Genomic DNA, 57,671 nt, shown 5'->3' with positions numbered 1-57,671 from the left:
AACCTTGAAGTTCTCAATCAAGACATCGGCGGAGGCGATGAGATCCTTTAGTTGTTCAAGATCTTGGACATCGGAGAAATCACAGGTGATCGACCGCTTGCCACGGTTGGCGGAGTAGAAATATGCCGCGACCTTTTCAGTGCCACCGTCGGGCAGGAGGCGTTCGATGAAGGGCGGCCCCCAACGGCGGGTGTCGTCGCCTTCGGGCGCTTCGACCTTGATGACCTCTGCACCGAGATCGGCAAGCGTTTGGCCGATCCATGGGCCGGCGAGGATGCGGGCGAGTTCAACGACCTTGAGGCCTTTGAGCGGGGCGTCGTTGTTCATTTGTAGCCCCTAGAGAAAAATCCAACCATATCACGTCCTATTTATGAACCGTTCCTAGAGAGAATATGAATGGAAACACGCCATATGAACCGATAAAACCGCATGAAACCATGTATGGAATGAATGAATGCGTCAGCGGCGGTTTCTGCCATCGATCAAGCTCCTCACCGCGGTCGACGCTGTGGTGCGCCACCGTTCCGTCACCGCGGCGGCGCTTGAGCTTGATCTTTCCCAAAGCACGGTAAGCCGTTTGATCCTGACGCTAGAAGCGCAATTGGGAAAAGAGCTTTTCACACGCGAGCGGAGGCGGTTAATCCCCACGCCAGCGGCGCTGCGCTACCAGCAAGACATCGCCCGTGCGCTGGATACCGTGCAGCGCGCGACGATGTCGGTGATGACGAACCCGAATGGGGGAACGCTGTCTTTGGCGGTGCTGCCCACCTTCGCGACCCGCTGGCTTGGCCCGCGTCTGGGAGAGTTCCTGACCGCGCATCCCGGCGTTGCGATCAATATGTCTACGCGGATTGGCCGCGTGCAATTTACCGATGAGGCCTTTGACGCCGCAATCTATTTCGGCACCGGGGATTGGGAGGGGGTCGGCCAGATGAAGCTCCTTGAAGAAACCGTCACCGCCTGTGTGTCGCCTGCATTCGCTGCCGCCCATGCGCTCGACAGCATCGACGATCTTGCACGGCTGCCCAAACTGCGTCTCGAGAGCCGGCCAACCGCTTGGGAGGATTGGTTCGCCGGGCAGGGCGGCGCGGCTAAAGACACAAGTGGCATGGTGATGGACCAGTTTTCGATGATGATCCAAGCGGCAATTTCAGGCCTCGGCGTGGCGCTGTTACCTGACTACCTCGCGAAGATTGAGATCGAAGAGGGTAGGCTGCTGCCAGTCTTGCGCCAACCTATCCGGGTGCGCGGGGCCTACTGGCTGGCTTGGCCGCTGGTAAAGGAGGGGGATGCCGCGCTGATGGCGCTGCGGGAGTGGCTCGGCCAAATCTGCGCCGCGCAAAGCCCGCGTGAACTGTCTTAAAGATAGGGCGGGGTGCAGGCCGATACGACAACGGCGACCCGGTCTGAGACATTGCGAAAGCGATGCGGTTCGCGCGAGTTGAACAGATAGGCGTCGCCCGCCTTTAAAATCCGCGCGTTGTCACCGACGATCACTTCAAGCTCGCCCGCAATCACGATGCCCCCCTCGCTCGCAGGGTGGCAGAGCATCTCTTCGCCTGTATCCGCACCCGGTTCATAGGTTTCATGCATGATCTGCAACCCATGTTCCCGCGCATTGCCGACCTGTTTGAGCGCCATCTGCCCGACCGGCTCACCGTGGTCAGAATAGATGCGCGATGTCAGGTCTTTGAATTCGTCGGGGGTAAAGAAGGGCGCGTTGCTTGGTGCGGCTTCTGGCTCAAAAAACTCAGACATGGAAATGCCGAGGCCGCCCAGAATTTTGCGCAAAGTCGCGACAGAAGGACTGCTCTTGTTCGTCTCTACCATTGAAATTTGACCATGGGGGACATCCGCTGCTTCGGCAAGCTTACGCTGGGAAAGTCCTTGATCCATGCGAAGTTCACGAAGGCGAGCCCCCACGTCGAAACCTGTCATATGCTATTCTCACTGATGATATCTTTCGAAAACTACCCCATCCGGGCGTCAGATAAAAGCATTGGAGTGTTCAAAATAATGAGCTATTGATGATCGATATTCGCTATTAAGGAGGGCTGATCATGTCACGCAGCGAGGAACTAAAAACACGGCGCACAGCGGCTGTTGCCAGTGGTGTGGGCACCCGCGGAATCTATGCAGAGCGCGCGGAAAATGCCGAATTGTGGGATGTGGATGGCAAGCGCTACATCGATCTGGCCGCGGGCATCGCGGTGAACAACACAGGTCACCGTCATCCAAAGGTGATGGCAGCGGTGGCAAAACAGGCCGATGCCTTCACGCATACTTGTTTCCACGTCGCGCCTTACGAGAGCTATGTCAGCTTGGCCGAGCGGCTTAACAAAAGCACGCCGGGTGATTTTGACAAGAAGACCATGCTGGTGACCACTGGTGCCGAAGCAGTCGAGAACGCTGTGAAGATGGCGCGGGCCTTTACCGGGCGTTCGGGCGTCATTGCCTTTTCCGGCGCATTTCATGGCCGGACGCTGATGGGCATGGCGCTTTGTGGTAAGGTTCAGCCGTATAAAAAAGCCTTCGGCGCCATGCCGCCCGAGGTCTATCACGCGGCCTTCCCAAACAGCTATCACGGCATCACGCCAGAGATGAGCTTGGCCCAATTGGACCAGCTGTTCAAATCCACAATCGACCCGGAGCGTGTGGCAGCGATCATCCTTGAGCCGGTTCAAGGCGAGGGCGGCTTTAACATCGCGCCGGCGGAATTCCTGCGCGGTCTGCGCGAGGTTTGCGACACCTACGGCATCATTTTGATCGCGGATGAGGTGCAGGCCGGGATGGCCCGGACGGGCAAGCTTTTTGCGATGGAACACGCGGGCGTTGCTGCCGATTTGGTGACAATGGCCAAAGGTCTGGCAGGGGGCTTCCCTCTGTCCGCAGTGACCGGGCGGTCCGAGGTCGTTGACGCCGCCCCCACCGGCGGGATCGGCGGCACCTATGCCGGCAACCCGCTCGCGGTTGCTGCCGCCCATGCGGTGCTTGACGTGATCGTGGAGGAAGACCTCTGCGCACGCGCCGAAGAAGTTGGCAATGCGCTGCGTGAGCGGCTCGACGCTTTGGCCGCACGGCAAGGGCTGGAGGCGATCGGTGACGTACGTGGCCTCGGCGCAATGGTAGCCTTCGAGTTGGTTACCGACCGCGCCACCCGCACACCTGACGCCGCTTTGACCCAGGCGATTGTAGCAGAAGCTGAAGCCCGTGGTTTGATCATCTTGCCATGTGGCACCCACGGCAACGTGGTGCGCCTGCTGCCACCGCTGACGATCCCAATGGCGCAGGTTGACGAGGCGCTGGATATCCTTGAGGCGTCCATTGAGGCGGCGGTAGGGCAAACGCGCGCAGCTGCTTAATTGAACAAGATGGCAAACGGGCCGTTGGGGGTTCGTTTGCCGTCATTTCTTATCTGCGCCGTCGCCCGGCAGTGTAGTTGACGAGGGTCCGTCGCGGGCAACCTGGCCAATAACCAACACACCTCTGTTCGAGGTGTCCTGAATCTGGATTATGCTCAATAGCTGATACTATTGTACGCCATACGCGCCAGTTGAACCTTGCTTAGGAGAGACAGCATGAGGGTAAAAATACTCTATTCATCAGGTTCAACAAATCTCGCTAGAACCCGCTTGTCTCCTATGGTCATCCACTGACGAAGTTCCCAAAATCAACGTTTTGGCAGCATGGAGTTGCGCTATGACAGGGCGTACTTGAATGCCTATGGGGCAAGGTTAACGTCAGTGTCCGAGAAGGCTGGCGAGGTAACGATTAACGTCTTCCCGTGCCCCTAGAAGGCGAAATCAGATTGATCGGCAAGTCCCACGTGCAGGGCTGATACTTCGGGAAAGACCCGGTTCGATATTAATTATAATAGTCAGATCAGAGTTCGGATTAGCGATTGGGAATTCACACAGCGGCCGATCCAATTTCTGTTCGGGGAGCACCAACTTGGACAGCTCTATTAAGATCTTCTGCATTGTACTCGAAGATGCCCCAGCTCTTGTCGAAGACTATCGAAGTCTGAACCGCTGGGCCGTTACAGCCGACGGTTCGAACCTGCTGCTCGTGTCCCGCCCAAATCCTGCGCTACAGCTTTCCCAAAGCAGACATTGATCCGTAATTGGGTGAAGTCAGGGAAAAGCGGATCAAACCTTGAGCCAAGCTCCTTTCAGCATCAAAACCTTAGTGACAAACACGACATGCCCCCATCCAACTTGGCGCATTCCGAATTGTTGATCTCGACCACTTCAAAGCCCGCGTTGGTCAGCATTTCTGCCGTGCGGGGAAAGCCTGCCGGACACAGCAAAAAATTGTTGAACCGGATGCTGTTTGCGGCAGCTTCCTCGCCCTCGGCGGTGTGCAGCACGCGGTAGCCTTCGAAGCAACCCGAAGCGTCAAGCCGTTTGGTGCTAAGGATGGTATCACCGTCGAGCAGCGAGCAATCGGTCTTGAAATGCAGCACGCCGGGCGGGGTAAAGACCTCGCGCAGGCTATATCCCCAGTCCGAGACGATCCGCGATAGCTCGGCGACGCCTTCGGCATCGGTGCGGTCTGATCGGCCGACTAAAATCTCGCGTCCGGTGACCAGAATGTCGCCTCCTTCGACGTGGCCGGGGCCTTCGATCTGGCGCAGTTCGTCGTAGAGGGTGCCTAGCGTCGGTGCCATTTCAGCGACCTCCCCCATGCGGCTTGGTGCGCCAGGGCGCATCAGAACTGCCACCTTGGGCAGGCATAGCGCGGTATCCTCGACAAAGACTGAATCCGGGTACGCTTCTAATGCGGGCAGTTCGATCACCTCCGCGCCGGTCTGTTTCAGCGTAGCAACGTAATGGGCATGGGCCGCTTCCATCTGCGCAAGATCGGGCGTGCCGATGTCCTCGGCGCGTAGGCCGTTGACGATGCTGGCAGCGGGGCGGCGGGTGACGGCGCGGGTGAATTCATAGGTGGGGTCTGTCATGTCATGCTCTCTGGTTCACTGGCGCAGGTAGGGCTGGGCCTGAATTTCAATTAGGGTTGGTCCGCCTGTGTCCGTGGCCGCGCGGAGCGCTTCTGCGACGGCATCCGGCTCCGGCCCGCAGCGCCAGAAGGGCAAGTCACAAGATTGGGCGACAGCGGCGAAGTCTGGCGGGGTCGGGTCGCAACCGACCACGCTCACCCCCGCGTCCTGCATGGAGGTGGCGATTTCCTGGTAGCCGTGGTTGTTCCAGATCATGAAGCAGATCGACAGGTTTTCTTTGACGGCGCACATCAGCTCCGGCAGGCTAAACTGCGCGCCGCCATCACCTGCGATGCAGATCACCGGCGTGTCTGGTGCTGCCACTGCGGCACCAATCGCGGCGGGGATGCCATAGCCAAGCGCGCCGAAGCCGGTCGCGGCGTTGAACCAGCCGCCGGGACGGTCGTGATCGTAATAAAGGTTCCCTGCGTAGATCGGTTGTGCGGAATCGCCGACCATGATTGCCCCCCGAACTGTCGTGCGCACTTCGGCAAGGACATCGCAAAGCACACGCATTTCGGGGCCGATTTCTTCGAAAGCCTCGCGGCGGGCCTTCGCGGCGCGTTTTGCGCCGTCCGGAGCGGCGCTTCCGTCGATTACGGCGTTCAGAGCGTCCATCGCGGAAGTCGCATCGCCTTGGATCGATAGTTTGGCGGGATGGCGTGCAAGCTGTTCAGCGCATAGATCGACACGGATCATCGTTTGCATCTGTGGCATGGTGCCGGTGGCGTACATGTCATAATCGGTCGGGCCGAGTTCGGTGCCAACGGCAAGTACAACGTCCGACTGGGCAATCAGACTGCGCACGGCTTGCAGGCTGGGGCTGGCCGGAACGCCCAAGGGGTGCTCGAACATTATGCCGCGTGCATTCACCGTCTGCACGACCGGGGCGCCGAGCTTTTCGGCAAGTCTACGCAAGGCCGCTCCCGCGCGTCGGGCGCCGCCACCAGCGAGGATCAAAGGTGCCTTACTCTGCGATAATAGCGCGGCGGCTTCTGCGATCTGATTGGCAGACGGAGAAGGCGGGGCCGTTTCAGAACGGGCCTGCGGCTCTGCAGTATAGGGTGTTCCGGCAACGTCCAACGGGATTTCGAGATGTGTAGGACCCGGTCGCCCGCTGCTAAAGGGCGCAAACACCCGCGCGAGCATCGGTGCCAGCTCATCGGCGGTTTCGACACGTTCTGACACCAGCACAACGGTCCTCGCCAAGGCTCGTTGATCCGGCAGCTCATGCAAATGGCCCTGACCTTGGCCAAGGCTGGGCAGCGTGTTGACGCCGGAAACTACCAGCATCGGGACAGAATCGGCACGCGCCTGGCCCATTGCCGTCAGCGTATTGGTCAGCCCTGGCCCGGTAATGACAAAGGCAACACCGGGCTTCCCGGATACCCGCGCATAGCCATCCGCCATGAACCCCGCGCCCTGTTCGTGCCGGGGTGTGATGTGGCGAATGCCAGAAGTGGCTAAACCCCGGTAAAGCTCAATCGTATGGACGCCCGGAATGCCGAAAACACAGTCGACCCCGCGCTCTGAAAGTTGGGCGACCAGTGCCTCTCCGATGGTGGTCATGCGGATTCCAGTTGCAGTTGCGCCGCATGGTGGATGATCCGGTCACAAGCCGTGTCGAACGCCGCATCGCCGGTCGTCAGCGCCACCCGCACCCAAGCATCAAGCGTCTCGCCAAACGACGCGCCGGGCATGACCGCGACGCCGGCGTGCTCAAGCAGAAGAATGGCATAGTCGGTGCCGCTCATTTCCGTGGCAGAAACGTCGATCATCGCAAACATGCCCGCTTCTGGGCGGTGTACCTTCAACTGGCTTTCTTCGGAGAGGCGGTGATGCAAGCGCTCGGCCCGCGCAGCAAAACGCTGCGTCATTCCATGGGCCACCGGAGACCCTTCGCGCACGGCCTTTTCGGTCATATCCGCGATGAAGGGCTGGTTGCCAAAAAGCATGGTTTCCGACAGCGGCAGAAGTGCTTCGGTGAAGGCTTCCGGTCCGATGCACCAGCCGCTGCGAAAGCCCGGTGCGGCGTGGGATTTTGAGATCGAGGAGACAACGATGACACGGTCAGCCAGTTGCGGACGCCACAGGGGCGAGCAGAAATCGATGGTGTCAAAAATGAGGTCTTCGTAGACCTCATCGGAGATAATCCAGAGGTCATGGGCAATCGCCAGCTCTCCAATCGCGTCAATGTCTGCGCGGGTCAGAACCGATCCGGTCGGGTTATGCGGTGTGGTCAGCAGGATCGCCGTGGTCTGCGGGCTGATCCTTGCGGCAATGTCCTCGGCATGAATGCGAAAGCCGTTTTCCGGGCGCAGCGGGACCGGAACCATCTCAGCGCCGGTAGAGCGAATAACCCCTTCGTATGTGGCGTACATTGGGTCACCGACCAGAACCTGCTGACCAGCCTCTGCCACACCCAGCAGCACCGCATAAAGGGCGGTCTGCGTGCCGGGGAAGCACATCGCCTGATCCGGCGTGATGCGGCGGCCCGTGCTGCGCGAATAGCGTTCGGCCAGTGCGGCGCGCAAGCCCGCCTCCCCCCGGCCATCAGAATAGCCAGTACGACCGCGGCGCATTGCATCTGCGGCGACCTCCACAAGCGCGGGGGGCGTTGGCACGTCCGGCTCGCCAATGGTCAGTTCAATGATATCGCAGCCCTGAGCGGCCAACTCGCGCGCCCGGATGTGAACTTCCCATTTTGCGCCGCCAAGCCCTGCAAGGCGTTTGGTTATGTCTGTCTGTCTCATGTCTGTTGCCCTGCCTTTGTAAGGTCCATTCCGAGAATTGCGCCGACTGATCTGATCCCGATTTCCGGAAGCTCATCCGGCGCGAAAGCCCCTGAGAGAATACCGCCTTCCAGCCACAGCCCATCGATCACAGCGTTGCAGGCGATTGCCAGATACCGCAGCTGCTGCGTTGTGGCTGGCTGACCTGTTTCTCCCAACACGGCGGCGATCAGCGCCTCAAGGCGGTTGCGGAAGTTGTAATAAGTGCGTTCGTGACTGTCGCGCATCTGCTTATCGTCATGCACCTTCGTCAGGAACCCGGCCCAGAGACTGACCGACCCGGCGTCAACAACCGGTGGCGTCAAGCTGCCCACAACAAATGCCGCGAGCCGCGCTACTGGTGCGCTACCATCGGCATCGGCGGAGGCCGATGTAAGATCAGTCAACCGGTCCATGTGATGTTCATAGGCAGCGGTGATCAGCTCTTCTTTGGACGAAAAGTGATGCCGGATCATGCCTTGCGATACGTCCGCCCGGGCGGCAATCGCCCGCACCGTGGCGGCCTGAACGCCCTTTTCGGCGATCAGCGACAGGGTGGCATTGATCAGCGCCTCCCTGCGGTGCTCCGCTGGCTCGCGCTTGAATTTGGGAGTGGTGTCCGACACGGGCGATTTCCAGACCTCGTAATTATACACTTGCATGATTACGAAATACGGGCCTTACTACAAGGCACAATTTTGGAGAACACCAAAAGGAGGGCGCGGACGTTTTGAAGAGAGACCCGATCGGAACCACAGAGGCGGCCAGAGATGCTGATGCCGAAATCGCAGGGCAAGATGAGGCCATAAGGGTTAATGATCTGCACAAATCCTTCGGCATGCTGGAGGTTCTTAAGGGCGTCTCCCTCACCGCGCAAAAGGGTGATGTTGTTGCCATTATCGGCGGCAGCGGCTCGGGGAAATCGACCTTCCTGCGGTGCATCAATTTTCTGGAAACCCCAAGCGCGGGCCAGATTGTCGTCAACGGTGAAGAAATCAAGATGCGCCAAGACGGCAAACCCGTCGACCGCCGACAGATCGAACGCATCCGAACCCGCCTTGGCATGGTATTTCAGGCTTTCAACCTCTGGACCCACCGCACCCTGCTGGAAAACGTCATAGAGGTGCCAGTCTATGTGCTTAAGGTGCCACGGGATGAAGCAATCCAACGCGCGCGGGTACTGCTTGAGCGGGTCGGCCTAGGCGACAAGGCCGATACGTTTCCAGCATTTCTATCCGGCGGCCAGCAGCAACGTGCGGCCATTGCCCGCGCCCTCGCGGTGGAGCCCAGCGTAATGCTCTTTGACGAGCCAACCAGCGCGCTCGACCCCGAATTGGTCGGCGAAGTGCTCACGGTCATCCGTGATCTGGCCGCCGAAGGGCGCACCATGCTGCTTGTGACCCATGAGATGAAATTCGCCCGCGAGGTTGCGACCCATGTCGTCTACCTTTTCGAGGGCCGCATCGAAGAACAGGGACCGCCGGAGCAGCTTTTCGGCAACCCTCAATCTGCCCGGCTTCAGCAGTTTTTGCAGACTGTCGGTTAAACCACCAAAAACAAAACAGGGAGACTACTCATGACTTTTAAGAAACTTATGACGACCGCAATGGCGACAGCCATCGTGAGCGCAGGTGCCGTAGCCGCCGAAGAGGTCAAGATCGGCATCGCCGCAGAACCTTATCCTCCCTTCGCCTCGCTCAATGCCTCTGGCGAATGGGAAGGTTGGGAAGTCGAGGTGATCAATGCGGTTTGCGCTGCGGCCGAACTGGATTGCGTGATCACTCCTGTCGCATGGGACGGCATCATCCCCTCGCTGACCGGCCAGCAGATCGATGCGATCATGGCCTCCATGTCGATCACCGAAGAGCGGCAGAAGACGATTGATTTCAGCGATCCCTATTACAACACGCCCGCAGTGATCGTGGCGGATAAGTCGATGGATATTCAGCCCACCCCCGAGTCCCTCGCGGGCAAGATCGTCGGTATTCAAGCCTCAACAATTCACCAAGCCTATGCCAACGAATATTTCGGCGATGCGGCAGAGATCCGGGTCTATCAGACGCAGGACGAAGCCAATCAGGATCTCGTCTCGGGTCGGATTGATGCCACGCAGGCCGACAGCATTGCCATGGCTGATTTCGTCAACTCCGACATTGGCGCTTGTTGCGAAATCAAAGGGGCGGTCAAAAATGACGAGGCCATCTTGGGCAAAGGTGTCGGCGCCGGGGTGCGCAAGGGCGATGATGCGCTGCGCGAAAGCCTGAACAAGGGCATCGCAAAAATCCTCGAAGATGGCACCCACGAAGAGATCACCGGGCGCTATTTCGATACAAGCATCTACGCTGAGTAAGCCCGTATCGTGGAGTTCTTCTTCGAAACGCTCGGTCTGACCGAAAGTGCGAAACTATTGTCCCTCAGCCCGCCGGGCTGGGGAGGCAACCTTCTGCGCGGGCTCGCGAACTCTTTGCAGATCGCGTTCGGCGCTTTCGGCTTTGGTCTATTGATCGGGCTCTTCGGAGCATACGGCAAGCTTTATGGCGGGGTGGTCCTGCGCGACCTCCTCGCCGTCTACACGACTGTGATCCGGGCGGTGCCGGAACTGGTGCTGATCCTGATCCTCTATTACGTCGGTACCGATCTTATCAATAAAATCTCGGAAGCCATGGGCTATGGCCGTGTCGAGATCAGCGGTGTGGTCGCGGGTATCTGGGTGCTCGGCGTGGTGCAGGGCGCATATGCCACCGAGGTGTTGCGCGGCGCAATCCAAGCCGTGCCACCGGGGCAGATTGAGGCCGCGCGTGCTTATGGCATGCCGCCGTTTATGCTGATGCGCCGGGTTACCATCCCCGCGATGATGTCTTTTGCCACGCCCGGTCTTGCGAACCTGTGGCTTATTGCCACAAAAGATACCGCATTGTTGGCCATCGTCGGCTTTAGCGAGCTGACACTTGAGACACGACAGGCCGCCGCCAGCACGCGCGCCTATTTCACCTTCTTCCTCGCTGCGGGCGCACTCTACTTGATCGTAACGCTCTGTTCAGGCGCAGTCTTCGCCCGGATCGAAAAATGGGCGCGGCGCGGTCAGCCGTCGCTGAAAGGAGCGGGCCGATGATCCCTATTCGCGCTCTGATGCAGCCCCATCGCATTGTCATGTTGGCGCTTTTACTGGGCGCGGTGGTCTGGTGCGCCGTAGCGCTGCGGTGGGATTGGATACCGGAATACGCCCCACTAGCGCTTGAGGGTCTCTGGCGCACGATCTGGATATTGGTTGTCACTTGCGTGCTGGGCTTTCTTCTAGCCATCCCCCTTGGCCTCGCGCAGGCCGTAGGGCCTTGGTACCTCTCCGCCCCCGCGCGGATATTTTGTACCGTCATCCGCGGAACGCCGCTGCTTTTGCAAATCTGGCTGCTCTACTATGGGCTCGGCTCGCTCTTCCCGCAAATCCCGTGGATCCGCGGCAGTGAACTCTGGCCCTATTTACGCCAAGCCTGGCCTTACGCAGTGCTGGCGTTGACGCTGTCCTATGCAGGCTATGAGGGCGAAGTCATGCGCGGCGCGTTCTCCAGTGTGAATAAGGGTCAGCTTGAAGCTGCGAATGCATTCGGGATGCCGCGTTTCACCATGTTCCGCCGCATCTGGCTGCCGCAGGCCATTCGCAACGTGCTGCCGACACTGGGCGGCGAAACCATCCTGCAGCTCAAGGCCACACCTCTGGTCGCGACCATCACGGTTGTTGAGCTCTATGCCGTGTCCTCGCGCGTCCGGTCGGATACGTTTATTGTGTACGAGCCACTGATCCTGCTTGCGGTATTTTATATGATCATCGCCGGTATCATTGCATTGATGTTTCGACGGTTCGAAAACCGGGTGCCGGGATAAGAGACCGAGAGTTACCAATCAGTCGGTTCTCATATCCATCGGCGTCTTGCCAAACTGGGTCTTAAAGGCCCGTGTCATAGAACTGGCGTTTTCGTAACCGCACCGCGTGGCAATCTCAGCAATGGAAAGATTGGTGCTTTCGACCAAGCTTCTGACAGCGAGTAGTCGTCTATGCCGATAGACTTGGCCCGGCGTCGCGTTCAAGCTGCGTGCGAACCGTCTTTGGAGGCTTTTCAGCGAACACCCTAAGTGACGTGCAATTGTCGGAATTGGCACAGGCGTTTCGATATTCTCATCCATAAGAACGAGCGCACGAGAAACCAGTTTGGACCGCACAGGTTTAGTGTCAGATTCCTCAAATAGCTGATTGGTTTGGTGCAGAAAAAGAGCCGCAACATCGAGGCGTATCATCTCGCCGCAATGCTCCCCGATCAGAGTAAGCACCAAGTCGAAGGACGCCATAGCACCACCGCAGGTGATCCGGTTGCCATCTATCACAAACCGCTCTTGCCGTGCATCTACCTGCGTAAACGTCTCTGAAAAGCTTTCGAACAGATGACCATGGATGGTTGCGGGCCTGTCGTTTAACTGCCCTGCCGCCGCCAACAGCCAAGAACCCGTGTCGAGCCCAACCAGACATTTCGCATTTGCGCAAAGTTCACGCAGCGTGGACAGGATCTGAGTGCTACACAGCGCCAGGTGGCCATAGCTTACGGTCACCATGAGATAATCACACGATGCCTTCATCGCTGTGGCATTTTCAGTTTCAACGAGCATCCCGCTTGAAGACCGCACCAAACCACCTTCGAGAGACAGCAGGCGCCATTCATAGACCGCCCGACCCGTAATAGTGTTTGCGGCGCGAAATGGTTCCAAGGTGTTGGCCAAGCAATGGTTGGAAAATCCATCAAACAGCAGCACGTCGATTTTTACAGTCTTAATTGGTGATTTTGTCTTTTGCCGCATGATTATGTCTAACACCGCACATCCCAGCCGATCAATCCGTGTAGTGTTCTGGTTAAAACCAGAGAGGATATTAAAATGCCCCTGCACATGACCCGTGATGTTTTCATCACCTGCGCGGTGACCGGATCTGGCAGCAGCCAAGATCGCTCACCCCATGTTCCCCGCAGCCCTGAGCAGATTGCCAATTCGGCCATCGCCGCTGCCAAGGCGGGCGCAGCGATTGTGCATTGCCATGTACGCGACCCTGAAACCGGCGTTCCCTCACGTGATCCGAAACTCTACCGCGAAGTGACTGACCGCATCCGCGATGCTGATGTCGATGTGGTCTTGAACCTTACCGCAGGCATGGGCGGCGACATGGTATTTGGCCCGCCGTCCGCACCACTGCCGCTGAATGACGCCACCGACATGGTCAGCGCCGAAGAACGGTTGGTGCATATCGAAGACTGCCTCCCCGAAATTTGCACCCTCGATTGTGGCACGATGAACTTTGCCGAAGCCGACTATGTGATGACCAACACGCCCGGCATGCTAATGACGATGGGCGCGCGTATGGAAGAGCTCGGCGTGAAGCCGGAGATTGAGGCCTTTGATACGGGGCACCTTTGGTATGCGAAACAACTGGTTAAAGATGGCGTATTGTCCTCGCCCGCCTTGGTGCAGCTGTGCATGGGCATTCCGTGGGGCGCCCCCAATGACCTGAACACCTTCATGGCAATGGTCAACAATGTCCCCGCCGACTGGAACTGGTCCGCGTTTTCCATTGGCCGGGATGAGATGCCCTATGTGGCCGCATCCGTCTTGGCAGGGGGGCATGTGCGCGTTGGGCTTGAAGATAACCTGTGGCTCGGCAAAGGCGAACTCGCCACCAATGAGGCGCTTGTTTCGCGTGCCGTGTCGATCATCGAAAATTTGGGGGCCACGATTATGGGCCCTGATGCCGTGCGCAAAAAGCTTGGCCTGACAAAGCAGGCACCCCGATGACCAAAACAGCAGCAATCATCGGCGGTGGCGTCATTGGCGGCGGCTGGGCCGCGCGGTTTGCCTTGTCTGGATGGGAGGTCGCGATTTTTGACCCTGATCCCGAAGCCGAACGCAAAATTAGCGAAGTCATGGCGAACGCGCGCCGGTCCCTGCCCGCCTTGTCCGAGGTCGCATTGCCGCCCGAGGGGCAGTTTAAAATCGTCCCCACAATTGCCGAAGCCGTCGCAGGTGCAGACTGGATCCAAGAAAGCGCGCCGGAACGGCTTGAGATGAAGCACAAGATCTTTAACGAGATCCAGACCCATTGTCACAAAGACGCGCTAATCGGGTCGTCAACGTCAGGGTTTAAACCGTCTGAGCTTCAGCAAGGGGCGCTGCGGCCAGGTCAGATTTTCGTCGCGCACCCGTTCAACCCTGTCTATTTGCTGCCGCTGATCGAGCTGGTCGGTGACGATGCCACGACCACGCGCGCACATGCGGTGCTTGCTGAGATCGGCATGAAGCCCCTGAAGGTGCGCAAGGAAATCGACGCACATGTTGCCGATCGCTTTCTCGAGGCGGTCTGGCGCGAGGCGCTTTGGCTGATCAAAGACGGGATCGCCACGACCGAAGAAATTGATGATGCGATCCGGTTTGGTTTTGGTCTGCGGTGGGGGCAGATGGGCCTGTTTGAGACCTACCGCGTTGCGGGCGGGGAAGCTGGGATGGCCCATTTCATCGAACAGTTCGGGCCCTGCCTGCAATGGCCTTGGACCAAATTGATGGATGTGCCTGAGCTTACCGATGAATTGGTACAGATGATCGCCAGCCAATCGGATGAGCAATCAGGCGCATATACGATCCGCGAACTTGAACACATCCGCGATGACAATCTGGTGTCGATGATGCGATCCCTGAAAGGCCGTGATTGGGGCGCAGGAGCGTTGTTGAATGCGCATGACGCCCGCCTTGAGGCCAAAGCTGACCCAGACTTTACCAAACCCATCATCACTGTCGCCCGCGCCATCCCGATTGATTGGACGGATTACAACGGGCACATGAACGAAAGCCGCTATGGGCAGCTGTGGTCAGATGCGGCCGACGTACTTATGAGAATGATCGGGGCCGATGCGGCCTACATCAAATCCGGCTTCAGCTATTTTACCGCCGATACCCATACCAAGTTCCGCAATGAATGCCATGCGGGCGACAACGTCACCGTGGTCACAACGATTCTTGAGGGTGCGGGTAAAAAGCTGCGGCTGTTCCATGAACTGAAAAACGCGGCTGGCGATGTGGTGGCAACCTGCAATCAGTTCCTTCTGCACGTCAGTTTGGAAACCCGCAAATCCTGCGACCCTGCCCCGCATGTCAGTGACAAGCTCGCCTCAATCATCGCGGCCCAAGCCGCCCTCCCGAAGCCGGAGCTTACCTGATGCATTTTAGATTGACTGAAGAACAAGAGATGATCGTCTCCACCGTGCGGTCCTTCGTCGAAAACGAAATCTACCCCCATGAGGCCGAGGTAGAGCGCACTGGCGAAGTCCCCCAAGACGTTGCGCAAGCGATCAAACAAAAGACGATCGATCTTGGGTTTTATGCCTGCAATTTCCCCGAAAGCGTCGGTGGGGCCGGCCTGTCGCATCTTGAATTTGCGCTGGTTGAACGCGAACTGGGGCGCGGCTCTATGGCGTTGAACCACTTTTTTGGGCGGCCTCAGAATATCTTGATGGCCTGCAAAGAGGACCAGATCGAACGCTACCTCACCCCCGCAATCCGCGGCGAAAAGATGGATGCCTTGGCCATGACCGAACCCGATGCCGGGTCTGATGTGCGGGGCATGAAATGTTCGGCCAAACGTGAAGGCGGTGATTGGGTTTTGAACGGGACCAAACATTTTATCTCTGGCGCGGATCATGCGGATTTCGTGATCGTCTTTGTGGCGACAGGCGAAGACGACACGCCGCGCGGCCCGAAAAAGCGCATCACTACGTTCTTGGTCGACCGCGGCACGCCCGGGTTTACCATTCGTGACGGCTACAAATCTGTCTCGCACCGTGGCTACAAGAATATGATCCTCGAATTTGACAACTGTCGTCTGCCGGATGCACAGGTTCTTGGCGAGGTTGACGGTGGCTTTGCAGTGATGAACGAATGGCTTTACGCCACGCGGATCACGGTCGCCACGATGTCGGTGGGGCGCTCACGTCGTTGTTTTGACATGGCGTTGAACTACGCGGCTGAACGCAAACAGTTTGGTCAGCAGATTGGCAAATATCAGGGCATCAGCTTTCAGCTTGCCGACATGATCACCGAAATCGATGCGGCAGAGCACCTGACATTAGCAGCGGCATGGCGGTTGGATCAGGGCCTGCCTGCCAACCGCGAAATTGCCAGTGCTAAGCTTTACGCATCTGAAGTGCTGGCGCGAGTGACGGATGCCACGCTGCAAATCTTTGGCGGCATGGGTTTGATGGATGATTTCCCCATTGAACGCTTCTGGCGTGATGCGCGGGTCGAACGGATTTGGGATGGGACATCTGAAATCCAGCGCCACATCATCAGCCGCGAACTCTTGCGCCCCCTTGGCGCATAGGACGGCGGGAATGAGTGATCTTGAACGCCTCCTGCGCCCGCGATCCATTGCCGTGGTCGGTGGCGGGGCATGGTGTGACTCCGTGATCGAGCAGAACCAGAAGATCGGTTTTAAGGGTCAGATTTGGCCCGTTCACCCCCAAAAGAACCTTGTCGGTGGATTGCCAGCCTTCAATACGCTCGCTGATTTACCGGAAGCGCCGGATGCAACGTTTATCGGTGTGAACCGTACTGCCACCATCGGTCTGATCGGCGAATTAAACCAAATGGGTGCAGGGGGCGCAGTGTGTTTCGCCAGTGGTTTCAAAGAAACAGCCGACGGCGCGATTTTGAATGACCAACTGCTGGCCTCGGCGGGTGACATGCCCATCCTTGGGCCAAATTGCTACGGGGTTCTGAATGCCGTGGATCGGGTAGCACTATGGCCGGACCAACACGGACTTGTTCCCGTTGAAAGCGGTGTGGCGATCCTGACGCAGTCATCCAACATCGCGATTAATCTCACGATGCAGCAACGCGGGCTGCCCATCGCCTATACCATCACTGCAGGCAATCAGGCCCAACAAGGGCTTGCCAGTATCGCCCAAACTGTCATTCGCGACGACCGCGTAACGGCCCTTGGGCTTTATATCGAAAGCTTTGGTGACATCGCGGCGTTTGAAGAGCTGTCGCGACTCTCGCGCGCGTTGGGCAAACCAATTGTAGCGTTGAAGGTCGGTCGTTCGCAGGAATCGCAACTGGCAACCATTTCGCATACGGCCTCGCTCGCTGGCAGTAGCGCCGGTTCGGATGCGGTATTGGCGCGGCTGGACATTGCGCGGGTCGGCTCCCCCGCCGCACTGCTTGAAACATTGAAGCTGTTTCACTGCCATGGACGCCTGTCCGGGGCGCGAATTGCGTCCTTAAGTTGTTCGGGCGGCGAGGCGAGCGTCATGGCTGATACCGCCGCGCAATATGGCCTGACGTTTCCACCGCTGACATCTGAGCAAACAGATTCACTTTCGCAGCACCTCAGTTCACTGGTCAATCTGGCAAACCCTTTGGATTACCACACGCAAATCTGGCGTGATAAGGCGGCCATGACGGCGGTGTTCGCGGCCATGACAGGCGATGATATCGATCTGACGCTTGTGGTGCTTGATTTCCCACGCTTGGACAGCTGCACCGCCGATGACTGGATGATTGCGATTGAGGCGATCGAGGACGCGGCCCGCCAAACGGGCCGCCCGTTTGGGGTGGTCGGGTCCATCGTCGAAAATCTTCCCGAAGCGGTTGCAAAACGGCTGCTTGGCGCGGGGATTGTGCCGCTGTGCGACTTTGGCACGGCCCTTGAAGCGATCAACGCAGCACGCATGCCGGTTAGCCTAGAACATCAGCCCCTGTTACGCGCGCAGAGCTTTGCCACCACCGCCGCCGTCATCGAAGGCGATGCCAAACTGGCCCTCGCGACCTACGGCATGGATGTCCCCAAAAGCCGTGCAGGCGTCGGGCGGGTGGATGTGGTCAATTGCGCCGAAGAGATCGGTTTTCCTGTGGTCCTAAAGGGCGAAGGTCTCGCCCATAAAACGGAGGCCGGCGCGGTGAAACTGAACCTCGCGGACGCAGCGCAAGTCGGGGCGGCGGCGCAAGAGATGCAGGCCAAAACCTTCCTAGTAGAAGAAATGATTACCGGCACCGTCGCAGAGTTGTTGATTGGCGTCGTCGCGGACCCTGCCCATGGATTTGTCCTGACTTTGGCCGCGGGGGGGACGCTGACGGAAATTCTTGAAGACGGTCAATCCTTGCTGCTGCCCACCACGGATGCCGATATTCGCCATGCGTTGGGGCAATTAAAGATAACCCCCCTGTTAGATGGCTTTCGCGGTGGTGAACCAGCCAACATAGATGCCATTGCTGACGCTGTCCTAAGGCTGCAAAACTTTGTCACTGACCATGCCGACGAGATCGCCGAAATCGAAATCAATCCACTCATCTGTACAAAAGACCGGGCGATCATCGCCGATGCGCTTTTGGTGAAAGGAACAACATGACAAGTCCCGTTAAAACGCGTCGAGAAGGTGCCGTCCTTGAGATCACTTTGGATCGCCCAAAGGCGAATGCAATTGATCTGCAAACGAGCCGTGTTCTGGGTGAAACCTTTGCTGCGTTCCGCGATGACCCTGATTTGCGCGTGGCAATTGTCACAGGGGAAGGCTCAAAATTTTTCTGCCCGGGATGGGATTTGAAAGCCGCCGCCGAGGGTGACGAGGTGGATGGCGATTACGGCGTTGGCGGCTTTGGTGGCCTGCAGGAATTGCGCGATATGAACAAGCCAGTGATCGCTGCGGTGAACGGTATTTGTTGCGGTGGCGGGCTGGAATTGGCCCTGTCCGCCGATATTATCTTGGCGGCAGATCATGCAAGTTTTGCCTTGCCCGAAATCACCTCAGGCACGGTGGCTGATGCCGCGTCGATCAAATTACCAAAGCGCATCCCATACCACATCGCAATGGAGATGCTCTTTACAGGCCGCTGGCTGGACGCCGAAGAAGCCCACCGCTGGGGGTTTGTGAATCGCATCCACGCGGCGGAAGATCTGATGGCGCAGGCGTGGGAACTGGCCCGCCGGCTGGCCTCCGGTCCGCCACTGGTGTTTGCCGCGATCAAGGAAATCGTGCGGGATGCAGAAGATAGCAAATTTCAGGATGCCATGAACCGCATCACCAAGCGACAGCTAAAGACTGTCGATGTCCTCTATGGGTCTGAGGATAACGCCGAAGGGGCGCGCGCCTTTGCAGAGAAACGGGATCCTGTTTGGAAAGGACGCTAATGTGGTCAGCCCAATCGGCGTGGCTGATACCAGCGCGGGTTAAGCCGGATTAGAGATGGCAAAGCCTTCGGGGACAAGGTTAACGGAAACGTACGGCGGCTATTGCTCTCGTGCTACGTCGACAGCCCACTCAACGAAAGATTGAGCCGCCTCTTTTCGGCCCCCCCTTTTAGACCACGAAATGAAATAGCCCGTTCCGAAATCTTTGCCGCCTCCGGGCCACGAGGCAAATGTGCCGTCATTGACATAGTCTGCCGTGATGGACTTCCATCCAAGCATTAGCCCTCGGCCATCCAGCGTGGCCTGCACGGCGTGAATGTAATTGTCGAACACCTCACCCTCAAGCTTGCAGGTCTCACCCGAGGCCTTGAGGTAATCCGACCATCCGAGCCAGTGCTGCGCCGTTGAACGCACATCGATAAGCCACGCTCGCGACAGCCCGCCGTCTTTAAGCGCTTGTTCAATCACTTCTGGCCGACCCACCGGGCAAACGCGTTCGTCAAAAAGTTTGATGGTCTCGCCCTGCCAATCCCCGGTGCCGTAGCGCAGCGCAATATCAATGCCGCGCGAAAGCACAGGGCGGTCGAGCGGAGGCGCTTGGACATTTACCGTGATCGTCGGGTGTTTGGCATAGAAATCTGGCAGGCGCGGCATGAGCCAGTAGGTCGCCATACCGATCGTGCAGGCCAAGGTAACGTGGCGGTCGTTGCTGCTGTTCTCGTCGCGGATGTCGGCGATGGTGTCTTCGATCAAGGCCAAGCCGTTGCGCGTGGCGCGTGCCAGTCTTTCGCCTGCTTCGGTGGGACGCGCAGGCTTTGTGCTGCGATCCATGAGAGCAGCACCGACATCGGCTTCCAGCAGCCGAATTGCACGGGTGATTGCGGGTGGCGAAACGTTCAAACGCGCCGCCGCTTTCTGCATTGAGCCCAAGCGACACACCAATTCCAGCGTTTCAAGCGCATGAAGGAAAGATCGGTCAGGCATAAGTTAACTCCTGTGTTAACTTATGTTCCGATTTTTGCAGCTTTTTTGAAAGGTCTATTTCGGTAGAATTCAAAGGAGTACGTCACCTTCCTTAGGGACCACATTATGAATATACAAACCTCTCCCCCGACCCATGTTATATTAGGCGAAAATGGCCTTCGTATTGCCCTGTCAGGTGCGGAAATGGCCTATTTCAACTACTATTGGCTGCGCGATAACTGCCCGACGTCCTTCAACAGCGTCACGCGTGAGCGCACATTTGATATCTTTCATCTAAGCCTCCCTCCGCGGGCGCGTGCTGCGCAGGTTGAAGGCGAGAACTTGGTGATCACATGGGCAGACGAAGACCATGTGACACGTATGCCACTGGCAACGTTGGAGACATATGCAAACGGGACGGCACGGCCCGACCCCGCCGATTTGTCCCGCAAACCGTGGTTCGGAGACCACTTGGCAGATGTAGCTCGTTTCACCCTCGACGAGTTGAAGACAGATCGAACCAAGCGGACGGCATGGCTTGAGGCGATGATCGTTGAAGGAATCTCAATCGTGACCCATATGCCCGACACAGATGCAGCGCTCACTGACCTCGCGAACTTGGCGGGGACTGTGCGCCCGACCTTCTTTGGGGATTACTTCGATGTGCGAACGCATATCAATCCGACCAATAGCGCCTATACCGCTGCGGCCCTCGAATTACACACAGATGTCCCCGCAGAGGAGGCCGCGCCCGGCATTCAATATCTGCACATGCGCGCTAACAGCGTAAAGGGGGGTTTGAACCTGTTCGGGGATGGGGTTGCAGCGGCCAATGACTTCCGTGACATTGACCCGGAAGGTTTCAAGCTCTTGTCGGAAATCGAAATACCGTTTTACTGCGAACACGATAATTATGACATGCGCAGCTATCAACGCGTCATTGAGCTTGACCAGAATGGCGCGGTGTCAGGCCTGACGATCAGCCAGCATATGCTGGATTTGATCGACCTGCCGCAGGATCTGTTGGAAACCTATTACCCCGCATTCTGTCGGTTCGGAAAGCTGTTGCAGAACGATAAATACATCATGAAATTCACGCTCCAAGCGACGGAGTGTATCGTATTTGACAACCACCGCATCGTGCATGGACGGGCCGCATACTCTGCGACAAGCGGTGAGCGTTATTTGCGCGGCACGTATACAGACAGGGCCGAAATGCGGTCGACCTATCGGTCTCTAGTGTCCGAAGGGCGGTTCAAATCATGAATATACATACAGAAATTGACACAACAGCAGCGCTGCGAACAGACCTCGCCGCCGCGTTTCGGCTATGCCATCAATTTGGATGGAGCGAATCTGTCGGCAACCACTTCAGCGCGGCTGTGTCTGAAGACGGGCGGCAATTCTTGCTGAACCCATGCTGGCAGCATTTCGCAACGATCAATCCCGACGACTTGCTTCTGCTGGATGTGGATGATGACCAAACAATGTTGGGCGACAATGCACCTGACCCTTCGGCATGGGCGGTCCATGGTACATTGCACCGGGAAATCCCCGCAGCGCGCGTGATCCTGCATTGTCATTCACCCTATGCGACGGCTTTGGCCTGCCTGAAGGACCCCACACTGCTACCGATTGATAACAACACTGCCCGTTTTTGGGGCCGCGTTGGATATGATCTGGAATTTGGCGGCATTTCCGACAGTGCTGAGGAGGGAGCCCACCTCGCGCAAGCAATGGGAAAAAATACTGTTTTGGTTATGCGGAACCACGGCAATACAGTGACCGGTCCCACGGTGGCGGATGCCTTTGAGGATCTCTACTTTTTTGAGAAAGCCGCACAAACGCAGATACTTGCCCTCTCATCTGGGAGGCCTTTGGCGGTGTTAAGCGATGACGTCGCCAAAGCCACGGCGGAAGGCTGGAAATCCTATCGCGGCATGGCGCGGCGTCATTTCGAGTATCTTAAATCGACGCTTTGACGATGTTTTTGCCAAGGCGCCTAGTGCTTCTAAAACGTATCAGGGGTAAGGAATAAGCCTTCTTGCGATGGAAAGAATCTGACGACTGAAATGCCCCGCGTTCCTTGGACGCCTTATTGTTTTAGTCGCTGCGGTCTCTCGAAGTCGACTGCCGACAGCGTTCCGTTCCGCGTGCTTGCGCCTCGTTTTGTGGAACGTCTTGGTGTCGTCGAACGCGTTCTGCCTTGCGTCCTTGCAAGTGTGATAGGTTCTCGGCCTGATCCGCTCGAGCATGAGCTAATTGAAGAAACCGATAACGACCGCGTTGTCATGAAAGGTTCCGCGACGGCTCACCAATATGCAGGATTAAGGGGACGTCGGAACGTAACCCAGGAGAGTGTCCGATCTTCTGTGTAATTGCGATCTGGTCCATGCTTCCTGAGAGGAGCAAGGACGATGACCATATCCAAGGAACTGCTGGACGAGCTACTGAAGGGCTGCGAGCGGCCTGAAGACCTGCTTGGCAATGCCGGGCTAATGAAAGAACTTAAGATTAAGCTGATGGAGCGGATGCTCGGTGCTGAGCTGACGGCGCATCTGGGCTATGAAGACGGCAAGGATGCCCCGCCTGAACAGACCAACCGTCGCAACGGGTCATCCGCCAAGAGATTGAAGGGGCAAGACGGCGAACTGCCTATCGCTGTGCCGCGGGACCGGGACGGCAGCTTCGAGCCTGAACTGGTGAAGAAGGGACAGACCCGCATTGATGGGATGGATGACAAGATTATCGGGCTTTACGCCGCCGGTCTGACGGTCCGCGATATCCGTGCTCATCTTGAGGACGTCTATGGCCTGCAAGTCTCGCCAGACTTGATCAGCCGCGTGACAGATGCGGTGTTAGATGAGGTTCGGGAGTGGCAATCTCGGGCGCTGGACCGGATGTATCCCATCGTCATTTTTGACGCTCTACGGGTCAAGATCCGCGACGCCGATAGCCGCATGGTCAAGAACAAAGCCGTCTACGTGGCCCTTGGTGTCAGCAGGGATGGCGTGCGCGAGGTTCTTGGTCTTTGGATCGCTGACAACGAGGGCGCCAAATTCTGGCTCTCGGTGATGACAGAGCTGAAGAACCGTGGGCTGCACGACATCCTGATTGCGGTCGTAGACGGTCTCAAGGGCTTCCCTGATGCCATCACAGCAGCCTTTCCGGACACGGCCGTGCAAACGTGCATTGTCCATCTCGTGCGCCACTCGTTGAACTTCTGTGCCTGGAAAGATCGCAAGGAAGTGGCCGCTGATCTACGGCGGATTTACAGCGCCCCTACAGCCGATCAAGCTGGCTTGGAGCTGGATGCCTTTGAGGAAAAATGGGCTGGGAAATATGCTTCCATCGCACCGGCCTGGCGCAGGGCTTGGCAGGAAGTGATCCCGTTCTTTGCCTTTGATCCCGCCATCCGGAAAATCATCTACACCACCAACGCAATTGAAAGCTTGAACCGGGTAATCCGAAAATCGATCAAGACGCGAGGATCGTTCCCGACCGAAGACGCAGCCACGAAGCTGATCTACTTGGCGATCCGCAACTTTGAGAAAGGCGGCCGGAATGTTCGAGAATGGTTTGCGGCCCGCAATCATTTCGCCATAATGTTCGAGGATCGCTTCAATTCGTGACTGTATCTAAAGCCGCATGGGCCAGGCCAGATACACAAAGTTCATGACACTCCCTAACCCAGTCGATACTTATAGAAATTTAGCTTCTCGATGCTTCTCTAGATTGAACCAAACCAACCTTCTGCGCGACACCACTCACATAGACCTCCTCAATAGCCCGGTCGTCTCCCATGATTTGCAGCACGAACAGCTCCTCCGCCAGACTTTCTGCACGCTCCATGCGCAGCGCCATTGCGCTTGTGGCAGAAGAGTTCAAGATCACAACATCTGCCTCCGTCCCCGATGCCAATGTACCGATCTTGTCCTCCAGACCGAGAACATTAGCATTGCCTCTTGTTGCCCAATCGAAGGCTTGGAGCGGATGTAGAGACTGCCCTTGAAGTTGCAGGACCTTGTAACCCTCATTCAGGGTTTGGAGCATCGAATAGCTTGTGCCCGCGCCTACGTCTGTCGCAATCCCGTTCATAATTCCACGGGCACTTAGCTTGCGATGATCAAACAACCCGCTGCCCAGAAAGAGATTTGAGGTCGGGCAGAACACGGGGTGCGCGCCGGTTTCTGCCAAGGCATCAATCTCTCTGGGTTCAAGATGAATGGCGTGACCCAGCAGTGTGTTGTTCCGCAGCAGACCATAGGACTGGTAGACATCCAGATAGTCATGCGCCTGCGGATATAACTCTCTGGTAAAGGCGATCTCGTCCTTGTTTTCGGACAAATGGGTTTGGATATGGCAATTGGGATGCTCTGCTGCGAGCGCCATCGCCATCTTCATCTGCTCTGGCGATGACGTAATGGCGAAGCGGGGCGATATCACATAGCCGTTCCGACCCTTGCCGTGCCATTCGGAAATTAACGCTTTGGTTTCGTCATATCCTTTTTGCGACGTGTCGCGAAGCTCGGCTGGCGCATTCCGGTCCATCAAGACCTTGCCGCCTAGCATCCGCATATTGCGGCGCGCCGCTTCTGAAAAAAATGCATCTGCCGAGGTCTTGTGAACCGAACAATACGCGACGGCGCTGGTCGTGCCATGGGCAATCAACTGATCGAAGAAAGCCTGCGCCATGCGTTCACTGTGGCTTTCGCAAGCAAAGCGTGTTTCTTCCGGGAATGTGTAATTGTTGAGCCAATCCAGCAGTTGCGAACCCCATGAGGCGATCACCTGCACTTGTGGAAAGTGAATATGCGTGTCGATGAAGCCCGCCATCATTAAGTTGGGGCGGTGATCCGTGACCGGCGCATCCGGGGCTTTGGCCAATATACCGTCGAAAGGGCCACTGTCTTGAATGATGCCATCGCAGATCAACAGACCGGCATCCTCATGATAGGTGTATGCTTCGGTATCAGAGCCATCTTGCGGCGCGCGATGAAAAGTCAAAAGGCGACCGCGAAGCAGTTTTTGGGTCATAGGGTGCTCAAGTTTAAGGAAAGTTTGGGTGGGCGGCGAGATGCTGCCCGTTATTGGTCAAGCCTGTTGGGCGGGCATATCTTCGTCCAGAAAGTCGGGTTCATCGGGCACAACGATGCGGCGCTCAAGATCTTCTTTCGGCGCGACCATCGGATAAAGGTACATGAATGCACCAACGATCAGGTAGCCTATGGTGATTGGGTCTAGCTGGGGCAGTTGCAGCTTGTAGGAATGAATGATCCCCACCGAGGACATCAAAGACGCTGCGATTGCAAAGCCGCCTGCCATTTTGAAACGCCCGTCAATGGTGTCAGCGACAATCGCACCCCAGACAAGACCGGTGATAATCGCCCCCTGACTAAGCGCCAGATGACCTTCGTAATGCGCGCCTTCCATTAGAAGCGCGGCGGTGAGGGTTTCATCCCCTAAGGAAGGCAGTCCCTCGACACCGGAACTGCGCAATGCGTTCATTAACGAACCCCACTTGGTCATCAAGAACGCCGAGATATGCGGCAGGATGGCGAAGGATACGGCGGCCATATGCATTGGTTTCACCGCCCACGCCGTATTGGTGATGAGACTGACAGAAACAAAAACCAAAACCGGTGCAGCCGCAGCAACGGGGATCAGACCCGCCAGAAACGACAAGAGCCCGGCAAAGGCGGCAGCGGCGATGACAACAGCGACACCAATGATATAGCCCGCATGTGCATCGAGCCGTTTATAGGCCGGATGGCCGATGTAGACAGTCGTTGGAAAGGGCGAACCAAAAAGGGCGCCCAGCATTGTGCCCGCACCATCGGTAACCTGACACAGGCCAACCGGATAGTGGTCGCCCGCCGCTTCAGCAGACTCCACGTTGTTCATCGTCTCAATGAAGTTGTAGATCTGCACCGGGATCAGCACGAGGAAAAGTTCGGGGTTCGCGAACAGATACTGAACCCCGGCAATCAGGTCGCCAATGTAAGGAACCGGGGGGTAAAACCCGATCCCGCTGACGTCAAACTTGGACTCACCCAAGGCGAAAGCGATTATTGTACCGGCAGCGATTGCTACCAGACCGGCAGGCAGGTTGCCGGGCAGGCGAAAACGTCCGATCAATCCCCAAAGGATGAACAACAGGGAGGTGAACGCAATGATCGGGCTTTCAAAGATTTGAGCCAAGGGCACTGAGCCGATGAACACGAGAGCGATGCCGCATAGGGTGCCCAGCATGCCCGCACGCGGCGTGATTTCTTTCAACCATGGCCCGACGATGGCCCCGAGAGCGGCCACGATACCACCCATGAAGCCCGCACCGATGCCGACCTGCCATGCCAGCAACGGGTCGTTCGTGGCCCAGTAAATGGGCCCGATGACCCCGAAAAGATAGACGAACATCACGGGTGTCGAGATGCCGTAGGGCAGGGCTGTCACGTCTTTTCCCTGTTTGTTGGCGGCCCATTTGGCCAAATAGGTATAGACCGCAACACCGGCCAAAATGGCGATCGCGGCGCCCGGTACGATGCGGCCAAAGACGATCTCGGGCGGCATCTGGAACACGAACTGGCAAACCCCAGTCAGGATCAGCAAGTTCACAAGGTTATCGGTAAATAACGCCCAGAAAGCGTTAAAATCGCTGCGTGCAAACAGCTTGTAGCTATAAGTCCTCCCGTCCATGACGGTCTCCTCCACTGATAGGGCGGAACGCCTCTGGCCAGTCAGGCCAGTCTCCCCGTTCGGCCCAGATATGCGCGCCCCGGGGGCGCTTCTATTGCCCCGATCGGGGCGGTTGCGGCAGTTTCAGTGGTCAATTCAGCGATCACTTCGGCAACCACGAAGGCCGCAATGACGCTGGGCCGCTTGTCGCGGCTACCGCATGCCCCGATAGGGCAATTTAAATGTTCAATCGATTGGCCGTCACAATGCATGCGCGCCCAGCTTTTAAACTTCGCGCGCTTGGTGGCAGAGCCGATCATGCCGACATATGAGGCATCGCCACGTTGCAACGCGGCAGAGGTCAACAAAAAGTCCAACCCGTGATCATGGGTCAGAACGATAAAGGCACTGCCCGCTGGCGCGTTCCAGATATCGGCCTCCGGCAGCACGCTGATACGGGTCTCTACCGCTGCCGTGTTCCTTGCGATCTCCTCAGGCCGGGCGTCAATTAAGATGCATTTGACGGGCAAATGTTGAAACAGCTCGGCCAATGCCCGCCCCACATGACCGGCACCCATGACATAGACATGAGGCAGCGCCGCATCTGTCTGGCGAGCGCGTTCACCTGCGGCGCGCTTGTCCGAGGACCGCATCCGTATCAGGCGGATTTCTACCCGTCCCCCGCAACATTGACCGATTTCGGGGCCAAGCGGCACGTCCATCTCTCGCTCCAAATTTCCGCTCTGCAACATGTCCTGTGCAGCTTGGATCGCCATAAATTCCAACTGGCCACCTCCGATCGTTCCCCAAAGCGCTTGGGCAGAGACAAACATCTCAGTGCCTTCGTTCCGGGGCGAAGAGCCGCGTACACGGGTCAGCGCAACGCGGATGACCGAGGAATGTGTCGCGAGAAATTCTTTCAAAGAGTCGGGGCTATTCGACATGGTTCACCCCACGGCCTGCAGCCGTGCCACGGCCAGTAACACGCGTTCCGGCGTGGCTGGAGCATCAAGACGCGGACACTCTTGGTAGTCGGCGGCCGAAGCGATGGCCATCGACAGCGCTTCGAAGACCGAAATGCCAAGCATGAAGGGCGGCTCTCCTACGGCCTTGGAGCGCTTTACGGTCAACTCGCGGTTCTCCGACCAGTCGGCAAGGTTCACGTTGAATATGCGTGGGCGGTCGGACGCGAGGGGGATTTTGTAGGTGGAGGGCGCATGGGTCCGCAGCCGTCCGGCATCGTCCCACCATAATTCCTCGGTGGTAAGCCATCCCATGCCTTGGATGAAGGCGCCCTCAACCTGACCCCGATCAAGTGCCGGATTAAGGGACCGGCCCACGTCATGCAGGATGTCTGTGCGCTCAACACGATATTCGCCCGTCAGCGTATCGATTGTCACCTCAGAGCATGCCGCGCCATAGGCATAGTAATAGAACGGGCGCCCTTGGCCTTTGCTGCGGTCCCAGTGGATCTTTGGTGTCTTGTAGAATCCAGCCGCCGAAAGCTGCACGCGGGCGAGATAGGCCTGTTTGATGAAGGCATCAAATGTCAGGATATCTTTCCCGATGAACACTTTGTTTGCGTGGAAAGTCACCTCTTCTGCAGGAACATCCCAAGTTGTTGTCGCAAATTCGACGAGCCGCGCCTTGATCTGTTCTACCGCGTTGAGCGCGGCCATGCCGTTCAGGTCGGTTCCGCTAGAAGCGGCAGTCGCTGACGTGTTCGGCACTTTCTCAGTGGTGGTCTTGGTAATCTTGATCCGCTCAAAGTCGACCTGAAATGCCTCAGCGACAATCTGCGCCACTTTGGTGTTCAGCCCCTGACCCATCTCGGTGCCGCCATGGTTCAGGTGGATCGACCCGTCGTTATAGACATGCACCAATGCGCCGGCCTGATTGTACCACGTCGCCGTGAAGGAGATTCCGAACTTGACCGGGGTCAGGGCAATCCCCTTTTTGAGCACCGGCGAGGTCTTATTGAAGGCAATGATATCCTTTCGGCGCTGGCGATAGTCGGAGGTGTTTTCCAACTCCCCGACAAGCCGTTCCAGAATGCTGTCTTCGACTTTCTGGTGATAGGGCGTTAGGTCTCGCCCCTCGCCGCCATAGAAGTTGGCCTTGCGTACATCCAGTGGATCCTGACCTATGGCATAGGCGATTTCTTCTATGATGCGTTCCGCTGCCACCACCCCCTGCGGGCCGCCAAAGCCGCGAAAGGCTGTGTTGGACACAGTGTTTGTTTTCATCGGGCGGCTTTCAAGCCGAACATTCGGGTAGAAATAGGCGTTATCGGCGTGAAACAGGGCGCGGTCGGTCACGGGCCCCGACAGATCGGCCGAAAAACCGCAGCGTGCAGCAAAGCTGCTGTTCACCGCTTCGATGCGTCCTGCCGCGTCGAAAGAGACGTCATAATCAATCACGAAATCATGGCGCTTACCCGTCGCCGTCATGTCTTGGTCCCGATCGGGGCGAATTTTCACGGCGCGGTTCCACTTTTTCGCCGCCATTGCGGCGACGGCGCAGAACAGGTTCATCTGGCTTTCTTTGCCGCCGAACCCGCCGCCCATGCGGCGCACGTTCACCACTACGGCATTCGAGGGCACACCGAGAACTTGCGCCACCATATGCTGCGCCTCTGACGGGTGCTGCGTGGAGGAATGCAAGATGATATCGTCGTCTTCCCCGGGAATGGCCAAGGCGATATGCCCTTCAAGATACAGGTGATCCTGTCCGCCGACAGTGATCTTGCCCTTGATCCGATTGCTTGCAGATTCCAACGCCCTATCGACATCACCACGTTCAAGTTTCAGCGGAGGGGTGACATGCGGGTATCCTGCCTGTTGCGCCTGAATGGAATCAAGCGCATGAGGTAAAACATCGTAACTGATTTTGGCTTTTTCCGCGGCGCGCCGCGCAATGTCGCGTGTCTTTGCGATCACTGCAAACAACGGTTGGCCATGAAATTGGATCAGATCGGTGGGGAAAACCGGCTCATCATTCAGTCCGGTAGGGCTCAGATCGTTGATACCCGGCACATCGTCTGCCGTCAGAACGCCGATCACACCGGGGGTCGCCAGCACATCCGTATAGTCGATGCCCAAAAGCGTCGCATGGGCAATATCCGAGACACCTAGATAGGCATGAAACGTTCCCTCGGGCAGTGCAATATCGTCAGTGTAGTCTGCCGCGCCCGTAACGTGTTTGGACGCGCTGTCATGAATGCGATCGCTGTGAGCGGTGCCGGTGATGGAAACGTTGGCTTTCATTCTGGCGTCTCCTTGCATTAAGCGTTGATGAGCTGAACGGGAGCAGTGCTTTGCGCATCCTGTTCAAGATAGAAACGGCGCAGCAGGTTCTGGGCCGTGAGCTTCCGGTACTGCGAGGACGCGCGCCAGTCGGTAAGCGGTTCGAAATCCTTGGCCAGCGCTGCTGCCGCGGCCTCGAAGTTTTCGCGCGTCCAGCGCTGACCGTTCAGCGCAGTTTCCGCGGCCTTCGCACGTTTAGGTGTTGCCGCCATGCCGCCAAAGGCAATGCGGGCATTGCTGATTACGCTTCCGGTGACGGTCATATGGATGCCCACGGCTACCGATGAGATATCCTCGTCACGTCGTTTGGAAATCTTGTAGGCGGCGTTCAAATCATTGGGGCCGGGCAGGGGAACCTGAATGCTTTCGACAAATTCCGCCGCTGCGCGATCCTGCTTGCCATAGTCGATAAAAAACTTCTCCAGGGGAATGTTTCGACGGGCATCGCCGTGCCGAAGCGTGATCTCGGCGCCAAGCGCGATTAGGACGGGCGGGGTATCGCCAATAGGAGAACCATTCGCGATATTGCCCCCGACCGTGCCCATGTTTCGCACCTGCCATCCCGCGATCCGGTTCCAGTATGGGATAAGATGTGGCAGGTGCTCCGACAGGACGGTCTGACAATCGGTGTAGGTGGCGCCAGCCCCGATTATCAGCTGACCCCCCTGTTGTTCGACTGTTTTCAATGCGTTCAAATGGCCGGTAAAAATCGCCGGTCCGATTTGCCGTAGGAACTTTGTCACCCATAGCCCGACGTCTGTGGACCCCGCGACGATGGTTGCGTTCGGGTAGCTTAAAAGGCAATCGGCCAGGTCGTCCACGTCAGTCGGAATGATGCTTAAGTTATCTTCGGGACCAGAGACGATGCGTTTCCCAGATTGAAGCGCTTGCAAGCGCGTCGTTATATCTTCGCGTTCGGCGTTCAGCAGGTCCGACGATGGCGTGCCATAGCGCGACACTGCCACCGCTGCCTTCATAATCGGCTCGTAGCCGGTGCAGCGGCAAAGGTTCCCCTGCAAGGCTGTCTCGACCTCTTGCGACGTCGGTTCGGGCGTCTGCATCCATAGCGCATAGAGCGACATGACAAATCCGGGCGTGCAAAAGCCACATTGGCTCCCGTGGTGTTCAACCATCGCTTCTTGGACGGGGTGCAACCGACCCTCTGGGCCGGAGAGATGCTCGACCGTGACCACATGGCAGCCGTGGAGGGAGGCCAGAAACCGAATGCAGGCATTGATCGGTTCATACACCAGCCCGGCATTGCCAAGCCGGCCCACAAGCACGGTGCAGGCGCCGCAATCGCCTTCGGCGCAGCCTTCCTTTGACCCGGTCAGGCGGCGGTCGAGCCGAAGAAAATCGAGAAGTGTTTGGCTCGCTGACACGTCGGCCAAAGACATCTCTGTGCCGTTGAGGATGAAACGGATGTCGCGTTGATAGTCCACGGGGTGCCTCCCAATCGCCAGTCTGGCTGTGATCGTCACCGCTACGATAGACACAGTTGTTTAGGTAAAAAAATCACCTGAAACGCTAAATACTTTCAACAGATCGTTGAAAATGAATTGGAGCTTGGGCATGTTCCTCTGATGAGGGGATCGCCTGTATGTCTTATATCGAAAGCTTGCGCGTCTTCGTTCGCGTGATGGAACTGGGAAGCATAACTTCGGGTGGCCGGGATCTGAGATTGACGCCTGCCGTTGCAAGCAAGCGTCTGAAAGAGCTTGAAAAACATCTCGGCGTGCGACTTTTTAATAGGACGACGCGCTCAATAACCCCGACAGAAGTTGGCACCGTATTCTACGATGAGGCCCGTGCTATTTTGCAGGCCTTGGATAATGCCGAGGCCCGGGTCGCCAGCTTTTCCGACGCCCCGCGGGGCACCCTGCGCATCACGGCACCACTTGGGGTCGGGCGACGAATAGTTGCGCCCTTGGTCCCAGAATTTTCTGATACCTATCCCGATACTGAGATTCGGATGCGGCTGTCCGACCGAAGGGTAGACATCATGGCCGATGGGCTCGACATCGCTTTCTTTATCGGCGAGCCGAGTGATTCCACGATGAAGCTGCGAAAGTTCGCGGATTGCGATCGGGTCTTGTGTGCCTCTCCGGATTATCTTTCGCGCTGCGGAACGCCAACGACGCCTGACGATCTTCACGATCAGGCTCACAACTGCCTTCTACTCCGGTATCCGAGGTCACCAGAGTATTATTGGACACTTCAGACCGATATGGGGCCCCGAAAACTGGAGGTTCGCGGGCGGTTCGATGCCGATGACGGTGATGTACTGACCGATTGGGCGCTGGCCGGGCGCGGGATCATCAACAAACCCCGCTTTGACGTGCGCGAACATCTGAAATTGGGAAGGCTGGTTGAAGTATTGCCGCACACCCCGCCAAAACCGACCATTTTTGGCTGCCTGTATCCTCACAAAAAGCTTCAGGACCCAAAGGTCCGTCTGTTCGTTGATCACATCGCACGAAACAGCAAACGCTTCTTCGTCTGAACCTCAAGCTCGTTCATCCTCGGATTTTGGTCAGGCGGAAAGCCGGTGCGCTGCGTCAAAGCCTGTTGGGCTATTACAGTGGTGACGGCCCGCTGCCGATACCCCCAAACCTTAAAAAAAGCGGAAAGCGGAGCGCTACTGGCTACGCACTTCGCGCACCCAAGCGACAATACTGCGTCGCGCTTCTTCGTCCATTTGTACGGCGTTTGGCGGGGGCATGGCATGGCTCACGCCCGCTTGGAGATAGATCTGGTCAGCATGACGCGCTACGTCGCCCGGGGTCTCGAGGTAGACACCTTTCGGCGCCCACTGCATATTGCCCCAGACCGGTTCTCGGGCATGGCACATTGAGCAGTTGCTAATGACGGAGTCGTAGGCGTTCTCAAACCCCTTTGCAGCGGCATAGGTCTGCTCGTACGCCGTTAGCTCACGGGCTTCCGCGTCCTCCCAAGTCTCACCCGTCCTGATGGTAGAAAGCCAGGCGATTAAAACCATCAGCAACACGGTCACTGCCCAAGTCCAATGCGGGCCGGTTCCGGTTTTGTGCATCGTGTTAAAGTAGTGGCGAATGGTAACCCCGGTCAGAAAGATCAGGCTGGCGATGATCCAGCTGAACTCAGTTCCAAAAGCCAGCGGATAGTGGTTCGACAGCATCAAGAACACCACCGGCAACGTCAGGTAGTTGTTGTGCGTCGAGCGCACCTTGGCGATCTTGCCGTACTTCGCGTCGGGCGTCCGACCGGCCTTGAGGTCTTCGACGACAACCCGTTGGTTGGGCATGATCTGGAAAAACACATTGGCGGTCATGATCGTCGCTGTGAAAGCACCGAGATGCAGCAACGCCGCCCTACCGGTAAAAATCTGGTTGTACCCCCAAGACATGATCACAAGGATCACGAACAAAAGCAGCATCAGAACTGTCGGGTGGTTGGCCAATCTGGATTTGCACATCGCGTCATAGAGCAGCCAGCCGATCGTCAGGGAACCGCCGGAGATCAGAATGCCCTGCAACAGCGATATATCGGCCTTGCTGGGGTCTAGCAGGAACAATTCACCGCCCACCCAGTAGATGATCATCAAGAGTGCCGCCCCTGACAACCAGGTGCTGTAGCTTTGCCATTTGTGCCAGGTCAGGTGCTCAGGCATCCGGGCGGGCGCCACCAGATATTTGACCGTGTGATAAAAGCCCCCGCCATGCACTTCCCATTCTTCGCCATAGGCGCCTTCGGGCAGGGCGTCGTTTGGTTTCAGCATCAGGTCGAGAGCGATAAAGTAGAACGATGCACCGATCCACGCCATTGCAGTGATCACATGTAGCCAGCGAACGCTGAACGCGATCCAGTCCCACAGAATTGCCAAATCGTACATGGCTTGCCTCCTAAGATTCGAATTTTCCTGCACACTAGGCGAGACAGATTTGTTCTGGTATCGCCGTAAAGGACCAAGCAGCATCAAAAAAGACAGAATAATGTCCTACTTCGATAACATCCGCACTTTCGTGCGCGTCTATGAACTTGGCAGCATGTCTGCCGCGGGGCGAGATCTGCGGATATCTCCAGCTGTTACGTCGTCACGGATATCCCAGCTAGAAGAACGGCTTGGTGTAAGACTTTTCCAACGAACGACACGCAGCCTCTCTCCGACCGAGCAGGGAAAGTCGTTCTATCGGGGCGCGACTGAAATACTCGAAGCCATCGAAAGCGCCGAGGCGCAAATCGTCAACATCACAGAAAACCTGAAAGGGTCGCTCTATGTGGCGGCTCCCTTGGGGGTGGGTCGACGATTGATTGCGCCGCAGGTCCCCAACTTTCTGAAAGACTATCCGGAGGTCAGCGTGAGGTTGCGTTTGACAGACCGGAAAGTGGACCTGACCACAGAAGGTCTGGATTTGGCATTTTTTCTGGGACAACCCGAGGACAGCAATCTGCGCATCCGTAAAATCGCAGATGTAGAAAGGGTCCTATGCGCCTCACCGGACTATATCGCGCGGCGTGGCATGCCTGACAGCGGCAACGCTCTGATTGCGGACGGACATGAATGTCTGAGCCTTCGGTTCCCGGGGGCCACTGAATTTCGATGGCTGCTGAAGACGGCGGAGGGTCCAAAGCGGTTTCGCGTCGCGGGGCGTTATGAGTCAGATGACGGGGACGTACTCACCGATTGGGCGCTGGCGGGACATGGCGTCGCCATGAAACCCGTTTTTGAGATTGCAGAACACTTGCGGACCGGCGCTTTGGTTCCAGTCGCCGAGAAGACGCCACCGGAGCCGATCCAAATGGCCTGCCTCTTTACGCATCGCCGTAGACAGGATCCGAAAACGCGCCTTTTCATGGAGTTCATGATCGATCGCATAGCAGCGACAATCTAGCCAAGCGATCAGAGGGCGGAAGTCTCAGCTTCCCCGATATGTTGAATATCCGAAAGGAGACAGCAACAAGGGCACGTGGTAGTGCGATTGCTCGGACATCCCGAAGCGGATCGGTATGACGTTTAGAAAACGAGGTTCCTCAGGCGGCGTGCCATTTGCATCCAGATAGGCGCCCGCGTGGAACACCAATTCATACTCGCCCACTTCGAACTCTGCTGCAGGCAGGATCTGTTCGTCAGTACGCCCGTCGTCATTCGTCTGAAGCGTTTTCAACAATTGCCGTTCAACACCCGTGATGCGAAACAATTCAATCTTCAACCCTTTGGCGGGGCAACCGAGTGCAGTGTCAAGGACATGGGTCGTAAGATAACCGGCCATTTTAAACTTCTCCTAAAACATTGTCCGTTTCTAGGCTGAATGCCTTCACGTGACAAATCCCCACTAACAGAAGGCTCCTTTAAATTTTTTTTGAAAAACAGACCCATTTTTACTGTTTAAGCTGGGTTTAGAAGAAGAGGAATATTTGCGTGAAACGTTACCCAAGAGATATGACCGGCTATGGTGGCACTGTGCCTGCGGCGCAATGGCCAAATGGCGCGAAAATCGCCGTTCAGATTGTTCTGAACTATGAAGAAGGTGGCGAGAACAACATTCTGCACGATGATGCCGCGTCCGAAGCATTCCTTTCGGAAATCACCGGCGCCGCTCCTTGGCCGGGACAACGCCACTGGAACATGGAATCGATCTATGAGTATGGCAGCCGCGCCGGGTTTTGGCGCGTTCACAACCTGCTGAAGGACACGCCGATTACAGTATATGGCGTAGCGACCGCCCTCATGCGGGCGCCTCAGCAACTCAAGGCGATGAAAGATGCCGGGTGGGAGATTGCCAGCCATGGCCTGAAATGGATTGAACACAAGGATATGGAGCCGCAAGAAGAACGCGCCCATATCCGCGAGGCAATCCGCCTGCATACCGAAGTGGTGGGGGAGGCCCCACGCGGCTGGTACACCGGGCGCTGCTCCATGAATACCGTAGACCTTGCCGCCGAAGAAGGCGATTTCGCCTATATTGCCGACAGCTATGCCGATGATTTGCCTTACTGGGTGCGGGCGGGCGGCAAAAACCAGTTGATCGTGCCTTACACGATGGACTGCAACGACATGCGTTTCGCGATTCAAGCGGGATACACGAACGGCGATCAGTTTGAGAGCTATCTCAAGGATAGTTTCGACATGCTCTATGCCGAGGGGGTCGAAGGCGAACCCAAGATGCTCTCAATCGGTTTGCACTGTCGTCTCATCGGGCGTCCGGGCCGTGCAATGGCGTTGAAACGCGCCTTGGATCATTTCGCGAAACACGACGGGGTGTGGTTCGCCACCCGGGAACAGATCGCCGATCACTGGGCAAGCCTGCACCCGCCTGCCGAGGGGGCCGCGCCATCTGAAATGGACAGGGAAACCTTTGTCGCTGAGTTTGGTGGCATGTTCGAACACAGCCCTTGGATCGCAGAGGGCGCATTCGATCTCGAGCTTGGTGCGACCCATGACAATGCTGCTGGCATTCACAACGCACTGTCGCGGGTATTCCGCAGCGCCTCCGAAGAACAGCGTTTGGGGGTTCTAACCGCTCACCCCGACTTGGCAGGAAAACTGGCGGCTGCCGGTCGCCTTACTAAGGAGAGTACCCTTGAACAAAAGGGCGCCGGGCTAGATTTATTGACCGATGAAGAACGGGAGACCTTCCAGAAGCTCAATGCGGAATATGTAGAACGGCACGGCTTTCCTTTCATCATCGCAGTGAAGGACAACACAAAATCGAGCATTCTTGAGGCATTTCACCGCCGCATCAACAATGACCGCGACACCGAGTTCTCCGAAGCCTGCCGACAGGTGGAACGCATCGCAGAGCTGCGCCTCATTGAGAAGTTTGCGTCATGAGTAACGTTTTGACGGCAACCAAAATTAATTCCGATGCCATCGCAGGGCTTGCAGAGCTGATTGAGGCGTCAGACACGCCCGACAAGCTCATAAACCAAGGGCGCTGCGGACGTTTTCATGATCGTGCGACCCTTGACGTTGATGGTCGCCTAGGAGTCAGTGTCTTTCAATCCACATCGTTCTCCCTGCCTTTTAAAATGGAAATGATGGAGCGGCATCCGCTGGGAAGCCAAGCTTTCGTGCCAATGCAGGAAGGCGAATACCTCGTCGTGCTGGCTGAAGATAAGGACGGTGCCCCGGCTGCACCCCGCGCTTTTATTGCCGGGTCAGGGCAGGCGGTGAACATCGGGCGCAACGTCTGGCACGGGGTTCTGTGTCCGCTGGCCGATCCGGGCCTGTTCATGGTTGTCGATCGGGTCAGCGACGGACCAAATCTGGAAGAACATTGGTTCGATGAGCCATTCATCATCGAGCGATAATTAATAACTCGGCAAAAAAGGAGCCGGCTCACGCATCAATAGGGAGGGACAATCACAATGTCTGATGCATCCATCGGAACGCCGGACCAACTCCGCGATCCAAATTATACCCCGCCGTTAACAAAAGCGGTACCACTTGGAATTCAGCACGTACTGGCGATGTTCGTATCGAACGTTACACCAGCGATCATCGTCTGCGGCGCTGCGGGTTTCGGCTTTGGCTCTAACAGCCCTGACTTTCCGCAAATGATCTACATGATTCAGATGTCTATGTTCTTCGCAGGCGTCGCGACGCTGTTCCAGTCGGTCGGAGTAGGTCCAATCGGCGCGCGCTTGCCCATCGTGCAGGGGACATCTTTTGCATTCATTCCAATCATGATCCCGCTTGTCGCCGGGAAGGGCGTGGACGCAATTGCGGTCCTGATGGGGGGTATCGTCGTCGGCGGCCTGTTCCACGCCTTTCTAGGGCTCTTCATCGGTAAACTTCGTTTTGCGCTGCCGCCGCTGGTCACCGGCTTGGTCGTGACCATGATTGGTCTGGCTCTGGTCAAGGTCGGTGTTCAATATGCGGCAGGGGGTGTGCCCGCAATCGGCACCGAAGAATACGGCTCTGGGCTCAACTGGTTCATGGCAGGTACCGTGATTTTGGTGACCCTCGGCCTGAAGTTCTTCACACGCGGCATGCTTTCTGTGTCGGCCGTTCTGATCGGTCTTTTGGTTGGTTATGTGGTCGCCTTCGCGCTTGGTCAGGTCAACCTTGGCTCCGTAGGTCGAGCGGCAAGTTTTGCTCTGCCGAACCCGTTTCACTTTGGCATCGAATTTTCGGTCGCCGCGATCATCGGCTTTTGTGCCATGTCCTTCGTATCTGCCATCGAAACTGTCGGCGATGTTTCCGGGATCACAAAAGGCGGCGCGGGTCGGGAGGCGAGCGACAGCGAAATCCAAGGGGCGACCTATGCCGATGGGATTGGCACGGCCATCTCAGGCATGTTCGGCGCGCTGCCCAATACGTCGTTCAGTCAAAACGTAGGTCTCATCGCCATGACGGGTGTGATGAGCCGAATGGTCGTTACAATCGGGGCGATTTTTCTGATCATATGCGGACTTGTTCCCAAAATCGGTGCGGTGATCTCTTCGATCCCGATCGAGGTGCTCGGCGGTGGTGTCATCGTGATGTTTGGCATGGTGGTCGCGGCTGGTATCTCGATGCTGTCCGATGTGAACTGGAACCGTCGCAACATGGTCATTTTTGCCATCGCCCTGTCGCTTGGTCTGGGCCTGCAGCTTGAGCCGGATGCGCTTCAGTATCTGCCGGGCACGCTGAAAGTCCTAGGGACTTCGGGCATCCTGCCTGCGGCCCTCATCGCCATCGTTCTTAATCTGGTACTGCCCGAGGAGCTTTCCGGTGAAGCCACCGACGAGGTTTCTGGCGGTATGGCAGGACAGGGGAGCGGATCACTCGCGCAGAGTGACCGCGTCTGATGGCGCTTTCGCGGTGAAGAAATCATCGCGGATTGAGCAAATGGAATGCGACGCAAATCTAAGCGTCGCATTTTCTTTTAGCGGGTCCCTAAGCTTTGAGGTCCCGTTTCAGTCTCACAAGATCACCGTCTCGCTGCGAGGCGTTCCGCCATTTCGAGCATGCGCGCCGAGAAGCCCCATTCGTTGTCGTACCATCCAAAGACGCGAAGCTGGCGCTGTTCGATTGATTGCGTTTCGGGAAGGGCGATCACCAGAGATTCAGGGCGGCTCCGAAAATCGGTCGAAACACAGGGGTCTTCTGTCAGGCCAATGAGGGTCGAGCCTGCAAAGGCTTCGCGCAGAAACTCGACAAATGAGCCGTCGGGCTGTTCCAAGATCTGGAGCGTCGCGTCGATTGCGGAGACAGAAATGCAAGGGACCCGTACGGCGCTGACGCTGAGCCGGCCATGGAGTTCAGGCAATACGTTAAAGATCTGATTAAGCGCGCTGGTTGTTGTCGGAACCATTGAGACAGCGGCAGCACGGCTTCTTTCAAGACTGGCACCGGGTTGGTCAACAGTCGGTTGGCTCCCGGTGTAGCAATGAATGGTCGTGATATGTGCTCTGGAAATTCCGAGCCCTAGATCAATCGTGCGGAGTAGGGGGGCGATCGCATTGGTCGTACAAGACGCATTTGACACGATCCGCGCATCGCCGAGTTCTTGTTCATTGGCGCCCAAGACAACCGTCTTGTCGGCGACCTCGGACGGGCCGGAGATTAGAATGTTCGACGCCCCAGCGTCGATGCCTGCTTCTGCAAAATCTCTATCCCTGACCTTCCCGGTGCATTCCAAAACAACATCCACACCGCGTAAATCCAAGGCGCGCAGGTCCGGTTCGCAGGTAAAGGGGATGGGGCGACCGCCAATTGTCATCTGGCGATCCCCCGTTTCTACTGGGAGAGGCAAAGGGCCGAAAACACTGTCGTAGCGCAGCAGGTACGCGCAAGTTTCGAGTGGCGCGATATCGTTGATGCCAACGACTTTGACGGCGGTCTGGCTCTCATTTTGTAAAATCTGGCGCAGCAAAGTCCTGCCGATGCGACCAAAACCGTTGATAAAGACACTTAGCTGGCGGGTCACGTTCAAGCTCCGTACATCAGGAAAAGGGCGGGCAGCCAGGCAGTCAGCACGCCGCTTAGGAGTGTGGCAACTGCTGTTTGGTCTTGAACTGGTTTCTTCAACGTCAAAGTGGCGAAATACATGAACCAAAGACCCGACCAAGTAAGCCAGCAAATGCCCAGCCAGATATCAATGAATTTCGCCGCAGAGGCGAGGGCTAAAAAGGCCTGAGGCAACACGGAAAGAGAGACAAACAGGCTGAACCAGCCCAGACCCCGGCCATCAGCTCCATTCAACCGGTTAACCGCCACCCAAAGGTAGGTCGCGCTGAACAGCAGGGTCAGGGCAACAGAGCGGATTTCATCCCCGGTCGTGGCGCGTACGAGTGACACAGCGGCGACTGTGGCGGTAATTGCCGCTGTGGCAAAGTTAATGACAACAATCTCTCGATCCGAGATGCGCCCAGACATCCAAAGACCATTCAACACAAGTACCGCCCCCACAAACAGCAGGGATATTGGCAAAAACATGAAACCTACCGTTTGTGCGCTGAAAGAAAGTCTTTCGGTTTCTGGGCCAGTTCAATGTGTCTCGGCTTAGAAGTCCACGTCGATTGCGATGCCCTGTTCAACGGCCAAATCAACGACTTTGGCCGCCACCGCGAGGTCCTGAAGGCCCACGCCGGTCCCGTCGAACAGGGTGATTTGATGATCCGACGTGCGACCCGGATTGGTCCCATTGATGACTGCGCCAAGCTGGGCAACATCCGTGTCCTTGATAAGCCCTTCAGCAATGGCATGTTGCGCCTCGCCGATGCTCACGGACTGGGCAACCTCATCGGTGAACACGGACGCGCGTGCCAGCAAGGCCGCTTCGACCTCCTGTTTGCCTTTGGTGTCGGTGCCCATACATGCGATATGGGTTCCGGGGCTGACGTGATCGGCCATCAACGACGGTGAAAAGGCGGAGGTGATCGAGATGATGACGTCTGCTTCGGTCATGCCGGGCAGATCGACGGATTCAAACGGAACCCCTGCCTCATTGGCCACTTTCTCGATATTGGGCAGCATCTCTGGGTGGTAGTTCCACCCGATCACCTTCTCGAACTTACGTTGCTCCAATGCGGCCCGTAGCTGGAAAGTGGCCTGATGACCGGCCCCTACCATGCCGATAACGGTCGCGTCTTTGCGCGCCAAGTGCTTGATCGAAACCGAAGACGCCGCCGCCGTACGCAACGCGGTCAGCAAGTTGCCCCCGACCATCGCTTTGACCTTGCCGGTGTCGGGATCGAACAAGAATACGGTGGACTGGTGATTGATGAGTCCCCGTTTTTCCAGATTGTTTGGCCAGTATCCACCGGCCTTCAACCCCAAGCTCAACCCGGCGCGATCAAATCCGCCTTTGAACCCGTAAAGCGCCTCTTCGTGCCCAATCGCTTCGCGTACGACAGGGAAATTGTAGGCGTCGCCGGAGGCCATTGCGGCAAAGACTTTCTCGATAGCATCAAAAGCTGCCTCGCGGGTCATTAGGTTGGCGATCTCACGTTCAGGTACGATCAGCATCTTTCTCTCCAAATCTTTTCGTTTCAGAAGTCCCTGAGAGGTTCACAAATGGTTTGAGAACATCGCGCTCAAGATCACGGCGGATAAGAGCATTCTGACACGTTTCTAAATGAGTTTGCCCATGTGCCCCGCCGGGAGGAAAGCAGACACATGGGCAGTTGTCTGGCGCTTTGCGAACCAGCCTCCCTACCTGACATAGGCTAGATCAGTAGGCGTGACCGCGCGCCGAAACTGGCCAGAGGCATTCAACCTTGCCGTTGCGAACACCGACATACCAATCATGGACGTTGGCGGTCGGATCGCAATGGCCCGGAACCAGCTTCAGCTTGTCGTTGACCTTCAACGCGCCGTTTGGGTCCATGACGACCCCATGCTCGTCCGAACACTTGATATATTCGACATCATTGCGCCCGTAGACCACTGGCAAGCCGCTATCGACGGATTGAGCCTTGAGGCCCGCGTCGACAATCGCTTTGTCTGCCTTTGCATGACTCATCACGCTGGTGAGGATGAAAAAGGCGTTTTCCCATTCACCTTGGTCAATGCGGTTGCCGTCTTTGTCGAGGATGCGCCCATAGTCCGCGTCCATGAAGGCATAGGAGCCGCACTGCAATTCGTTATACACACCAGAGTTGGACTCGAAATAGTAGGAGCCGGTGCCGCCACCGCCGACGATGTCACACTCCAAACCTTCGGCATTCAACGTATCGACTGCATCTTTGACCATGACCACGGCGATATCGATCTTCGCTTTGCGTTCGTCATAGCTGTCGAGGTGCTGCATTGCGCCCTGATAAGCCTGCAGGCCAGCAAACTTAAGACCCTCAGCGCCGTCGATGGCCTTAGCAATCTTAACCACGTCAGACGTGGTGGTCACACCGCAGCGTCCGGCGCCACAATCTATTTCGACAAGACATTCGATTTCGGTGCCATGTTTCTGCGCCGCCGACGACAGGTCAGCCACATTGGTAAGGTCGTCAACGCAACAGATCGTGCGTGCGCCCAGCTTGGGCAGACGGGCGAGGCGGTCGATCTTGGCAGGATCGCGCACTTGGTTCGAGACGAGGATATCTTTGATGCCGCCCCGCGCAAAGACTTCGGCCTCTGAGACTTTTTGACAGCAGACACCACATGCACCGCCGAGCTTTTCCTGAAGCCGTTGGACATCGACCGACTTGTGCATCTTGCCATGGGTTCGATGGCGCATGCCATGTTCCTTGGCGTAGTCGCCCATCTTCTTGATATTACGCTCCAGCGCGTCAAGATCGAGCACAAGGCTCGGTGTTTGGATGTCGGCCTCATCCATGCCCGGTTTTGCCGGGATATCGTAGCCCACTTCGAATTCGTCGAGATTGGTCATATCTTTCATGTCCGTGCTCCTTCATTTTCAGTCAATATTTGAGATCAGGCGGCGTTCAGCCATGGCAGCTTGTCGAGGTCGACATTGCCGCCCGTGATGATCAGACCCACGCGTTTGCCCTTAAAAGCCTCCGGGTTTTTGAGAACTGTCGCGAGCGGCACAGCAGAGGATGGCTCCATGACCACGCGCAGATGCTTCCACGTCAGCTTCATCGCCTCAATGATCTCTTGCTCTGACGCCGTGTAGATCTCGGACACATGGTTTGAGACGAAATGCCAAGTCAGGTCCTTGAGCGGGACCAAAAGCCCGTCGGCAATGGTCTTGGGGGCATCGTCTGCGATGATATGGCCCGCCCTGAAGCTGCGATAGGCGTCGTCTGCCTGTTCAGGTTCGGCAGCGATGATTTGCGTCTCAGGCGCGAGGGTCGCGAGGGTAAGGCAGGTGCCCGATACCATGCCACCGCCCCCAATTGGCGCCACCACAGCGTCAAGACCATCTGTCTGCTCAATGAATTCTTTCGAACACGTGCCCTGTCCGGCGATCACTCGGGGATCGTTGTAAGGATGTACGAAGTCGCCCCCTGTCGCTGCCTGCACCTCGGCAAAGGTTGCCTCGCGTGAACTGGTCGATGGCTCGCACTCGGTAATGACCCCGCCATAGCGGCGCACCGTGTCCTTTTTTGCCTGAGGTGCTGTACGGGGCATAACCACGTTGCAAGGAATGCCACGCTTCATAGCGGCATAAGCCAAACAGGATGCATGGTTGCCAGAGGAATGTGTCGCCACACCTTTGGCCGCCTGCTCCTCGCTGAGCCCGAACACCGCGTTTGAAGCACCTCTCACCTTGAAGGCGCCGGGCTCCTGGAAATTCTCGCATTTGAAGAATAACTCGCAACCGGCCAGTTCGTTAAGATAGTCCGAGCTGCGCACCGGCGTGCGGCGGATATAAGGGCCGATCCGCGCGTGAGCCTCTAGCATGTCCTGGTAGGTGGGGATGTACATCTGGCAGTCCTTCATCACGCAGCGTCCTTTTGCGCTGCCGCAGAATGGCCGCGATAATATTCTTGGGCCGCCGCGACCCCGGAACCGAGTTTGATGTTCATTCCGAGATCGACCATGCACATTTCTGCGGTGGCGATGCCGGAGAGGGCCATGACATCCGTCAGGCTGCCGAGGTGGCCGATCCGGAACACCTTGCCGGCAACCTCACCAAGACCCACGCCAAAGGCGACGCCATACTTGTTGGCGGCATGGGTCACGATATCGGTGGCGTTAAACCCTTCCGGGGTCCGAATGGCACTGACAGTGTCGGAGTAAACCGAAGAGTCCTCGGCACAAAGATCAAGACCCCAAGCGCCCACAGCCGCGCGCACACCCTTCGCAATTCGGTAATGCCGGGCAAACACATTCTCCAGACCCTCGGTCAGCAGCATGTCACAGGCTTGGTTCAACCCATTTAACAGACCCACCGCAGGCGTGTAGGGATAGGCGTTGTTCGCGTACCCCTTTGCCATGTCATGGACATCGAAAAAAGTGCGGGGAAGGGTGCCAGTCTGTGTGGCCTCCATCGCTTTGGGTGAGAAGCCAACGATGGCGAGGCCTGCGGGCAACATGAAGCCTTTTTGTGACCCGGTCACGGCAACATCCACGCCCCATTCGTCGAAACGGAAATCCATCGAGGCAATCGACGATACACCGTCGACGAACAGCATTGCCGGATGACCCGATGCGTCCAGCGCACGGCGCACAGCCGCGATGTCTGATTTCACGCCGGTGGCCGTTTCATTATGTGTCGCAAGGACCGCCTTGATCTCATGGCTCTTGTCGGCTGTCAGAATCTCTTCGTAGCGATCCGCCGGAATCCCTGCGCCCCATGTGGTTTCGACTGTCTGCACAGCAAGACCATGACGCTGGCACATATCGATCCAACGATGACTGAACATGCCGTTGCGCGCCGCAAGCACTTTGTCACCAGATGACAGCGTGTTGGTCAGTGCGGTTTCCCAACCGCCCGTGCCGGTAGACGGAAAAATGAAGATTTCTGCGTTGTCGCTTTTAAGGATTTTGCGAACACCTGCACGAGCGGGATGCAGAATTTGACCAAACAGTGGTGACCGGTGGTCAATCGTGGGCATGTCGCAAGCCTTGCGCAGGCTTTCGGGAATGTTGGTTGGGCCCGGGATGAAAACGGGATTTTGAAAGCTCATGGACGGTCTCCTTCCGTTGTTGGCTTCACAGTAGACCGGACCAGGGTGAACCGATATTTTTTTGAAATAGGGTTTCAGTTTTTGCCTTCATGCGTAAAGATGAGTGTTGTCAGTGCGTTATATTTTTCACATGGTGATTTCGTCTTTCACATAGAAACGAAGGGTTCTTATGGAATCTCAAGGCAATGGTTCAGGAACTGGTCGGAAAGCACGCGGAAGGCCCCGTGGCTGGACGGACAAGACCGCGCAGAATACGATCAAATCGCTCGACCGGGCCATGGAGGTGTTCGAGTATCTCAGCGAAGCGCAGGGCAAGCCGCTCTCTAAGCTGGCAGATGAGATGCGCCAATCGCCAGCGACCGTCTACCGTATCCTTGTAACCCTTGAGGGCAGGGGGCTGGTCGAATTCGATCACGAAGAGCAGGTTTGGTACATTGGTCCGCGCGCGTTTGTGATCGGCGCGCGTTTCCTTCGGCGCACAAGTCTTGTCGATCGTGCGCGACCCATCATGCGAAAGCTGATGGAAACGACCGGTGAAACAGCCAATATCGGCGTCGGAAAAGAAGAGGCGGTCTTGTTCCTGAGCCAAGTGGAGACACATGCGAACATCCGCGCCTTTTTCCCGCCCGGCAGCCTTTCTCCGATGCATGCATCCGGCATTGGCAAGGCGTTGCTCGCATATATGGATTCTGAGCGTTTGGACAGGCTTCTGTCGAAGGGACTGATGACGCGCTTCACCGTACATACGATCATTGATCCGACGGCCCTGCGCCAGAATCTCGAAGCCATTCGGGAAAGCGGCTTTTCAGTTGATAATGAAGAGAGAAACGAAGGCATGCGCTGTATCGCGGCGCCGGTATTCGACATGAATGGCGAAGCTGTCGCGGGAATCTCGATATCCGGGCCAACAAGCAGGGTCGGCGCTTCCAAAATCGAAGAATTGAGCCGCCCCGTCATCAAGGCGGCTCACCAATTGAGCCTCGCAATCGGGGGTAGCGTTACTTGGCCGCAGCCTTAAGCCGCTGATGTTGAGGGTATGACGCGGTGTCGGGACGGAGCGCCATATGGCGATTTACGTCCTTGTAAAGCAGGTACCGGAACCGCCCCGGGCCACCCGCATAGCATGCCTGAGGGCAAAAAGCGCGGAGCCACATGTAATCGCCGGCTTCGACTTCGACCCAATCATTGTTCAGATTGTAGACGGCTTTGCCTTCCAACACATAGAGCCCGTGCTCCATCACATGTGTCTCAAGAAAGGGAATAACGCCGCCCGGTTCGAATGTCACAATCGTGACATGCATGTCATGGCGCAGGTCGGAAGGATCGACAAAGCGGGTTGTTGACCATTTGCCATCGGTGCCCGGCATGGGCGTCGGTTCTATATCGTTTTCGTTCAGGACCAGCACGTCGGGCATATCCAACCCCTCGACCGCCTCATATGCCTTGCGCACCCAATGGAACCGCAGCACTTCTTCGCCTTCGTTCCGCAGGGTCCAGGCGCTTGAGGGGGGCAGATACGCGTAGCCGCCCGGGCTCAGCTCGTAGGTCTCGCCCTTGACCCGCAAAGTCGCGGCCCCTTCGACCATAAAAAGAACGCCTTCGGCTTCCGGATCCAACTCAGCTTTGTCAGACCCCCCGCCGGGCTGCACCTCCATGATGTATTGAGAAAAGGTCTCGGCAAAACCGCTCATGGGCCGCGCGATGACCCACAGACGCGTATCCTCCCAAAAGGGCAAAAAGCTTGTGACGATATCCCGCATCGTGCCCTTCGGGATGACCGCATAGGCTTCCTTAAAAACGGCGCGATCGGTAAGAAGCTGCTCTTGTCCGGGATGTCCCCCGTGTGGCGCGAAATATTTAGTGCTCATGGATGCTCCAGAAGAAAAAGACTGTCTAAGCCAAGGTATTCGATGCGGTTAGGGGGCGACCACCTGCAAAGTGACGACAGCTCTATTCGGTGAGATTTGAAAATAACCGAGTTAGAGGAAAATTAGGCATTTGTCCCGACCGAAGAGGCGAACGCAGTCGTTGGCTACAAGCAGATGATTACGAAATTCGGTGGATTGGTAATTGTTTACTCAGACCACCTCACTGGGGTTTAGGGGAGCTACTTCAGGTGGTCACTCGTTGCCACGGAGCTCGACCCCGACAGACCGACAATCGCTAGCGCGACGACTTTAAAATTCGCCACCGGTGCTGACAATTCCAAAAGGGGGCGGACATCTGGGTCGCTTGCCAAGGCATCGGCACGGTTAAGCTGATCCTACCAGCCGCTGATCTTATCAACAAGATCGAAGCAGAGTTTGCTGCCGCGACCGGTCATCTTTCTGCATAGGTTGCTAGAATTGAATAGACCAATCATGCTTCCCGTCGCTTTCTCATTGGAGAGCTACACCTTAGCGACCTATACGTCCAAGCAGCGGCGGTGTCCGTGGACGTGACGAAGTGACAATTAGCTTAACATAATTCGGCCTACACGTTGTCATTCATATGACAGGGACAAATTGCCTGTATCCTACAGAATGCTTTTCTGGATCTCTAGGTGCGCGACAATAGCCAAATTTAGTCGAGAAAGCAGTTTACCATGTCGGCCCATTCGTTCCCATTCACTCGATTTTAACCGCATTGTTCAATCTCCCTCTGAGAATGGAGATTGAACAATGGACACCTTATTAAAAACCAATGAACCGCCCTTTGGTGCGCTGAAACGAGAAAGCGCAGCTCTGATTTTGCAGGGCTTGCGGCGTGATGTCTATGCCGGCGTTTTGAAAGCAAGAGATAGCAGCGTAGGCGAAGCGTATATATGTGACCTTTTGCTTGATGGCCTCGGGCGGAAGCTCGAGATCAGAATTTCTGGCTGCCTGACACCGCACCGATCCTCCCGTGATTCTAACCGGATCACGGCCGCAATTCACGGCCTTTCTTTTCTATTAAAGCCGCCCAGGATGGAGTTGAGGCCTTTCCATCCCAATGACGCGGAGGTCCCTCATTTTGTCGGCCGCATTGACTTTCAGGTGGCTATCTTCCGGCTCAGTGTATTGCCCTTTGCGTCGGAGGGCGGCCCCGCATGGGTATGCGTCCTAGAGATACGCCGTCGGGAGGGTTGCTGACATGGAAGTTTATTTTGGCATTTCTTCGAGCCTTTTATCGCCTTTCCGGACGAGCCACCACGTCGGGTTCAGTGATCCGATCTTGAGTTACATTAACGATCCTCACTCTGCGTTTAAGGGTGAACACTATGCACGGAATGCCCAACGCTATTGTGAGGGCGCCACTTCGATTAAGGGAATAGAGTGGTCTGATCCGCGAATAAGGGATGCAACCTTAGACCGTTCAGAGGTCTTGTCATGACTGAACAGCTCCCTCTAGGTTCTTCTTATGACAACCTTCACAAACGGACCGCCGCGGCCGATCAATTGCTTGATGGGGCTATGGCGGTCGAGGCCTTTTTCGCCAACAGTTTGATTGCCTATACCCATGCCCGCGAGGCCGACCTGCTCTATACGCCGGAAGCTTTGGTCGCGTCGGGCACCTGGCAGAAATATGAACAGCGCGTGGCAGCCCTCGCCCGCTCCAACCGGAATAATGATCCCTTTGAAGCTTTTTTGAAGAAAGACCGCACCCAGGGATGGGCAAGCGTCAATACACGGCAAGCCAGCAGATCCGCTCTTGTTCGCATGGCCGGGCAAGTGATTGCTGAGCACGCGCCCGTCTTTTGGAAAGAGGTCCTCACGCTTACGAAGGCGGGACCCGCCCGCTCATCATTGATTAAGCAGATCAACGGAACGGTCGATGCGGAAGCCATGGCACGGATGAGGGCGGCGGGCGAAACACTCAGCGAAGCAGAGCGCAATCGATTGGCGGAGGCAGTAGCCTTTCTAGTCGCTATGCCCCCCGACCCAGAGCACCGCGCGCTACGCAGCAGGCAGCCCAAAGAAGACGCAAATCCGAAGAAAAAGCCAGCACCTGGAATCGTCGCCCTGCGGGCGCTTAACCGGCATGAAAACAATAAGCGCAAAAAGCACCCGACTTACTGTTGGCGTGACCATTTCTGGAAAACGGCTCTGACAGATGACTATGTTAGTGCACAGCGCTACGCGATCATCGCGACCTTGATGCTGACCGGCTGTCGACCTGTTGAACTTTCGGACAGGCTTGGGGTTACCGTTGAGCTCGGAGGGGCGAATGGCGAAAGCACTCTGACATTCGCGATCAAGGGCGCCAAGACGGCTCGGGAACTGGCGCCGGAGATAGAAGGAAAGGGACAAGCACTACGTAGCATCGAGATGATCTGCCAGAGCCCGGAGGCGATCTGGCTGCGAGACCATATTGCGCGGTCTGGCAGCGCGCGTCTGCAGATCAGCGAGAAGACAACTCCCCGTTCACCTTCCGGGATTTGGCTCTCAGTTGCAGAACAGGAGCGTCGGCTGACCGTAAGTCTTGGTAAGCTGATGACGAGACTCGGCGCGCGCGCTTTTCCAAAGCAAAGGAAAAATGTGACGCCGTATGTTTTCCGACATGCGCTCGCAGCAGACATGAAGTCGGATGAAAGCATTTCGGATGAAACCATCGCTGCGTGTCTCGGCCAACAAAGTACGCGCACGCTGAGGCATTACGGTGGATCAAATGGTGGTCGCAAACTGCGATCCGTCCGAAGTCAGCAAATTATCCGGGTGATCGCAAGCTGTCCCATCCGCCGGCAGAAGCAGGGCCTCTTTTATGATCGCCGACCGGATCTGGGAGCGAATTAAAAGAAGACTGACCCCAAGGAAAAGGCTTACATCTTGCTTGCTTACCTCTGCGCTCCAGCTCTTCAATCAGGATTTGGGTGCGCGGAGGATCGCGCTAACTAATTTCATATTTCTTGGTAATCATATTTTTATTTCATATTTTCGTTGTTCTCGATCCAGTCTTTTATCATTCGCCTGATCATTTCGGGCCGTGTCGGCAAATCGTCCTCTTCTTTCCGAAAGGCGTCTATTTTTTTTATGATATCGTTATGAAGCCTGAGCATAATTCCACTGGAATCGACAGGAGGGCGGCCTTTTTTAACCATTTTGCAATAGTTCCTATAACTCAGGGTTGACTAATTGATATAATGGTATCATAATAAGGCAAGCGAGACAAGGGGTGCAACCCTCGCCTCGCTTTAAACACAACGATCTAAACAGGAGATCATTATGCCTAAAGACTATTTTAACGATCCGATTAAGCGAGCAACAGGCCAAAGTTTTGCGGCCTCCCCACAATCTCTGATGTTCGAGCGCTTGGTCAGCAACTTGCAGTCGACGCTCGATGAGGAAGTCTTTTTTGACGATTCAGACTGGGCGGATGGATTCGATTGGCGCAGCGAGGCGGAGGCGGTCTGGGCAGGCTTGGCAGAAGATGCCACCCTGCTGGCGACCTTCCGAACGCGCAGGCCGGCTGATCGTCTGCTGTGTCGCGCCGCGGGCGTAATCCACCGTGCCATTCGCGCCGGATCGCCAGGCGAGCTTGAGGCGGCACGCATTAAACTCGCAAAAACCATGCAGAAACCTGCGGAGCCTCGCATTCATTTTATGCTTGAGGAAGCCGGACTTTGTTTGGAGCAGATGGCCGACCGTGCAAAAGCGGAAGGGTGCGAACCCGATCTCGGCCTTCCGCCCGAGGCATAAGCCTTCACCCTTCTCAAATTTAAGTTCCTGACCGGTGCCGCGGCGGCGGCCGGTTGGATGATCTATTGCAATTTAAGGATGTATAAAATGACATATCAACCGACATTGGTTGGGTTTGAAGAGGTGTTCCGCGCCCCTTCAAGCGCAGCTCAACAAGACCTGCTTCAGTTTCCTAAAATCGATACAGAGACCCTGCGCTATCATGGCAAGCAGTTTGGCCGCGCAGGCGAGCTGCTCGTTGAAAGCGTCCTTCTAAGCCTCGGCCTGCAAAGTGTAAACGTTGCAGAGCATGCGCCTTTCGATTGCGTCGTATTCCTCACGCAAGGGGTCCTTCGTGTTCAGGTCAAAACAGCGATAAGACCGCGCGCGAACTGCTTCAATTTCAACATTTCTCATGGTTACCACCGCTCCCCGGGCGGCGTGCGCCGCTATGCGGAGAATGACTATGATCTACTGGCGCTCGTTTGCTTGTCAGAAAATGTGGTGAAATTTACCGCGGATCGCCGGCGGTCGCAGATCATTGGAATCGAGGAAATCGAGGGGCTGAGACGGAGGCCGGGGTCGAGTTTCGAGAGTGCGTTGGCAGATCTTGGGGTCGACCAGATGGCCCCAGCCCCCGTCGGCCCTGTGCCGTTTTGCTATTGAGGGGGCGCTGAATATGACCGAACTCTTGAACCAATCGCCACTTTTCCCGAGTGCATTTTCTGCTGACCTCGCGCGCTCCACCGTCGCTGCGCTGCGCGAGAGCGCTTTGTCTGAATGGAAATCGAATGCAGAGCGCCTTTATGAATATGGTGACGAGGAGGCTGACGGGGAAGCATCTATCGACCTGTTGCAGCCGCCTGTGCGCCAAGTTTTTGAAAATGATGTGAGGCGTAGCCCCAATGGTAATGAGGGGCCACCTGCGGCAGAAGCCATGACACTCGCTGAAATTGAGCAGTGTTTTGCAGACGGTGAAGACCCTTTTGCCTGTGCTGACATGGAGGTTTCGCCTCTTTGGCAGATCAAACCTCGTCCTGCCGCTGTTCTGGCGGCTATCTTGATGTGTGCCATGATCCAGGACGAACAGGCGCTGGCACAGGTTTTTCGACCGGGGGGCCTTACCTTAATCCTCTGTCCATCGGACAAGATGCGGTCACAGCTTGAAAGCAATGCTTCCGAAGTGCTGACGCATTGGCAAAGGAGGCCGCCCGGTCCGTCAAGCCAGCAGGCGGCCCATCATATCTATGATAGCGGATCAAGTATCGTGGCGGGAGATCAGAAGCGCTCGGTTCCGAAATTCCAGCAAGCGATCGATAAAAGCCTCATGCGTCATGTGCCCGTTCTGGCGATCTGCAGCGCGAAAAACCAGCTCTCGGCAGAGCAGGAAAGTCTCGTGCATCGAACCTTCCGCTGGCCTGGTATCTCTCCGACCGCCGTAATCGAGACACTTCGGTGCACACATAGTAACACCAATCGGCTCGCTGAAGACGAATTGCTGAAACGGCTTCCAGATGCTGAAGCACTTCGACGATTTGAGCCCCTACAGATTTGTGCGGCTTTCGAAGAAGCGACGACATTGCGGGTGGCGGATCGCCTGGCCGAAATTGCATCCGCACAGAGGGGAGGGCCATCGGTATCGCTCGAAGACGTACAAGGCATCGGGGGTGCCGCAAGACCTTTGCGGCAAATGTTGGCTGACCTGAACGAATGGCGCGAGGGCAGGACGACGTGGTCCGAAATGACACGGAGCGTGCTACTGTATGGTCCTACGGGCACGGGAAAAACGATGCTCGCGCATGCATTCGCTGGTTCTGCCGGGATTCCGACTATCTCAACATCTTATTCGGATTGCCAGCGACACGGGCATCAGGGCGATATGCTTGCGGCCCTTTCAGCCGCTTTCGAGCAGGCTGCTCAGCAAGCGCCTGCGGTTCTGTTTATCGATGAAATCGATAGCTTTTCGAACCGTTCAGAAAAATCAAGCTCGCACGAGTATCTACGTGGCATCGTGAATGGATTGTTGGAACAAATCCATCGTGCAGCAGAGGTGGAGGGTCTGATCCTGATAGGTGCGACCAACCATCTCGACATCGTGGATCCGGCAGTCATCCGTAGTGGGCGGTTCGATGTAAAGCTGGAGATCCCGCTGCCAAGCCGCGCAGGACTTCTGGCAATTCTCGCTGCAAAATTGAAGGTCGAGGATGGCTCTGATTTGAATCTGGGCTCAATTGCAGACCGCCTCCTCGGCGAGCCCGGGGCCACCGCGGAAGCAATCGCGCGTGATGCGCTTGGGAGAGCGCGCACGGATCGGGTGGCATTGGCGCAACGACACCTAGAAGCGGCCGTAGGCGCAATCGCGCGCCCTCTTGATCCTGGGCTGCTGCACCGTATTGCGGTGCACGAAGCAGGACACCTTCTCGCGGCTCTATTGTCGCCCCTACCGACTCCCGTGAGGGCCTGGGTGACCGCTCTAGGTGGCCATGTCGAGCTCGCCTACCTGCCCATGTTCACTCCCACGCTGGCGGAGGCAAAACTCAGGATGTGTCTCGCGGGCTGCGCCGCCGAGGCATTGGTGCTGGACGAGATGAGCAATGGCGCAGGTATCGGGCCGACCAGCGACCTCGCGCAAGCGACGATACTTGCAGCTCAAATGGAACTCAGTTGGTCGTTTGGTGATGCGGGGCTGGCTTGGCAGGATGCAAGCCAATTGAACTTCCAAATGCTACCAATCAGGGCGCAGCGTCGGATTGAGGCGCATTTGCAAGCGGCAGACGCAGCAGTACGTACCTTACTCAGGGATAACCTCAATACGCTCAAAGCTATCGCAGCTGAGCTCATCCACAAACGAGAGCTGACCCAGTCGGATTTGGAGAAGCTTTCTAAACGCTTGTGCTCTGGATCAATGCATGAGGGCGCGAGGGCGCCGTCGGAATACCATTTTACCGGTTCATGACCGCGTCCGATACCTATTGGCTGGCAGGAACCCGTTGGGGTTCTGCCAGCCGCCAGTCCGCGAGATCACTCCACTCATCGGCAGATACTTGGGAACACCGCCGGAGAGGCCGGTTCAGGGCATCGAATGGATCGGTTTAGGGCCGATGCTCTGTTGGGGCGGGTGGGCAGGTCCATCATGCCATCGGACCTTCCGATCGGAGGCCCATTCTAGCCTCTGAAACCACGTGTTGCATGCCTGATTATATCCTTATGAGCCGCGGGTTGGACGGTGATTTCCCTGAACTCTCGTTGGTTCACGTAGCAAAAATCGCGCTCTGCGTGCACGAGGCGCCAGCCATCACTCACCCGCCGCATAACAACATAGGTCGTGATGCTTCTGCCGATCTGTGAATGTGGGGACCTTTTGCCGCCAGGGCGAAAGTGCACAATCCCACCGGGTCGGTTCTTGACCCTGATTCCACGCGCCTCAAACAGGTCCTCACACTCATGAGCCAGGTTGATGAGCCTTTCAGCGCATATGGTATGGGCCCGTGCTCTACCGTTTGCCAGCGCAAGCGCGGCGGCCAATCCAGAGCTGATTGACAGCTTGAGCTCAAATTTTTCGAACTTCTTCTGTTGCAAATTTGACTGGAGGTTCGCGACATGATTGGGTTGCCCATTTTCTAGCCCGCGTTCGGATGCTTGGGTGGATCTTAGTTCGTCCTCTAGCTCTTCAATTTCATAATGAAGCTTAAGTAATTGGTCTTCGATTTTCCGGCTCGTGATAATTGGGTAGATCGTCATATAAAATTTCTCCATAAAAAGGGTTATATTTGAAAATCCATGCTGAATAAATTCTTGGCTGCTGGTCTTTTCACAAACTGATATACATAAGAATGTTTAAAGAGTGATGAAAACGCCCGGAACAATACACTGGGGCTTTGAATTATATCAATTTTAGTTAGCGGTATGGCAATTTCAGGAGTGCCATAATGCATACTGCCCACGAAGGATCAGAAAATAGGTACTGTGCGTGGAGTGGATCGATTTACCATATGCTTCTGTCGCCAAACCGGCTGGAAACATTTGCCGCAGGGGCGGTTGATAGCTCAGTAGATGCTATGTTCTTCAAGGCTATCATTCGAGCTACAGTTCGCCCTCCGCGATCAAAAGAACTGGTAGCCAATCTACCGCAGCAGGCTATCTAAAACGTCTAAGCAAAAAACCTGAATGATGAAAAAGCGAAAGGAATGGCAGGGGCGATGGCCACACCGGAAACTGCTGAGAGCCTCAAAACCGAGGTTAACAGGCTGAATCGCGAACTCCGTGCTTTTGTCGCTGTCGCGCTGCAGCACGGGCTACGCGATTATTGTGCAACTCGGCACCCGGAGTTGACTGCGGAGCTTGAGAAATACTACGCGCATTCACAACTCCGCGCGCGCCAGAAATACGATCGAGTCCTCACCAGGATCCGCGAGGTTTCCGGATTACAGGGTGCCGCGGGTGATACCGCAGAGCGAACTTATTACCGCAATGAACAGGACAATGTGGCCTATATCGAGCACGCGTTGAAAAATAAACGGTTCGTCCTCGGTGGAATTTGGGTCGCGCCTCAGTATCGCGGCAAGGGAGTAGCCCACAAAATTCTGCGAGTCTTAGTTGAGGCCGTTGATGAAACTGATCTGAGTATTGAGCTTTATCACGAGCCGTTTGGCGAAGAAGGTTTAGGCGTGAATATGTTAGAGGCCTTTTATAATCGACACGGGTTTACCAGGCACGATGCAGCGCCAGGCGGCATGGTCCGCTTTCCGCGGTCTCCGCTTGATCTCTATACTGACAAGTGAGTCTGCGCTCGCGTCAAAGCGCCGTCTAATCTACCCATATTTTTTAGGGGAAGAGGACGGCGAATTGTAAGGGTGGTACGGTAGCGGTAGTAGCCGAGAAACAGTCCCGGAATGCATGAGGTGTCTCGATCCGACCGCGCGTATAGCGTTTCCAGAAGATCGCACCTTATCCGTATTGGTCCCTTTGAGCCCGAAGCCTTGCCTTTAATCGGCTCGACCAAGCCCATCAAAAGGTGCAGTCACGGTGATTTTACAGTCGGGCTCTGCTGCCTACATGCGTGAGCACTTTCGATCCGCTCTCTAGCAATATAACCGGGCATGACAACTTCCTGTCGGTGCCCGGCTCCGCATCGCGCAATCAGAAACTCAGGTCCGATCTAAGCCCGCGCAGCTGTCATGTTGTTCCCCGGGTGGGTAACGATTTGCTTTTCGTTTTTTAACCCCGGTGACCTGCTCCCCTGAAATGTCCTCGATTTGAGGTTAGCCTGTTCTCCAATTGAGGAGATAAAAGATGAAGAGAAGCCGTTTCAGCGAAGAACAGATTATTGGCATCCTGAAGGAGCACCAGGCAGGGCTCGGCGCGAAGGAGCTGTGCCGGAAGCACGGCATCAGCGATGGGACCTTCTATAAATGGCGCTCGAAGTATGGCGGCATGGAAGTGTCTGAGGCCAGGCGGTTGAAAGCGCTTGAGGCCGAGAACGCCAAGCTGAAGAAGATGCTGGCGGAACATATGCTCGACGTCGCCACGCTAAAGGAAATGCTGGGAAAAAACTTCTGAAGCCCGGTGCAAGGCGGAGAGCTGTGGACTGGGCCATGACAGAGAAGAACTACAACCAGCGGCGAGCCTGTGCCTTGGTCGGGATTGATCCGCGCGTCTATCGCCGACGATCAACCAGGTCAGGGGACGCCGAGCTGCGGGAAAGGCTGAAAGAACTGTCCGGGGAGCGAAGGCGGTTCGGCTATCGAAGGCTGCACCTCTTGCTCGGGCGCGAGGGCTGGCATGTGAACTGGAAGAAACTCTACCGGATTTACCGCGAAGAGGGGCTGACAGTGCGCAAGCGTGGCGGTCGAAAGCGTGCCATCGGTACACGGGCGCCGATGGCGATACCGCAAGGGCCGAACCAGCGTTGGTCTCTGGACTTCGTCTCGGACAGCCTCTCGGACGGCCGCCGCTTCCGCGTGCTCTGCGTTATCGACGACTTCAGCAGAGAATGCCTGGCAACAGTCGTGGACACCTCCCTGTCGGGGCAGCGCGTTAGCCGCGAGCTCGATAACATCGCCCAGGTGCGTGGCTATCCATGCATGGTGGTCAGCGACAATGGAACGGAGCTGACATCGAACGCCATCCTGAAATGGCAGGAGGAACGGAAGGTCGAGTGGCACTACATCGCTCCAGGAAAGCCCATGCAGAACGGCTTCGTCGAAAGTTTCAATGGCCGTCTGCGCGACGAGTGCCTCAACGAGCATTTGTTCGCCAACTTGCGCCACGCCTGGGATCTGATCTCTGCTTGGCGCGAGGACTACAATCACCATCGCCCACACACGAGCCTCGACGGGCTCACCCCGTGGGAGTATCACCAAAGGTCAGTAGAGGACCAAACCCTGAACAGAGCGAACTAAAGAACGCGGACTCTAAGGGGAGCAGGTCACTTACACTTTTGTGCATTTATGGCGCCGCCGTTGCGATCCAGGCGTTCTCTTGAGAGACCTTAGGTCGGATAACGGGACTGCGGCTATCGTTTCTCAGATCCAGCAAACGAATGCAGAGCATAGGCCTAACCCAAGATCGAATTTGTCTTTTTAGGAACGATCCGCCGCGGCATCTGTTGAATCTTCAGAAACTAACGAAAGAGGAGACATGCTATGAAAATGCTTACAGCAAGCACACTCGCACTGACACTCGCAGGCACAGCAGCTTTCGCTGAGGCTCATATGACCGATTACTCCAAGATCGACAGCGCGGCCATGAATGAGATGCGTGGTGACCTGATCCGCACGCGCGACATCACCGGCGGTGAAATTTACACGATTGGTGAAGCTGACGACGAATGGAATGTGGGAAACCAATATGATGCGATCGATTCCGGTTGGAACGAGATCGGCGAGATCGAAGACATCGTTCTTTCCAAAGATGGCCAAATGGTCGGCATTGTAGCCGAAGTTGGCGGCTTTCTGGACATTGGCGACAAACACGTCATGATCTCGGTCCCAGATGTGAATCTCGTGGCTGTTGACGATAAGACCTACGCTTACGTGACGCGTCTGAATGAAGAAGAACTTGAGGCGCTGCCAAGCGTTGATGAAGGTTTCTGGGACTAACCCAAACTTAGGG

At 56.5% G+C, this 57,671-nt stretch carries 51 protein-coding genes (1 of these 51 cut by a window edge); 28 read left to right on the top strand and 23 right to left on the bottom strand.

Annotated elements, in window-relative coordinates:
* Positions 1 to 327: the beginning of a CaiB/BaiF CoA-transferase family protein gene (locus K3759_RS19865; RefSeq protein ID WP_259986388.1), read on the bottom strand. It extends 822 nt beyond the left edge of the window; 327 of the gene's 1,149 nt are visible here — the first part of the coding sequence; it begins with the start codon at positions 325 to 327; the stop codon falls past the left edge of the window.
* A gap of 127 nt (positions 328 to 454) precedes the next feature.
* Here K3759_RS19865 and K3759_RS19860 point away from each other — a divergent pair, with 127 nt between their 5' ends.
* Positions 455 to 1,363, top strand: coding sequence for a LysR family transcriptional regulator (locus tag K3759_RS19860; protein ID WP_259986387.1), 909 nt, complete (start codon positions 455 to 457; stop codon positions 1,361 to 1,363).
* Here the strand turns inward: K3759_RS19860 and K3759_RS19855 are convergent.
* Positions 1,360 to 1,938, bottom strand: a complete 579-nt coding sequence (locus tag K3759_RS19855) for a cupin domain-containing protein (protein ID WP_259986386.1) — start codon at positions 1,936 to 1,938, stop codon at positions 1,360 to 1,362. The two genes, K3759_RS19860 and K3759_RS19855, sit on opposite strands and share 4 nt — an antisense overlap.
* A 122-nt stretch (positions 1,939 to 2,060) precedes the next feature.
* Here K3759_RS19855 and gabT point away from each other — a divergent pair, with 122 nt between their 5' ends.
* Entirely contained in the window at positions 2,061 to 3,362 is a 1,302-nt protein-coding gene (gabT, locus tag K3759_RS19850) for a 4-aminobutyrate--2-oxoglutarate transaminase (RefSeq protein ID WP_259986385.1), read from the top strand.
* Between the two features lie 815 nt (positions 3,363 to 4,177).
* On the opposite strand, the gene K3759_RS19845 is transcribed toward gabT, so the two are convergent.
* From K3759_RS19845 to K3759_RS19830, 4 genes are read right to left on the bottom strand one after another with little or no spacing between them, the layout of a single operon-like run.
* Entirely contained in the window at positions 4,178 to 4,960 is a 783-nt protein-coding gene (locus K3759_RS19845; RefSeq protein ID WP_259986384.1) for a dimethylarginine dimethylaminohydrolase family protein, read from the bottom strand.
* Positions 4,961 to 4,975: 15 nt separating this feature from the next.
* On the bottom strand, positions 4,976 to 6,568 hold the full coding sequence (locus K3759_RS19840) for a 5-guanidino-2-oxopentanoate decarboxylase (protein WP_259986383.1): 1,593 nt from the start codon (positions 6,566 to 6,568) through the stop codon (positions 4,976 to 4,978).
* Positions 6,565 to 7,752: a pyridoxal phosphate-dependent aminotransferase gene (locus K3759_RS19835; RefSeq protein WP_259986381.1), complete on the bottom strand. Its 1,188-nt coding sequence runs from the start codon at positions 7,750 to 7,752 to the stop codon at positions 6,565 to 6,567. The genes K3759_RS19840 and K3759_RS19835 overlap by 4 nt, the downstream gene beginning before the upstream one ends.
* Positions 7,749 to 8,396, bottom strand: a complete 648-nt coding sequence (locus tag K3759_RS19830; protein WP_409202533.1) for a TetR/AcrR family transcriptional regulator — start codon at positions 8,394 to 8,396, stop codon at positions 7,749 to 7,751. Before K3759_RS19830 ends, K3759_RS19835 begins: the two co-directional genes overlap by 4 nt.
* A 158-nt stretch (positions 8,397 to 8,554) precedes the next feature.
* Here K3759_RS19830 and K3759_RS19825 point away from each other — a divergent pair, with 158 nt between their 5' ends.
* The 4 genes from K3759_RS19825 to K3759_RS19810 are packed head-to-tail and all read left to right on the top strand — an operon-like array spanning position 8,555 to position 11,649.
* Positions 8,555 to 9,316, top strand: a complete 762-nt coding sequence (locus K3759_RS19825; RefSeq protein ID WP_409202538.1) for an ABC transporter ATP-binding protein — start codon at positions 8,555 to 8,557, stop codon at positions 9,314 to 9,316.
* 30 nt (positions 9,317 to 9,346) lie between these two features.
* Positions 9,347 to 10,120, top strand: coding sequence for a transporter substrate-binding domain-containing protein (locus K3759_RS19820; RefSeq protein ID WP_259986377.1), 774 nt, complete (start codon positions 9,347 to 9,349; stop codon positions 10,118 to 10,120).
* A 9-nt stretch (positions 10,121 to 10,129) separates the two neighbouring features.
* The gene (locus K3759_RS19815; protein ID WP_174858177.1) at positions 10,130 to 10,882 is read left to right on the top strand and encodes an ABC transporter permease; all 753 of its coding nucleotides are present in this window, start codon (positions 10,130 to 10,132) and stop codon (positions 10,880 to 10,882) included.
* Positions 10,879 to 11,649, top strand: a complete 771-nt coding sequence (locus K3759_RS19810; RefSeq protein WP_259986375.1) for an ABC transporter permease — start codon at positions 10,879 to 10,881, stop codon at positions 11,647 to 11,649. Before K3759_RS19815 ends, K3759_RS19810 begins: the two co-directional genes overlap by 4 nt.
* A gap of 18 nt (positions 11,650 to 11,667) precedes the next feature.
* On the opposite strand, the gene K3759_RS19805 is transcribed toward K3759_RS19810, so the two are convergent.
* Positions 11,668 to 12,615 carry a GlxA family transcriptional regulator gene (locus K3759_RS19805; RefSeq protein WP_259986374.1) on the bottom strand — a complete coding sequence of 316 codons (948 nt, stop codon included), beginning with the start codon at positions 12,613 to 12,615 and terminating at the stop codon, positions 11,668 to 11,670.
* 75 nt (positions 12,616 to 12,690) lie between these two features.
* On the opposite strand from K3759_RS19805, the gene K3759_RS19800 reads away from it, so the two are divergent.
* The 5 genes from K3759_RS19800 to K3759_RS19780 are packed head-to-tail and all read left to right on the top strand — an operon-like array spanning position 12,691 to position 18,982.
* Entirely contained in the window at positions 12,691 to 13,599 is a 909-nt protein-coding gene (locus K3759_RS19800) for a 3-keto-5-aminohexanoate cleavage protein (protein WP_259986373.1), read from the top strand.
* Positions 13,596 to 15,014 (top strand): carnitine 3-dehydrogenase, encoded by a 1,419-nt coding sequence (locus K3759_RS19795; protein WP_259986372.1) that lies wholly within the window; start codon positions 13,596 to 13,598, stop codon positions 15,012 to 15,014. Before K3759_RS19800 ends, K3759_RS19795 begins: the two co-directional genes overlap by 4 nt.
* Positions 15,014 to 16,174: an acyl-CoA dehydrogenase family protein gene (locus K3759_RS19790; protein ID WP_259986371.1), complete on the top strand. Its 1,161-nt coding sequence runs from the start codon at positions 15,014 to 15,016 to the stop codon at positions 16,172 to 16,174. Before K3759_RS19795 ends, K3759_RS19790 begins: the two co-directional genes overlap by 1 nt.
* 10 nt (positions 16,175 to 16,184) lie before the next feature.
* Positions 16,185 to 18,203 (top strand): acetate--CoA ligase family protein, encoded by a 2,019-nt coding sequence (locus K3759_RS19785; RefSeq protein WP_259986370.1) that lies wholly within the window; start codon positions 16,185 to 16,187, stop codon positions 18,201 to 18,203.
* On the top strand, positions 18,200 to 18,982 hold the full coding sequence (locus tag K3759_RS19780; protein ID WP_259986368.1) for a carnitinyl-CoA dehydratase: 783 nt from the start codon (positions 18,200 to 18,202) through the stop codon (positions 18,980 to 18,982). The genes K3759_RS19785 and K3759_RS19780 overlap by 4 nt, the downstream gene beginning before the upstream one ends.
* A 99-nt stretch (positions 18,983 to 19,081) precedes the next feature.
* On the opposite strand, the gene K3759_RS19775 is transcribed toward K3759_RS19780, so the two are convergent.
* Entirely contained in the window at positions 19,082 to 19,966 is an 885-nt protein-coding gene (locus K3759_RS19775; RefSeq protein WP_259986367.1) for a LysR family transcriptional regulator, read from the bottom strand.
* A gap of 105 nt (positions 19,967 to 20,071) precedes the next feature.
* On the opposite strand from K3759_RS19775, the gene K3759_RS19770 reads away from it, so the two are divergent.
* The 3 genes from K3759_RS19770 (at position 20,072) to K3759_RS19760 (ending at position 23,577) form a co-directional block, all read left to right on the top strand.
* Entirely contained in the window at positions 20,072 to 21,211 is a 1,140-nt protein-coding gene (locus tag K3759_RS19770; RefSeq protein WP_259986366.1) for a TauD/TfdA family dioxygenase, read from the top strand.
* Positions 21,208 to 21,927, top strand: a complete 720-nt coding sequence (locus K3759_RS19765; RefSeq protein WP_259986365.1) for a class II aldolase/adducin family protein — start codon at positions 21,208 to 21,210, stop codon at positions 21,925 to 21,927. Before K3759_RS19770 ends, K3759_RS19765 begins: the two co-directional genes overlap by 4 nt.
* Before the next feature lie 435 nt (positions 21,928 to 22,362).
* A complete protein-coding gene (locus tag K3759_RS19760; protein WP_259985886.1) occupies positions 22,363 to 23,577 on the top strand; it encodes an IS256 family transposase in 1,215 nt (404 codons plus the stop codon).
* A gap of 79 nt (positions 23,578 to 23,656) precedes the next feature.
* Here the strand turns inward: K3759_RS19760 and guaD are convergent, their stop codons facing one another.
* Genes guaD through xdhA form a run of 5 tightly spaced genes read right to left on the bottom strand, consistent with a single transcriptional unit; the run spans position 23,657 to position 31,367 of the window.
* A complete protein-coding gene (gene guaD, locus K3759_RS19755) occupies positions 23,657 to 24,982 on the bottom strand; it encodes a guanine deaminase (RefSeq protein WP_259986364.1) in 1,326 nt (441 codons plus the stop codon).
* 57 nt (positions 24,983 to 25,039) lie between these two features.
* Complete coding sequence (locus K3759_RS19750; RefSeq protein WP_259986363.1) at positions 25,040 to 26,641, bottom strand: xanthine/uracil/vitamin C permease; 1,602 nt, start codon at positions 26,639 to 26,641, stop codon at positions 25,040 to 25,042.
* Between the two features lie 41 nt (positions 26,642 to 26,682).
* Entirely contained in the window at positions 26,683 to 27,564 is an 882-nt protein-coding gene (gene xdhC / locus K3759_RS19745) for a xanthine dehydrogenase accessory protein XdhC (protein ID WP_259986362.1), read from the bottom strand.
* A gap of 3 nt (positions 27,565 to 27,567) precedes the next feature.
* Entirely contained in the window at positions 27,568 to 29,886 is a 2,319-nt protein-coding gene (gene xdhB / locus K3759_RS19740; protein WP_259986361.1) for a xanthine dehydrogenase molybdopterin binding subunit, read from the bottom strand.
* 17 nt (positions 29,887 to 29,903) lie between these two features.
* Complete coding sequence (gene xdhA, locus K3759_RS19735; RefSeq protein ID WP_259986360.1) at positions 29,904 to 31,367, bottom strand: xanthine dehydrogenase small subunit; 1,464 nt, start codon at positions 31,365 to 31,367, stop codon at positions 29,904 to 29,906.
* 158 nt (positions 31,368 to 31,525) lie between these two features.
* Between xdhA and K3759_RS19730 the strand changes: the two genes are divergently transcribed.
* Complete coding sequence (locus tag K3759_RS19730; protein WP_259986357.1) at positions 31,526 to 32,428, top strand: LysR family transcriptional regulator; 903 nt, start codon at positions 31,526 to 31,528, stop codon at positions 32,426 to 32,428.
* Positions 32,429 to 32,563: 135 nt separating this feature from the next.
* On the opposite strand, the gene K3759_RS19725 is transcribed toward K3759_RS19730, so the two are convergent.
* A complete protein-coding gene (locus tag K3759_RS19725) occupies positions 32,564 to 33,796 on the bottom strand; it encodes a urate hydroxylase PuuD (protein ID WP_259986355.1) in 1,233 nt (410 codons plus the stop codon).
* 100 nt (positions 33,797 to 33,896) lie between these two features.
* Between K3759_RS19725 and K3759_RS19720 the strand changes: the two genes are divergently transcribed.
* Positions 33,897 to 34,796 carry a LysR family transcriptional regulator gene (locus K3759_RS19720; protein ID WP_259986353.1) on the top strand — a complete coding sequence of 300 codons (900 nt, stop codon included), beginning with the start codon at positions 33,897 to 33,899 and terminating at the stop codon, positions 34,794 to 34,796.
* A 24-nt stretch (positions 34,797 to 34,820) separates the two neighbouring features.
* Here K3759_RS19720 and uraH read toward each other — a convergent pair whose 3' ends face one another.
* Positions 34,821 to 35,174 carry a hydroxyisourate hydrolase gene (gene uraH / locus K3759_RS19715; protein WP_259986351.1) on the bottom strand — a complete coding sequence of 118 codons (354 nt, stop codon included), beginning with the start codon at positions 35,172 to 35,174 and terminating at the stop codon, positions 34,821 to 34,823.
* 149 nt (positions 35,175 to 35,323) lie between these two features.
* On the opposite strand from uraH, the gene puuE reads away from it, so the two are divergent.
* From puuE to K3759_RS19700, 3 genes are read left to right on the top strand one after another with little or no spacing between them, the layout of a single operon-like run.
* A complete protein-coding gene (gene puuE, locus K3759_RS19710; protein ID WP_259986350.1) occupies positions 35,324 to 36,736 on the top strand; it encodes an allantoinase PuuE in 1,413 nt (470 codons plus the stop codon).
* An 8-nt stretch (positions 36,737 to 36,744) separates the two neighbouring features.
* Positions 36,745 to 37,215: an ureidoglycolate lyase gene (locus K3759_RS19705; RefSeq protein WP_311199026.1), complete on the top strand. Its 471-nt coding sequence runs from the start codon at positions 36,745 to 36,747 to the stop codon at positions 37,213 to 37,215.
* A 57-nt stretch (positions 37,216 to 37,272) separates the two neighbouring features.
* On the top strand, positions 37,273 to 38,697 hold the full coding sequence (locus K3759_RS19700) for a uracil-xanthine permease family protein (RefSeq protein ID WP_259986348.1): 1,425 nt from the start codon (positions 37,273 to 37,275) through the stop codon (positions 38,695 to 38,697).
* A 122-nt stretch (positions 38,698 to 38,819) separates the two neighbouring features.
* On the opposite strand, the gene K3759_RS19695 is transcribed toward K3759_RS19700, so the two are convergent.
* The 6 genes from K3759_RS19695 to bhcA all read right to left on the bottom strand — a co-directional run bounded on the left by K3759_RS19695 (position 38,820) and on the right by bhcA (position 44,925).
* A complete protein-coding gene (locus K3759_RS19695) occupies positions 38,820 to 39,818 on the bottom strand; it encodes a type I glyceraldehyde-3-phosphate dehydrogenase (RefSeq protein ID WP_259986347.1) in 999 nt (332 codons plus the stop codon).
* 2 nt (positions 39,819 to 39,820) lie between these two features.
* The gene (locus tag K3759_RS19690) at positions 39,821 to 40,327 is read right to left on the bottom strand and encodes an AmiS/UreI family transporter (RefSeq protein WP_067628544.1); all 507 of its coding nucleotides are present in this window, start codon (positions 40,325 to 40,327) and stop codon (positions 39,821 to 39,823) included.
* A gap of 66 nt (positions 40,328 to 40,393) precedes the next feature.
* Positions 40,394 to 41,359, bottom strand: coding sequence for an iminosuccinate reductase BhcD (gene bhcD / locus K3759_RS19685; RefSeq protein WP_259986346.1), 966 nt, complete (start codon positions 41,357 to 41,359; stop codon positions 40,394 to 40,396).
* A 205-nt stretch (positions 41,360 to 41,564) separates the two neighbouring features.
* Positions 41,565 to 42,728: a 3-hydroxy-D-aspartate aldolase BhcC gene (gene bhcC, locus K3759_RS19680; protein ID WP_259986345.1), complete on the bottom strand. Its 1,164-nt coding sequence runs from the start codon at positions 42,726 to 42,728 to the stop codon at positions 41,565 to 41,567.
* A 35-nt stretch (positions 42,729 to 42,763) separates the two neighbouring features.
* Positions 42,764 to 43,735: a beta-hydroxyaspartate dehydratase BhcB gene (gene bhcB, locus K3759_RS19675; protein WP_259986342.1), complete on the bottom strand. Its 972-nt coding sequence runs from the start codon at positions 43,733 to 43,735 to the stop codon at positions 42,764 to 42,766.
* Entirely contained in the window at positions 43,735 to 44,925 is a 1,191-nt protein-coding gene (bhcA, locus tag K3759_RS19670; protein WP_259986340.1) for an L-aspartate--glyoxylate aminotransferase BhcA, read from the bottom strand. Before bhcA ends, bhcB begins: the two co-directional genes overlap by 1 nt.
* Before the next feature lie 169 nt (positions 44,926 to 45,094).
* Here bhcA and bhcR point away from each other — a divergent pair, with 169 nt between their 5' ends.
* On the top strand, positions 45,095 to 45,943 hold the full coding sequence (gene bhcR, locus K3759_RS19665) for an HTH-type transcriptional regulator BhcR (protein WP_259986338.1): 849 nt from the start codon (positions 45,095 to 45,097) through the stop codon (positions 45,941 to 45,943).
* Here bhcR and K3759_RS19660 read toward each other — a convergent pair.
* Positions 45,924 to 46,793: a bifunctional allantoicase/(S)-ureidoglycine aminohydrolase gene (locus tag K3759_RS19660; RefSeq protein WP_259986336.1), complete on the bottom strand. Its 870-nt coding sequence runs from the start codon at positions 46,791 to 46,793 to the stop codon at positions 45,924 to 45,926. The genes bhcR and K3759_RS19660 overlap by 20 nt on opposite strands.
* A gap of 792 nt (positions 46,794 to 47,585) precedes the next feature.
* Here K3759_RS19660 and K3759_RS19655 point away from each other — a divergent pair.
* From K3759_RS19655 to K3759_RS19635, 5 genes are all read left to right on the top strand, one after another.
* Positions 47,586 to 48,035 carry a hypothetical protein gene (locus K3759_RS19655; RefSeq protein ID WP_259986335.1) on the top strand — a complete coding sequence of 150 codons (450 nt, stop codon included), beginning with the start codon at positions 47,586 to 47,588 and terminating at the stop codon, positions 48,033 to 48,035.
* Positions 48,036 to 48,272: 237 nt separating this feature from the next.
* A complete protein-coding gene (locus tag K3759_RS19650; RefSeq protein WP_259986334.1) occupies positions 48,273 to 49,676 on the top strand; it encodes a hypothetical protein in 1,404 nt (467 codons plus the stop codon).
* A gap of 429 nt (positions 49,677 to 50,105) precedes the next feature.
* Entirely contained in the window at positions 50,106 to 50,579 is a 474-nt protein-coding gene (locus K3759_RS19645; protein ID WP_259986333.1) for a hypothetical protein, read from the top strand.
* 87 nt (positions 50,580 to 50,666) lie between these two features.
* Positions 50,667 to 51,224, top strand: a complete 558-nt coding sequence (locus tag K3759_RS19640) for a hypothetical protein (protein ID WP_259986332.1) — start codon at positions 50,667 to 50,669, stop codon at positions 51,222 to 51,224.
* Between the two features lie 13 nt (positions 51,225 to 51,237).
* A complete protein-coding gene (locus K3759_RS19635; RefSeq protein WP_259986331.1) occupies positions 51,238 to 53,514 on the top strand; it encodes an AAA family ATPase in 2,277 nt (758 codons plus the stop codon).
* Positions 53,515 to 53,723: 209 nt separating this feature from the next.
* Here the strand turns inward: K3759_RS19635 and K3759_RS19630 are convergent, their stop codons facing one another.
* Complete coding sequence (locus K3759_RS19630) at positions 53,724 to 54,299, bottom strand: hypothetical protein (protein ID WP_259986330.1); 576 nt, start codon at positions 54,297 to 54,299, stop codon at positions 53,724 to 53,726.
* Positions 54,300 to 54,745: 446 nt separating this feature from the next.
* On the opposite strand from K3759_RS19630, the gene K3759_RS19625 reads away from it, so the two are divergent.
* The 3 genes from K3759_RS19625 (at position 54,746) to K3759_RS19615 (ending at position 57,658) form a co-directional block, all read left to right on the top strand.
* Positions 54,746 to 55,339 carry a GNAT family N-acetyltransferase gene (locus K3759_RS19625; protein WP_259986329.1) on the top strand — a complete coding sequence of 198 codons (594 nt, stop codon included), beginning with the start codon at positions 54,746 to 54,748 and terminating at the stop codon, positions 55,337 to 55,339.
* A 511-nt stretch (positions 55,340 to 55,850) separates the two neighbouring features.
* A protein-coding gene (locus K3759_RS19620; RefSeq protein ID WP_259985890.1) for an IS3 family transposase occupies positions 55,851 to 56,959 on the top strand; the annotation gives its coding sequence in 2 pieces (ribosomal slippage) (positions 55,851 to 56,100 and positions 56,100 to 56,959; 1,110 coding nt in all).
* A gap of 243 nt (positions 56,960 to 57,202) precedes the next feature.
* A complete protein-coding gene (locus K3759_RS19615) occupies positions 57,203 to 57,658 on the top strand; it encodes a PRC-barrel domain-containing protein (RefSeq protein WP_259986328.1) in 456 nt (151 codons plus the stop codon).
* Positions 57,659 to 57,671: the final 13 nt, after the last annotated feature.

This window comes from Sulfitobacter sp. W027, from assembly GCF_025143985.1.
In the GTDB taxonomy this organism is placed as follows: domain Bacteria; phylum Pseudomonadota; class Alphaproteobacteria; order Rhodobacterales; family Rhodobacteraceae; genus Sulfitobacter.
This window is presented reverse-complemented; position numbering and strand designations above follow the sequence as displayed.

Bases quoted from the DNA above. Each gene is read 5' to 3' on its own strand.
- K3759_RS19860 (WP_259986387.1), top strand. From the start codon at position 455: ATGCGTCAGCGGCGGTTTCTGCCATCGATCAAGCTCCTCACCGCGGTC.
- K3759_RS19855 (WP_259986386.1), bottom strand. From the start codon at position 1,938: ATGACAGGTTTCGACGTGGGGGCTCGCCTTCGTGAACTTCGCATGGAT.
- gabT (WP_259986385.1), top strand. From the start codon at position 2,061: ATGTCACGCAGCGAGGAACTAAAAACACGGCGCACAGCGGCTGTTGCC.
- K3759_RS19845 (WP_259986384.1), bottom strand. From the start codon at position 4,960: ATGACAGACCCCACCTATGAATTCACCCGCGCCGTCACCCGCCGCCCC.
- K3759_RS19840 (WP_259986383.1), bottom strand. From the start codon at position 6,568: ATGACCACCATCGGAGAGGCACTGGTCGCCCAACTTTCAGAGCGCGGG.
- K3759_RS19835 (WP_259986381.1), bottom strand. From the start codon at position 7,752: ATGAGACAGACAGACATAACCAAACGCCTTGCAGGGCTTGGCGGCGCA.
- K3759_RS19820 (WP_259986377.1), top strand. From the start codon at position 9,347: ATGACTTTTAAGAAACTTATGACGACCGCAATGGCGACAGCCATCGTG.
- K3759_RS19810 (WP_259986375.1), top strand. From the start codon at position 10,879: ATGATCCCTATTCGCGCTCTGATGCAGCCCCATCGCATTGTCATGTTG.
- K3759_RS19805 (WP_259986374.1), bottom strand. From the start codon at position 12,615: ATGCGGCAAAAGACAAAATCACCAATTAAGACTGTAAAAATCGACGTG.
- K3759_RS19800 (WP_259986373.1), top strand. From the start codon at position 12,691: ATGCCCCTGCACATGACCCGTGATGTTTTCATCACCTGCGCGGTGACC.
- K3759_RS19795 (WP_259986372.1), top strand. From the start codon at position 13,596: ATGACCAAAACAGCAGCAATCATCGGCGGTGGCGTCATTGGCGGCGGC.
- K3759_RS19790 (WP_259986371.1), top strand. From the start codon at position 15,014: ATGCATTTTAGATTGACTGAAGAACAAGAGATGATCGTCTCCACCGTG.
- K3759_RS19785 (WP_259986370.1), top strand. From the start codon at position 16,185: ATGAGTGATCTTGAACGCCTCCTGCGCCCGCGATCCATTGCCGTGGTC.
- K3759_RS19780 (WP_259986368.1), top strand. From the start codon at position 18,200: ATGACAAGTCCCGTTAAAACGCGTCGAGAAGGTGCCGTCCTTGAGATC.
- K3759_RS19775 (WP_259986367.1), bottom strand. From the start codon at position 19,966: ATGCCTGACCGATCTTTCCTTCATGCGCTTGAAACGCTGGAATTGGTG.
- K3759_RS19770 (WP_259986366.1), top strand. From the start codon at position 20,072: ATGAATATACAAACCTCTCCCCCGACCCATGTTATATTAGGCGAAAAT.
- K3759_RS19765 (WP_259986365.1), top strand. From the start codon at position 21,208: ATGAATATACATACAGAAATTGACACAACAGCAGCGCTGCGAACAGAC.
- K3759_RS19760 (WP_259985886.1), top strand. From the start codon at position 22,363: ATGACCATATCCAAGGAACTGCTGGACGAGCTACTGAAGGGCTGCGAG.
- guaD (WP_259986364.1), bottom strand. From the start codon at position 24,982: ATGACCCAAAAACTGCTTCGCGGTCGCCTTTTGACTTTTCATCGCGCG.
- K3759_RS19750 (WP_259986363.1), bottom strand. From the start codon at position 26,641: ATGGACGGGAGGACTTATAGCTACAAGCTGTTTGCACGCAGCGATTTT.
- xdhC (WP_259986362.1), bottom strand. From the start codon at position 27,564: ATGTCGAATAGCCCCGACTCTTTGAAAGAATTTCTCGCGACACATTCC.
- xdhB (WP_259986361.1), bottom strand. From the start codon at position 29,886: ATGAAAGCCAACGTTTCCATCACCGGCACCGCTCACAGCGATCGCATT.
- K3759_RS19730 (WP_259986357.1), top strand. From the start codon at position 31,526: ATGTCTTATATCGAAAGCTTGCGCGTCTTCGTTCGCGTGATGGAACTG.
- K3759_RS19725 (WP_259986355.1), bottom strand. From the start codon at position 33,796: ATGTACGATTTGGCAATTCTGTGGGACTGGATCGCGTTCAGCGTTCGC.
- K3759_RS19720 (WP_259986353.1), top strand. From the start codon at position 33,897: ATGTCCTACTTCGATAACATCCGCACTTTCGTGCGCGTCTATGAACTT.
- uraH (WP_259986351.1), bottom strand. From the start codon at position 35,174: ATGGCCGGTTATCTTACGACCCATGTCCTTGACACTGCACTCGGTTGC.
- K3759_RS19700 (WP_259986348.1), top strand. From the start codon at position 37,273: ATGTCTGATGCATCCATCGGAACGCCGGACCAACTCCGCGATCCAAAT.
- K3759_RS19690 (WP_067628544.1), bottom strand. From the start codon at position 40,327: ATGTTTTTGCCAATATCCCTGCTGTTTGTGGGGGCGGTACTTGTGTTG.
- bhcD (WP_259986346.1), bottom strand. From the start codon at position 41,359: ATGCTGATCGTACCTGAACGTGAGATCGCCAACCTAATGACCCGCGAG.
- bhcC (WP_259986345.1), bottom strand. From the start codon at position 42,728: ATGAAAGATATGACCAATCTCGACGAATTCGAAGTGGGCTACGATATC.
- bhcB (WP_259986342.1), bottom strand. From the start codon at position 43,735: ATGAAGGACTGCCAGATGTACATCCCCACCTACCAGGACATGCTAGAG.
- bhcA (WP_259986340.1), bottom strand. From the start codon at position 44,925: ATGAGCTTTCAAAATCCCGTTTTCATCCCGGGCCCAACCAACATTCCC.
- bhcR (WP_259986338.1), top strand. From the start codon at position 45,095: ATGGAATCTCAAGGCAATGGTTCAGGAACTGGTCGGAAAGCACGCGGA.
- K3759_RS19660 (WP_259986336.1), bottom strand. From the start codon at position 46,793: ATGAGCACTAAATATTTCGCGCCACACGGGGGACATCCCGGACAAGAG.
- K3759_RS19655 (WP_259986335.1), top strand. From the start codon at position 47,586: ATGGACACCTTATTAAAAACCAATGAACCGCCCTTTGGTGCGCTGAAA.
- K3759_RS19650 (WP_259986334.1), top strand. From the start codon at position 48,273: ATGACTGAACAGCTCCCTCTAGGTTCTTCTTATGACAACCTTCACAAA.
- K3759_RS19645 (WP_259986333.1), top strand. From the start codon at position 50,106: ATGCCTAAAGACTATTTTAACGATCCGATTAAGCGAGCAACAGGCCAA.
- K3759_RS19640 (WP_259986332.1), top strand. From the start codon at position 50,667: ATGACATATCAACCGACATTGGTTGGGTTTGAAGAGGTGTTCCGCGCC.
- K3759_RS19635 (WP_259986331.1), top strand. From the start codon at position 51,238: ATGACCGAACTCTTGAACCAATCGCCACTTTTCCCGAGTGCATTTTCT.
- K3759_RS19630 (WP_259986330.1), bottom strand. From the start codon at position 54,299: ATGACGATCTACCCAATTATCACGAGCCGGAAAATCGAAGACCAATTA.
- K3759_RS19625 (WP_259986329.1), top strand. From the start codon at position 54,746: ATGGCAGGGGCGATGGCCACACCGGAAACTGCTGAGAGCCTCAAAACC.
- K3759_RS19615 (WP_259986328.1), top strand. From the start codon at position 57,203: ATGAAAATGCTTACAGCAAGCACACTCGCACTGACACTCGCAGGCACA.